48 protein-coding genes (1 of these 48 cut by a window edge) are annotated in these 56,827 nt (G+C 73.3%); 22 read left to right on the top strand and 26 right to left on the bottom strand.

What is annotated here, in order from left to right; translation table 11 throughout:
* The 7 genes from ABTY04_RS09140 to ABTY04_RS09110 all read right to left on the bottom strand — a co-directional run.
* Positions 1 to 2,592: the 5' portion of a hypothetical protein gene (locus ABTY04_RS09140; RefSeq protein ID WP_352212701.1), read on the bottom strand. It extends 1,014 nt beyond the left edge of the window; only the first 2,592 of its 3,606 coding nucleotides appear in the window; the start codon lies at positions 2,590 to 2,592; the stop codon falls past the left edge of the window.
* A 137-nt stretch (positions 2,593 to 2,729) separates the two neighbouring features.
* Positions 2,730 to 3,785 (bottom strand): M4 family metallopeptidase, encoded by a 1,056-nt coding sequence (locus ABTY04_RS09135; RefSeq protein ID WP_352212700.1) that lies wholly within the window; start codon positions 3,783 to 3,785, stop codon positions 2,730 to 2,732.
* A gap of 116 nt (positions 3,786 to 3,901) precedes the next feature.
* Entirely contained in the window at positions 3,902 to 4,624 is a 723-nt protein-coding gene (locus ABTY04_RS09130; RefSeq protein ID WP_352212699.1) for an alpha/beta fold hydrolase, read from the bottom strand.
* On the bottom strand, positions 4,621 to 5,430 hold the full coding sequence (locus ABTY04_RS09125; protein WP_352212698.1) for a DUF1295 domain-containing protein: 810 nt from the start codon (positions 5,428 to 5,430) through the stop codon (positions 4,621 to 4,623). The genes ABTY04_RS09130 and ABTY04_RS09125 overlap by 4 nt, the downstream gene beginning before the upstream one ends.
* Positions 5,427 to 6,704: a class I SAM-dependent methyltransferase gene (locus tag ABTY04_RS09120; protein ID WP_352212697.1), complete on the bottom strand. Its 1,278-nt coding sequence runs from the start codon at positions 6,702 to 6,704 to the stop codon at positions 5,427 to 5,429. The genes ABTY04_RS09125 and ABTY04_RS09120 overlap by 4 nt, the downstream gene beginning before the upstream one ends.
* Positions 6,701 to 7,429 (bottom strand): DUF1365 domain-containing protein, encoded by a 729-nt coding sequence (locus ABTY04_RS09115; RefSeq protein WP_352212860.1) that lies wholly within the window; start codon positions 7,427 to 7,429, stop codon positions 6,701 to 6,703. The genes ABTY04_RS09120 and ABTY04_RS09115 overlap by 4 nt, the downstream gene beginning before the upstream one ends.
* 74 nt (positions 7,430 to 7,503) lie before the next feature.
* Entirely contained in the window at positions 7,504 to 8,763 is a 1,260-nt protein-coding gene (locus tag ABTY04_RS09110; protein WP_352212696.1) for an NAD(P)/FAD-dependent oxidoreductase, read from the bottom strand.
* Between the two features lie 517 nt (positions 8,764 to 9,280).
* On the opposite strand from ABTY04_RS09110, the gene sigK reads away from it, so the two are divergent.
* From sigK to ABTY04_RS09090, 4 genes are all read left to right on the top strand, one after another.
* On the top strand, positions 9,281 to 9,865 hold the full coding sequence (gene sigK / locus ABTY04_RS09105) for an ECF RNA polymerase sigma factor SigK (protein WP_502996592.1): 585 nt from the start codon (positions 9,281 to 9,283) through the stop codon (positions 9,863 to 9,865).
* Positions 9,862 to 10,611: an anti-sigma factor gene (locus tag ABTY04_RS09100; RefSeq protein WP_352212695.1), complete on the top strand. Its 750-nt coding sequence runs from the start codon at positions 9,862 to 9,864 to the stop codon at positions 10,609 to 10,611. Before sigK ends, ABTY04_RS09100 begins: the two co-directional genes overlap by 4 nt.
* A 182-nt stretch (positions 10,612 to 10,793) precedes the next feature.
* Positions 10,794 to 12,329: an alkaline phosphatase gene (locus ABTY04_RS09095; RefSeq protein WP_352212694.1), complete on the top strand. Its 1,536-nt coding sequence runs from the start codon at positions 10,794 to 10,796 to the stop codon at positions 12,327 to 12,329.
* Positions 12,330 to 12,395: 66 nt separating this feature from the next.
* A complete protein-coding gene (locus ABTY04_RS09090) occupies positions 12,396 to 12,935 on the top strand; it encodes a hypothetical protein (RefSeq protein ID WP_352212693.1) in 540 nt (179 codons plus the stop codon).
* On the opposite strand, the gene ABTY04_RS09085 is transcribed toward ABTY04_RS09090, so the two are convergent.
* The gene (locus tag ABTY04_RS09085) at positions 12,925 to 13,551 is read right to left on the bottom strand and encodes a helix-turn-helix domain-containing protein (RefSeq protein WP_352212692.1); all 627 of its coding nucleotides are present in this window, start codon (positions 13,549 to 13,551) and stop codon (positions 12,925 to 12,927) included. The genes ABTY04_RS09090 and ABTY04_RS09085 overlap by 11 nt on opposite strands.
* Before the next feature lie 77 nt (positions 13,552 to 13,628).
* Between ABTY04_RS09085 and ABTY04_RS09080 the strand changes: the two genes are divergently transcribed.
* Both ABTY04_RS09080 and ABTY04_RS09075 read left to right on the top strand, forming a co-directional pair.
* Positions 13,629 to 14,603, top strand: coding sequence for a class I SAM-dependent methyltransferase (locus ABTY04_RS09080; RefSeq protein ID WP_352212691.1), 975 nt, complete (start codon positions 13,629 to 13,631; stop codon positions 14,601 to 14,603).
* Entirely contained in the window at positions 14,600 to 16,048 is a 1,449-nt protein-coding gene (locus tag ABTY04_RS09075; protein WP_352212690.1) for an MFS transporter, read from the top strand. The genes ABTY04_RS09080 and ABTY04_RS09075 overlap by 4 nt, the downstream gene beginning before the upstream one ends.
* 4 nt (positions 16,049 to 16,052) lie before the next feature.
* Here ABTY04_RS09075 and ABTY04_RS09070 read toward each other — a convergent pair whose 3' ends face one another.
* Positions 16,053 to 19,277, bottom strand: a complete 3,225-nt coding sequence (locus ABTY04_RS09070) for an amidohydrolase family protein (RefSeq protein ID WP_352212689.1) — start codon at positions 19,275 to 19,277, stop codon at positions 16,053 to 16,055.
* Between the two features lie 235 nt (positions 19,278 to 19,512).
* Here ABTY04_RS09070 and pgm point away from each other — a divergent pair, with 235 nt between their 5' ends.
* Positions 19,513 to 21,153 (top strand): phosphoglucomutase (alpha-D-glucose-1,6-bisphosphate-dependent), encoded by a 1,641-nt coding sequence (pgm, locus tag ABTY04_RS09065; RefSeq protein WP_352212688.1) that lies wholly within the window; start codon positions 19,513 to 19,515, stop codon positions 21,151 to 21,153.
* A 79-nt stretch (positions 21,154 to 21,232) separates the two neighbouring features.
* On the opposite strand, the gene ABTY04_RS09060 is transcribed toward pgm, so the two are convergent.
* On the bottom strand, positions 21,233 to 23,284 hold the full coding sequence (locus tag ABTY04_RS09060) for a calcium-binding protein (RefSeq protein ID WP_352212687.1): 2,052 nt from the start codon (positions 23,282 to 23,284) through the stop codon (positions 21,233 to 21,235).
* A gap of 228 nt (positions 23,285 to 23,512) precedes the next feature.
* Here ABTY04_RS09060 and ABTY04_RS09055 point away from each other — a divergent pair, with 228 nt between their 5' ends.
* Positions 23,513 to 24,730, top strand: a complete 1,218-nt coding sequence (locus tag ABTY04_RS09055; RefSeq protein ID WP_352212686.1) for an FAD-dependent monooxygenase — start codon at positions 23,513 to 23,515, stop codon at positions 24,728 to 24,730.
* Positions 24,731 to 24,772: 42 nt separating this feature from the next.
* On the opposite strand, the gene ABTY04_RS09050 is transcribed toward ABTY04_RS09055, so the two are convergent.
* A complete protein-coding gene (locus ABTY04_RS09050) occupies positions 24,773 to 25,153 on the bottom strand; it encodes a nuclear transport factor 2 family protein (RefSeq protein ID WP_352212685.1) in 381 nt (126 codons plus the stop codon).
* A 215-nt stretch (positions 25,154 to 25,368) separates the two neighbouring features.
* Positions 25,369 to 25,893 (bottom strand): hypothetical protein, encoded by a 525-nt coding sequence (locus ABTY04_RS09045; protein ID WP_352212684.1) that lies wholly within the window; start codon positions 25,891 to 25,893, stop codon positions 25,369 to 25,371.
* Between the two features lie 400 nt (positions 25,894 to 26,293).
* Here ABTY04_RS09045 and ABTY04_RS09040 point away from each other — a divergent pair, with 400 nt between their 5' ends.
* Positions 26,294 to 27,028 (top strand): SOS response-associated peptidase, encoded by a 735-nt coding sequence (locus ABTY04_RS09040; protein WP_352212683.1) that lies wholly within the window; start codon positions 26,294 to 26,296, stop codon positions 27,026 to 27,028.
* 94 nt (positions 27,029 to 27,122) lie between these two features.
* Here the strand turns inward: ABTY04_RS09040 and ABTY04_RS09035 are convergent, their stop codons facing one another.
* The 3 genes from ABTY04_RS09035 to ABTY04_RS09025 form a co-directional block, all read right to left on the bottom strand.
* Positions 27,123 to 28,343, bottom strand: coding sequence for an anhydro-N-acetylmuramic acid kinase (locus ABTY04_RS09035; protein ID WP_352212682.1), 1,221 nt, complete (start codon positions 28,341 to 28,343; stop codon positions 27,123 to 27,125).
* Positions 28,340 to 29,674 (bottom strand): MFS transporter, encoded by a 1,335-nt coding sequence (locus ABTY04_RS09030; protein WP_352212681.1) that lies wholly within the window; start codon positions 29,672 to 29,674, stop codon positions 28,340 to 28,342. Before ABTY04_RS09030 ends, ABTY04_RS09035 begins: the two co-directional genes overlap by 4 nt.
* 183 nt (positions 29,675 to 29,857) lie before the next feature.
* Positions 29,858 to 30,391: a DUF5133 domain-containing protein gene (locus ABTY04_RS09025; RefSeq protein WP_352212680.1), complete on the bottom strand. Its 534-nt coding sequence runs from the start codon at positions 30,389 to 30,391 to the stop codon at positions 29,858 to 29,860.
* Between the two features lie 271 nt (positions 30,392 to 30,662).
* On the opposite strand from ABTY04_RS09025, the gene ABTY04_RS09020 reads away from it, so the two are divergent.
* A complete protein-coding gene (locus ABTY04_RS09020; RefSeq protein WP_352212679.1) occupies positions 30,663 to 30,914 on the top strand; it encodes an EF-hand domain-containing protein in 252 nt (83 codons plus the stop codon).
* A gap of 24 nt (positions 30,915 to 30,938) precedes the next feature.
* On the opposite strand, the gene ABTY04_RS09015 is transcribed toward ABTY04_RS09020, so the two are convergent.
* The gene (locus ABTY04_RS09015; protein WP_352212678.1) at positions 30,939 to 31,493 is read right to left on the bottom strand and encodes a DoxX family protein; all 555 of its coding nucleotides are present in this window, start codon (positions 31,491 to 31,493) and stop codon (positions 30,939 to 30,941) included.
* Between the two features lie 294 nt (positions 31,494 to 31,787).
* Positions 31,788 to 32,072, bottom strand: coding sequence for a hypothetical protein (locus ABTY04_RS09010; RefSeq protein ID WP_352212677.1), 285 nt, complete (start codon positions 32,070 to 32,072; stop codon positions 31,788 to 31,790).
* 248 nt (positions 32,073 to 32,320) lie between these two features.
* Between ABTY04_RS09010 and ABTY04_RS09005 the strand changes: the two genes are divergently transcribed.
* The gene (locus tag ABTY04_RS09005; protein ID WP_352212676.1) at positions 32,321 to 33,202 is read left to right on the top strand and encodes a calcium-binding protein; all 882 of its coding nucleotides are present in this window, start codon (positions 32,321 to 32,323) and stop codon (positions 33,200 to 33,202) included.
* A gap of 78 nt (positions 33,203 to 33,280) precedes the next feature.
* Here the strand turns inward: ABTY04_RS09005 and ABTY04_RS09000 are convergent, their stop codons facing one another.
* Entirely contained in the window at positions 33,281 to 33,961 is a 681-nt protein-coding gene (locus ABTY04_RS09000; RefSeq protein ID WP_352212675.1) for a TetR/AcrR family transcriptional regulator C-terminal domain-containing protein, read from the bottom strand.
* A gap of 134 nt (positions 33,962 to 34,095) precedes the next feature.
* On the opposite strand from ABTY04_RS09000, the gene ABTY04_RS08995 reads away from it, so the two are divergent.
* Complete coding sequence (locus ABTY04_RS08995) at positions 34,096 to 35,610, top strand: FAD-dependent monooxygenase (RefSeq protein WP_352212674.1); 1,515 nt, start codon at positions 34,096 to 34,098, stop codon at positions 35,608 to 35,610.
* A 53-nt stretch (positions 35,611 to 35,663) separates the two neighbouring features.
* Here ABTY04_RS08995 and ABTY04_RS08990 read toward each other — a convergent pair whose 3' ends face one another.
* Positions 35,664 to 36,404, bottom strand: coding sequence for a VOC family protein (locus ABTY04_RS08990; RefSeq protein WP_352212673.1), 741 nt, complete (start codon positions 36,402 to 36,404; stop codon positions 35,664 to 35,666).
* A gap of 732 nt (positions 36,405 to 37,136) precedes the next feature.
* On the opposite strand from ABTY04_RS08990, the gene ABTY04_RS08985 reads away from it, so the two are divergent.
* A complete protein-coding gene (locus tag ABTY04_RS08985) occupies positions 37,137 to 37,469 on the top strand; it encodes a hypothetical protein (protein ID WP_352212672.1) in 333 nt (110 codons plus the stop codon).
* Here the strand turns inward: ABTY04_RS08985 and mptB are convergent.
* Together mptB and ABTY04_RS08975 are read right to left on the bottom strand one after the other, a co-directional pair.
* Positions 37,460 to 38,962: a polyprenol phosphomannose-dependent alpha 1,6 mannosyltransferase MptB gene (gene mptB / locus ABTY04_RS08980; RefSeq protein ID WP_352212671.1), complete on the bottom strand. Its 1,503-nt coding sequence runs from the start codon at positions 38,960 to 38,962 to the stop codon at positions 37,460 to 37,462. The genes ABTY04_RS08985 and mptB overlap by 10 nt on opposite strands.
* Before the next feature lie 272 nt (positions 38,963 to 39,234).
* Positions 39,235 to 41,541: a family 20 glycosylhydrolase gene (locus tag ABTY04_RS08975; protein ID WP_352212670.1), complete on the bottom strand. Its 2,307-nt coding sequence runs from the start codon at positions 41,539 to 41,541 to the stop codon at positions 39,235 to 39,237.
* 322 nt (positions 41,542 to 41,863) lie between these two features.
* Here ABTY04_RS08975 and ABTY04_RS08970 point away from each other — a divergent pair, with 322 nt between their 5' ends.
* From ABTY04_RS08970 to ABTY04_RS08960, 3 genes are all read left to right on the top strand, one after another.
* Positions 41,864 to 42,922 carry an NAD(P)-dependent oxidoreductase gene (locus tag ABTY04_RS08970; RefSeq protein WP_352212669.1) on the top strand — a complete coding sequence of 353 codons (1,059 nt, stop codon included), beginning with the start codon at positions 41,864 to 41,866 and terminating at the stop codon, positions 42,920 to 42,922.
* A 208-nt stretch (positions 42,923 to 43,130) separates the two neighbouring features.
* Positions 43,131 to 43,901, top strand: a complete 771-nt coding sequence (locus ABTY04_RS08965) for a response regulator transcription factor (RefSeq protein WP_352212858.1) — start codon at positions 43,131 to 43,133, stop codon at positions 43,899 to 43,901.
* Entirely contained in the window at positions 43,894 to 45,000 is a 1,107-nt protein-coding gene (locus ABTY04_RS08960; RefSeq protein ID WP_352212668.1) for a sensor histidine kinase, read from the top strand. Before ABTY04_RS08965 ends, ABTY04_RS08960 begins: the two co-directional genes overlap by 8 nt.
* An 85-nt stretch (positions 45,001 to 45,085) precedes the next feature.
* Here the strand turns inward: ABTY04_RS08960 and ABTY04_RS08955 are convergent, their stop codons facing one another.
* Positions 45,086 to 45,829, bottom strand: a complete 744-nt coding sequence (locus tag ABTY04_RS08955) for a hypothetical protein (protein ID WP_352212667.1) — start codon at positions 45,827 to 45,829, stop codon at positions 45,086 to 45,088.
* A gap of 149 nt (positions 45,830 to 45,978) precedes the next feature.
* Here ABTY04_RS08955 and ABTY04_RS08950 point away from each other — a divergent pair, with 149 nt between their 5' ends.
* Positions 45,979 to 46,551 carry a MepB family protein gene (locus ABTY04_RS08950; protein ID WP_352212666.1) on the top strand — a complete coding sequence of 191 codons (573 nt, stop codon included), beginning with the start codon at positions 45,979 to 45,981 and terminating at the stop codon, positions 46,549 to 46,551.
* Positions 46,552 to 46,560: 9 nt separating this feature from the next.
* Here ABTY04_RS08950 and ABTY04_RS08945 read toward each other — a convergent pair whose 3' ends face one another.
* The 4 genes from ABTY04_RS08945 to ABTY04_RS08930 all read right to left on the bottom strand — a co-directional run bounded on the left by ABTY04_RS08945 (position 46,561) and on the right by ABTY04_RS08930 (position 52,092).
* The gene (locus ABTY04_RS08945; RefSeq protein ID WP_352212665.1) at positions 46,561 to 47,664 is read right to left on the bottom strand and encodes a mechanosensitive ion channel family protein; all 1,104 of its coding nucleotides are present in this window, start codon (positions 47,662 to 47,664) and stop codon (positions 46,561 to 46,563) included.
* Between the two features lie 240 nt (positions 47,665 to 47,904).
* The gene (locus ABTY04_RS08940) at positions 47,905 to 50,631 is read right to left on the bottom strand and encodes a glycoside hydrolase family 2 protein (RefSeq protein WP_502996601.1); all 2,727 of its coding nucleotides are present in this window, start codon (positions 50,629 to 50,631) and stop codon (positions 47,905 to 47,907) included.
* A gap of 258 nt (positions 50,632 to 50,889) precedes the next feature.
* Positions 50,890 to 51,297, bottom strand: coding sequence for a DUF3224 domain-containing protein (locus ABTY04_RS08935; protein ID WP_352212663.1), 408 nt, complete (start codon positions 51,295 to 51,297; stop codon positions 50,890 to 50,892).
* A gap of 39 nt (positions 51,298 to 51,336) precedes the next feature.
* Complete coding sequence (locus ABTY04_RS08930) at positions 51,337 to 52,092, bottom strand: class I SAM-dependent methyltransferase (protein WP_352212662.1); 756 nt, start codon at positions 52,090 to 52,092, stop codon at positions 51,337 to 51,339.
* A 275-nt stretch (positions 52,093 to 52,367) separates the two neighbouring features.
* On the opposite strand from ABTY04_RS08930, the gene ABTY04_RS08925 reads away from it, so the two are divergent.
* From ABTY04_RS08925 to ABTY04_RS08905, 5 genes are all read left to right on the top strand, one after another.
* On the top strand, positions 52,368 to 53,528 hold the full coding sequence (locus tag ABTY04_RS08925) for an aminotransferase class V-fold PLP-dependent enzyme (RefSeq protein WP_352212661.1): 1,161 nt from the start codon (positions 52,368 to 52,370) through the stop codon (positions 53,526 to 53,528).
* A 454-nt stretch (positions 53,529 to 53,982) separates the two neighbouring features.
* Entirely contained in the window at positions 53,983 to 55,404 is a 1,422-nt protein-coding gene (locus ABTY04_RS08920; protein WP_352212660.1) for an NADP-dependent succinic semialdehyde dehydrogenase, read from the top strand.
* 252 nt (positions 55,405 to 55,656) lie between these two features.
* A complete protein-coding gene (locus tag ABTY04_RS08915; RefSeq protein WP_352212659.1) occupies positions 55,657 to 55,905 on the top strand; it encodes a hypothetical protein in 249 nt (82 codons plus the stop codon).
* Positions 55,906 to 55,976: 71 nt separating this feature from the next.
* Complete coding sequence (locus ABTY04_RS08910) at positions 55,977 to 56,360, top strand: GvpU-like protein (protein WP_352212658.1); 384 nt, start codon at positions 55,977 to 55,979, stop codon at positions 56,358 to 56,360.
* 147 nt (positions 56,361 to 56,507) lie between these two features.
* Positions 56,508 to 56,663, top strand: a complete 156-nt coding sequence (locus tag ABTY04_RS08905) for a DUF6131 family protein (RefSeq protein ID WP_352212657.1) — start codon at positions 56,508 to 56,510, stop codon at positions 56,661 to 56,663.
* Positions 56,664 to 56,827 lie beyond the last annotated feature (164 nt).

Here is a 56,827-nt window from a genome sequence, read left to right as displayed (position 1 = left end):
GGCGAGGACCCGCAGGGCTTCAGGGTCGCGCAGCGCGATCAGGTGGTCGAACACGTGCTGTGGAGGCCGGTCATGCCGGAACAGGTACGCGGCCAGCAGCCAAGGGGCGTCGGGCCCGAGCCGGGGGAGTACGGTCGCGATGACCTCGGGGCCGGCCAGGCACAGCAGCGTCCCGGGCGCCCAGGCCCACAGATGATCACCGGACCGCAGGCGCCGGAGAGCGGCATCGGCCGTGGCGGGAACGGCACTTCTGTCCGACGTGTCCGACCTGCCCGACGGTGCAGCGTCAGGCCGGATGGCGGCGCCTGCACCGGGCCGGGTCCGGGAGCGGTCGATGAGCTCGGGCCAGCCGGGGCCGGTGTCTCCTTCCCCCGCCTCCTCCTCCGCCGTGGCGGCGAGCCGCAGCCATGCGTCCGCGTCCGTGCCGAGATCCCGCTCCAGCAGGGCGACGAGCGCTTGCCGCCATGCTGCGGCGAAGGCCATCCGCCGCCAGTCGTGCGGGAAGGAGAGCAGCCGGTGGGCGGGGAGCACGCGCAGCAGGTCTTCGGTCTGGACGACGCCCTGCGTGTATGCCGTCTCGATGCCCTGCACACCCGTCCCGTGGCTGGTCACCGGCCCGGCTGTTGCCTGTGCCGCGGTCGGAGCGGTGCACCAGCCGCCTGTCGGCTCCACGCCGTGGGCACGGGCGGCTTCCCTCAGCCAGGCGGGAGTCTCCAGCCCGGGGGAGTCGGCTTGACCGTGCGCCGCCAGGTAGCGCAAGGCGTCCGCATCGTCCGGAAGCGCGGTGCCCTCCGGGGCGAGGGACAGCAGCAGGTCCAGCGCGCCGAGCGCGGCCCGCTGCCGGTTGCCGCGGGGGACGTCGGGCGGCGTCGGCCGGGAGGCGGACGCCGCTTCGGCCCTGGGGACGGTCACCGCCGCCGCGGGGCCCTCTTCCGGCGCGGGAGCCCGGTCGGTCGCCCGCCCGGCTTCCGCCACCAGCTCGGGCAGGGTTCCGGTGTACTTCGGCAGCAGCCGCTTCAACGCCGCCCACGCGGCCGGGCGCTCCACCGCGTGTTCCGCGGCCAGGCGGTGCAACGCCGTACGCGTCCCGGCGGTGAGCAGGCCGCACTCCGCGAGGCGCGCCAGCGCCGCGACCGCCCGGGCGGCGGGGTGCGCGAGCCGCAGCAGGTCGACCGGGTCCAGCAGGCCCGCACGGACCATGCCCTCCGCCCAGGCCTCCGCGCCGTCGTCGAGGGTTTCCCCGGACAGCCGCCCGGCCGGAGGCGTCGTGTTGCCGTTGTACCGGCCGTTCGTCTTCCACGGCCCGTTCAGCACGCTGAGCCGGAACGCGTCCCGTTCGGTGTCGGTGGCATCCTCGTGCCGTACGAGCTCCTCGGCGGCCTTCGGCATGAACGGGGCCTGGCGATGGGCGGCCGCCAGCGCGCGCACGTCCTGTACGTACGGCTCGTTCAGCAGGGCGCGCAGCGTGCTCGTGCCCCGCGTCACGGACAGCAGCCGTGCCAGCGCGCCGGGATCGTCGTACGGCAGGTCGCTGCCGCGCAGTTGCCGGATGCCGTCCGGCCGCCCGAGTGCGGACTCCGCCTCCGCCCGGATGCCGTGGTCGAGGCCCGGCACAAGGCTCCGGTCGGCCAGCAGGGCCCGGACGGCGTCCGGGCCGCGGCACTCCCACACCCGGACCAGGGCGTACCGCTGGGCGACCCTTCGCATCCCGCATTGCAGTGCCTTGGCGACGAGCTCCGGATCGCCGCAGCCCAGGAGCGGGGTGAGCCAGGTCAGGGGGACCTGCGCCGTCGGGGACAGCAGCTCCCGGCGCAGACCGTCGTCCATCGGCACGGTGCCGATCCGGTGGGCGAGGGCGCGCCGCAGCGACTGCGTGCAGCGCGGGTTGCGGTAGACGGCGGCGCCGATGACCGGATCCGCAGCCTCCAGCAGCTGTTTCAGGATTCGGGCGTCCAGCCGCGGATGCCGTGCGAGGGCGGTGCGCGAACGCCGGTCCCCGTGCCCGGCCACGGCCCGGCACAGCACAGGACCGGGCAGGGCGCCGGTGCTCAGCAGCACGTCGACCGTGGTGTCCGGCAGGACTTCGAGTGCGGCGGCGGCCTCCGGCACCGAGGTGTGCTCCAGGAGCAGGGCCATGGTCGCGGGCACGCTCCGCGGCGGGAGCTGCGCAGGCCCGGCGGCCGGCTCGGACAGGGAACCCAGCAGCTCCGGCAGGGTGCCCCGGTACGAGGCGAGCGCGTCGTGCACGCCGCGCCAGCGCCGCGGGTCGCCCTTGAAGTGCTGCTCCGTCAGTTCGGCCAGGCGTGCGGCCACCCGGCCCGCGACACCGCCCGCATCGGTCCCGAGGAGCGCGGCCACGGTGCGGGCGGGCCGGGCCCGCTCCAGCAGTTCGAGCGCGAGGTCCTCGTCGAGCCGACCGGCCCTGCGTACGTCGGCGGCGAGCGCGGCCAGCCCCGGCGGCCGCGCCGCACCGAGTGCCTTCCGCAAGGCTGCCACTGCGGCCGCGCCGTCCCCGTCCTCGGGGACCGGCTCGCGCATCAGGCGCAGGACGTGCCGCTGCGGTTCGGTCAGCCCGTCATACCGGTCGTTCATGGTGTGCTCCCCCGTGTGCCGTCCGGGTGCGTCACCGCGTCACCCGCGGATCCACCTCCCGGATCCGAAGGTATCTCCCACCACTGACAACGCCCCCGGCCCCCGGCCGGAGCCGGGGGCCGGGGGCACGGACAGGGTTACTCGATCCCGGGGATCTGCCGCGCCTTGAAGGCGGCGCGGACGGCGTCCGCGGCGCTCGTGCCGTACATGCTCCGGGCCGTCGCGATCGTCGTCAGCGCCGCGTCCCGGAAGTCCGTGTCGGGGCGGAAACCGAACTGGGCGTTCACGATGATGCGGTCGGCGGTCCGGTCGCCCAGCGCCCCGCGGATGTCGAACAGCGCGCGGGACCAGATCTCACCGTCCGCGTGGACCTCGCCGACGCGGTCGGCGTACACCTTGTTCCCGTCCACCCGGCGCAGGCAGTGCGGAGCGGAGGTGTAGGAGCTTGAGTCCCAGTCGCCGACGCAGGCCAGGTCCGTCTTGCGCGGCCATCCGTACGCGGCGTCCGCGTGCGCGCCGACCTCGACGGCCAGGTAGTCCCCGAACGCCTCGCCTATCGCCCCGGCCTCCGGCGACGTACCGAAGCCCGGGACCTGTGCGTTGTGCACCGCATGGCCGTACTCGTGGACGATGACCTCGGCGTCCTCTGCGTCGTCGACCCCGCCCTTGCCGAAGCGGATCTCGGCCTTCTTGTCGCTGAAGAAGGAGTTGTCGGCCCCCCACTGGTTGATGCGGACCGGCTGCGCGCGGTCGTTGGCGCCCGGCAGCTCGCTCCCGAAGCCCAGGCCCTGCAGGTACTCCTGCGCCTCGTTGACCCAGAAGTACGCCATGACCTGCTCGAACTGGTCGTCGGCACGGCTGTACGCACCCACCTCAGCGAGCTTTGCCGAGCTGCCCGTGTCCGAGCGGACGTACGCCCACTTCCCCGACAGCGAGCCGCTGCCGTCCAGGTTCCGCAGCGAGGCGACGGCGTAGGCGGAAGCGGGCACGGCCCCGGCGGAGTCCTTGCCGTCGGCGAGCGTCTGATCGCCCGAGGACTGGACGGGGTTGACCATGAAAAGGCGGGCCTGAGGCGGTCCGGCCGGGGCGGCGGCAGCCGCGGACGGCACGGCCGAGACCGGACCGGCCAGGGTGAAAAGCGCTGCGGTGGTGGTGGCCGCGGCGATCAGGCCGCGGGATGTGCGGCGAGCCATGGGAGTCCTCCCGTAGTGGGGTGGTGGCGGGGTGCGGCCGTGATCCTTGCGCACCCACACCCCCTTTGACCAGGCTCTGCACCAAAATTTCGCGACCGTCCGCCGCCCACCGCCTGTCACACCGGGCGATGGGCGCCCGCCGCCGACAGCGTGGTGGAACCCGGCCGAGCCGCAGCGGGTATCCGGCTGGTGAACAGTCCTTCCGGGAGGGCGGTCAGGCCGAGGAGGCCCAGCGTGGCGGCGGTGGCGGCCCGGTGCCAGCTGCGTGCCTGACGGATCATCGCGTGCCCTCCGTACGGCATGACGATGCCCGCGGCCCGGGCGCCCCGCGCGCGGGCCCGCCGTACGTAGTCCCACGACGCCCGAGCATCGGTGACCTGGTCGGCCTCGTCGTGCAGGAGCACCACGGCCGTGTCCCCGAGATGGCGGACCGGTTCACCCGGCGGACACCACGGTGCCAGTCCCACCACGGCGCGCACCAGCGGGTCGGCGGCGGCCCGCAGCGCGGCGCGCCCTCCCATGGAGTGCCCGACCAGCACCACGGGCAGGGGCCCGGCGATACAGCGCAGTTCACGCAGGGCCTGCCAGACGTCGTGGACCGGGTCCGCGCGGTGGCCGTTCCACCCCCGGTGCACGTAGCGGACCTCCGCCACCACCACGTCCCGCGCCGCCCCGGCACCCGCGATCGCCCGCGTGAAGGGGCGCATCCGCAGCCCCGGCAGGTTCGGCGTCGGCGGCGCGGCGAACCCCTCCGGACGGCCGCCGTGCAGCAGGAGCACCGCGGCAGCCGGGTCGCGTGGCACCCGGTACAGCGCCAGTGCGCCCGCCGGCTTCCTCATGCGCGGCCTCCCCGGGGCGGCAGCGGGAGGAACCCGCTGGTGCGGGCGGTGTAGGCGGCGTAGCCGGGACGGTCCGCCATATGGGCTTCCAGCAGGCGTTTGCCGCTCCCCTCCGTCAGCAGCAGCGTCATGGCCACCGGGGACACCAGGCACGGCAGGGCTGCCTGCCAGGTGCCGCACGCCGGCAGGTACAGACCCCACCAGACGAGGAAGTCGCCGAAATAGTTGGGGTGGCGGGTCCATGCCCACAGGCCCCGGTCCATGACCGCGCCCCGGTGCGCGGGATCGGCCTTGAACCGGGCGAGCTGGAAGTCCCCCACGGCCTCGAAGGCCAGACCCACCGCCCACAGCGCCGCGCCGGCCACCGCGAGGACGCCGATGGGGGAGTCGACGTACGAGGCGGTCTGGACGGGCAGGGAGACCAGCCAGACCAGGCCCGCCTGGAGCAGGTACACCTTGTACAGGGCGCGCAGGCTCGGGTTGCCGCGCCCCCGCGCCAGGAGCTTCGTGTAGCGGGGGTCCTCGCCGTGCCCGCGGCCGCGCCAGGCGATGTGCAGGGCCAGCCGCACTCCCCAGACGACCGTGGCGGCGGCGACCAGCAGCCGCCGTCCGTCGTCCCCGTACCCGGACGACAGGGCGTACGAGACCGCCGCGACCGCTGCGAAGGCGAGGCCCCAGGCGATGTCCGCGGTCCGGTGCAGCCGCCGTGCCGTCCCGACGGCGAAGGCCAGGAGCAGCACGCCGGCGGCCGTGGCGGCTGCCGCGGCCAGATTGCTCCCGAGGGCTTCCCAGGACGCGGTGTTCACTGCGGTGCCCCTTGCCGGATGTCCTCCGTCAGGAGCAGTTGCCGGACATCGAGGTAGCGGGCCCGGAACCCGGCTTCGGAGTAGGCGAGGTAGAACTCCCACATGCGCCGGAACGTCGCGTCGAAGCCGAGCGCCGCCACGGCGTCCGCCGCCTCCGTGAAACGTTCCCGCCACAGCCGCAACGTCTGCGCGTAGTGGTCGCCGTACCCCTGGTCGGAGACGATCCGCAATCCCGCGCCGCCCGCGTGCGCCTCGATGGCCTCGCGGGAAGGGATGAGGCCGCCGGGGAAGACGTATTTGCTGATCCAGGTGTGGGTACGGGCAGTGTGCAGCATCCGCTCGTGCCCCATGGTGATGGACTGGAGCGCGATCCGTCCGCCGGGCGCCACCGCGTCGCGCAGGGCGGCGAAGTACGTCGGCCAGAAATCCCTGCCGACCGCCTCGATCATCTCCACACTGACCACCGCGTCGTACCGGCCCTCCACGTCGCGGTAGTCCCGCAGTTCGACGTCCACCCGGTCGGCCAGTCCCGCGGCGGCGATCCGGCGGCGGGCGAGGTGCTGCTGCTCGGCGGAGAGCGTCACGGTCGTCACGTGTGCCCCGCGGGCGGCCGCGCGCAGGGCGAGTCCGCCCCAGCCGGTGCCGATCTCCAGCAGCCGCTTTCCCGGGCCGACGCACGCGAGGTCCAGGAGCCGGTCGATCTTCCGGTGCTGCGCGGCCGCCAGGGTCTCGCGGCGCGCGGGGAAGGAGGTGAAGACGGCGGAGGAGTACGACAGGGTCTCGTCGAGGAAGAGCGCGAACAGCTCGTTCGACAGGTCGTAGTGGTGGTGGATGTTCTCCCGGGCACCGGCCCGGGAGTTCAGCTGCACCTCGGGCCTGTGCTGCACCCAGGCCCCGCGCAGCCGCCGCAGCGGGGCGGGGACGAGGTCGTCCACGTGCGCGGCCAGTACGGTCAGCAGGCCGGGCAGGTCGTCGCTGTCCCACTCGCCCGCCATGTACGACTCGCCGAAGCCGATCAGTCCGTGCGCCCCGATCCGGCGGAAGAACGCGTCCGGGTCGTGGACGGTCAGCGAGGGACCGCTGCCGCGCGGTGCATCGGTCCCGAACCGGCAGCGTATGGGCAGTGCCGCCACGGCGCGGCGGACCAGCCGGCGGGCGACGGCCGCGTGCCCGAACGGGGCCGCCGGCGGCCGGGCCACGTCCGGCCACGCCTGTGCGTCGGCGGAGCAGCGCTGCGCGGGTTCGTCGGCGGTGCGGGGAAGGGAAAGGGTCACGGGGCGATGCCTTCCTGGGATGCGCGGTCGGGTCGGGGCTGGACGGGCAGCCCGCGGAGCAGCAGGCGGATGCCGTGGCGGCGGATCCCGGCCCAGACGGCGGCCGTGGACCACGGCCGCCGGGCGACCGCGCGCAGCAGGGCGAGGGCGGTGGCGGGGCGGTGCCGGCCGCACAGGGTCGCGGTGAAGGGCCGCTGCCCGGCGCGTTCGAGCTGGACGGCGATCTCCAGCCGCTCCCGCGGCTCCGGCAGGCGCATGCGGTAGTGGCCGTCGACGGGGAAGAACGGCGAGACGTACAGCTCCTTCGCCGCCTCGGCGCAGCCGGCGTCGTCGGTCCGCAGCAGGTGGCAGTGCCGCTGTCCGTACGTGTTGTGGACCTCGGCCACCACGCAGACCAGGGCTCCGGCGCGGTCGTGGCACCAGTACAGCGTCAGCGGGTTGAAGACGTACCCCAGGACACGGGCGTGGGCCAGCATCAGGACCCGCCCGCCGTCGAGGTGCACGTCCCGGGAGGCCAGGTACGCGTCGAGGCCGGCCCGGATGGTCGGCGCGGCGGCGAAGTGGTCCCGGGCGTCGAAGCGGGCCAGGGGGCGCAGTGGCCAGGGGAGGCTGGGGAGTGCGTCCAGGTCCACGAGCCACATGTAGGTGCGGTGCCGGAAGGAGTGCCGCACCGGGGCCGTCCGCGCATGGGAGACGAGGCAGTCGTACAGGGCCGGCACGGCCACCGGCGGGACGGCGGGGGCCGTCGGGACCGGCGGGCTGCTCTCCCCGGGCGCCGCCACCGGGGTCACCACGGGGGTCACCACCGGACGCCCAGCGCCGCGGCGGCCTGCACGCCCGATCGGCAGCCGTCCTCGTGGAACCCCCACCCGTGGTAGGCCCCGGCGAACGTGGTGACCCGCGTGTTGAGGCGGGGCAGCGCACGCTGCGCGGCCACCGACTCGGGTGTGTAGACGGGGTGCGCGTAGTCCATCCGGGCCAGGACGTGCTCGGGGTCGATCAGGCCGCCCGCGTTCAGGCTGACGACGTACCCGGTGTCGCCCTGCAGCCGCTGGAGCCGTGTCATGTCGTAGCTGACCCGGACCCCTTCCGCCCCCGGACTGCAGTCGGCGAGGTGGTAGTTCCAGGAGGCCCGGGCCCGGCGAGACCGGGGCAGCAGGCCGGTGTCGGTGTGCAGCACGGTCGGGTTCGCCTCGTACCGGAAGGCGCCGAGGATCCGCCGCTCGTCCCGCGTGGGGTCGGCCAGCATGCGCAGTGCCTGGTCGGGGTGCGTGGCGATGACGACCGCGTCGTAGGCGTCGGTGGTGCCGTCCTCCGCACCCACCAGGACACCGCCCGGTATCCGGTCCACGCGTCTGACCGGGGTGGCGGTCCGGATGTTGCTGATCTCCTTGGCGGCCTTCTCCACGTAGGCCGCGCTGCCACCGGTGACGGTCTTCCACTGTGGGGAACCGCTCACGGACAGCAGGCCGTGGTGGTCGAGGAAGCGGAAGAGGTACGCGGCCGGGTAGTCCAGCGCGGTGTGCGCGGGGCAGGACCAGACGGCCGACACCAGCGGCGTGATGAAGTGGGTCACGAAGTACGGGGAGAACCCGCCGTCGGCCAGGAAGGCGCCGAGGGTGTGGTGCTCCGCACGGTCCGCGGCCAGCAGGCGGCGCGCGCGGCGGTGGAAGAGCGGTACTTCCGCCAGCAGCCGCAGGTACCGGGCCCGCAGGGCCGCCCGTCCGGTGAACAGGCCCGCAGGTCCACGGGCGCCGGCGTACTCCAGGCCGCAGCCGTCGCACCGCACCGACATGCTCATCTCGGAGTCCTGCGTGCTCACTCCGAGTTCGCGGAAGAGCCGGAGCAGCAGGGGGTAGGTGCGCTCGTTGTGGACGATGAACCCCGAGTCCACGCGCACCGTTCCACCGCCCGGGGAGGGCAGTTCATGGGTGTGGGCGTGGCCTCCCAGCCGGGGGGCCGCCTCGTACAGCGTGACATCGCACGCCTTCTGCAGGACGTAGGCGGCGGTCAGTCCCGCCACCCCGCCGCCGATCACGGCCACACTCTGCGTTCGCACAGCTGCTCACTCCCGACCGGTCGCCGCGCCGTCGTCCGAGACGGCGTCTCACTTCTGCTTCGCAGCCGGAGCGCCCGCGGATTGGTTCCGGTTGCCGGCAAACGGAAATCGGCGCACCGCAGACAGCGTTCACCGCCGTCCCGTCAACTGCGGCTCACCGTCGAAGACCCGGACGGACCGCGCCTTCACCGCCCTCTTCGTCGCCGGACCCCGCCCGGGTGGGCGGAAACGGACCGTTTCACCCGATCGGGTGCGCACCGATCGGAAATTGCCGGACGAGCAGGCCAATCCGTACGGATGTCCGCTCCGAAGTCCGGTCAAGAACGCGAACCTGGCACCATCCGGAGCGGTCGGCCTTGTTTGTGGAAGGGCCGGCCCTTTCGACACGAAGGACAGTCATGCGATGGACGGACCCCGGCGGACCATCCGCCACCACCGGGCGTCACTGCACCCCGCACCCGCACCCGCGGACGCACCTGCGTCCGCGTCCGCATCCGCAGGGAGGGGCGAGTACCAGGTGAGGCAAACGCTGCCCTTCGGCGTCCCCGACGCCACGGGGCCCCGGCTCGAAGAACTGATGTCCCGGGTGGCCCGCGGTGACAAGGACGCCTTCTCCGCCCTCTACGACGCCTTGTCCGGGACCGTCTTCGGGCTGGTCGTCCGGGTCGTACGCGACCGCGCCCAGTCCGAGGAGGTGGCGCAGGAGGTGATGATCGACCTCTGGCGGCAAGCCGCCCGCTACCGGCCCGAACAGGGCAGCGTGCTCACCTGGGCCGCCACACTCGCCCACCGCCGGGCCGTCGACCGGGTCCGCTCCGCCCAGGCCGCGATCAACCGTGAACAGGACCAGGCCGCCCGCGAACAGGCGCGCCCGTTCGACGAGGTGGCGGAACAGGTCGAAACGCGTCTGGAGAGCGAACAGGTGCGGCGCTGCATGCGCGGCCTGACCGAGATCCAGCGCCAGGCCGTCACCTTGGCCTACTACCAGGGACTGACCTACCGCGAGGTCGCCGAGACCCTGCGCACACCGCTGCCCACGATCAAGACACGCATGCGCGACGGGCTCATCCGGCTGCGCGACTGCATGGGGGTGACCGCATGAAGCACGACGGGGAACTGCACACCCTCACCGGCGCGTACGCCCTCCACGCCCTCGCGCCGACGGAGCACGAGGCGTTCACCGCGCACCTCGCGGACTGCCCCTCCTGCCGGCAGGAAGTGGCCGAATTCTCCGCCACCGCCGCCCGCCTGGCCGCCGCGGCCAGCGCGCCGCCGCCCGCGCGGATGAAGGACGCGGTCCTGTACGGCATCGACTCGGTACGCCAACAGCCCCCGCTGGTTCCCGCGACGGGCAGGCCGACGACGCTGGCAGCCGTCCTGCGCCGCAGGGCCTTCTCGCTGGCCCTCGCCGCGAGCCTCGCGGCGGCGGCCGTGCTCGGCGGCGTCAGCGTCTGGCAGAACCAGCGCACCGAGGAGGCCCGGCAGCAGGCCCAGGCGTCCGAGCGCCAACTGCAGGACCTCGGTGCCGTCATGGCCGCCCCGGACGCCCGCACGGTGCGCGGCCGCACCACCGGTGGGGCCGCCACCTCCGTGGTCAGCTCCAAGCTGCAGAACAGGGCCGTCTTCATCGGTTCCGGGCTCCCCGACCCCGGCGAAGGCAGGACGTACCAGCTCTGGTTCGACGACCACGGGAGCATGCGCCCCGCCGGGCTGCTGGCGCACGACGGGGCCACGCTCATGCAGGGCGGCATCCAGGGGGCCTCCGGAGTGGGGCTCACCGTCGAACCCGCCGGCGGATCCGCCCAGCCCACCACCCGCCCCGTGATGCTCCTCGCCCTGCCCGCCTGACCGCCGCACCCGTACGCGGGCACCGCCTCGCCGCGGGCCGGGAGCCACCCGGCCCGCGGCGAGGCGCACGGCGTACGGGCCCGCTCCGTTCGACTCGGCGCCACCCTTCGATCGCTGCGCGTTCATATGACCCTCCTACGGTCGGCATGCCCGAGCAGCACTTCCGAGGGGATCTCCCACACATGCGTCGCAGTCCCGCAAAGACGTTGACCGTCCTGGCCATTGCCGGTGCCGTGGCCGCCGGTACGGCCGTCACCGCCAACTCCGCCACCCAGCAGGGCGATCAGGGGAGGGAGATCCACAACGTCATCTACCTCCTCGGCGACGGCATGGGCCGCACCCATGTCACCGCCGCCCGCGACCGGTACTACGGCCCCGGCGGCAAGCTCACCATGGAGAGCCTCCCGTTCACGGGCGCCGTCGCCACGTACGCGGTGGAGAAGGGCAGTCAGAAGCCCGCGCTGGTCACCGACTCGGCCAGCTCCGCCACCGCCTGGTCCACCGGCGTCAAGACGTACAACGCGGCCATCGGTGTCGACTCGTACGAGAAGAAGGCCGCCACGCTGATGGAGCAGGCCAAGGCGGCCGGCTTCGCCACCGGCAACGTCTCCACCGCTGAGGTCACCGACGCCACCCCGGCGGCGCAGTTCAGCCACGCGCTGCTGCGCGGCTGCCAGGGCCCGGTGTACTCCGATGCCGCCTGCCTCCCCAAGAAGGAGGACGGCACGTACGAGCCGGCGCCCCAGGACAAGACGCTGATCACGCCGATCGCCGAGCAGATAGCCCGCAACGGCACCGCCGACGTCATCCTTGGCGGCGGCCTCGCCCGCTTCGAGCCGGACGACCAGAAGGCGCTCCAGGCCCAGGGCTACCAGGTGCTCGGCAGCTTCGGCGACCCGGCGCTGCCCGCCCAGACCGCCGCCAGCCAGAAGGTCGCCACCAAGGCGGACCTGGACAAGGCCAACGGCAAGAAGGTCGTCGGTCTCTTCAACCGCGGCAACCTGACCGTCGAGCAGGCCAAGGCGGGCCTGCCCGCCGACGCTCCGCAGAAGCAGGAGCCGACGCTCGCGGACATGGCCAGGAAGTCCATCTCGCTGCTGACCGACCGCAAGCAGCAGGACCGCAAGAAGAACAAGGGCTTCTTCCTCCAGATCGAGGGCGCCCAGATCGACAAGCGCTCGCACGCCAACGACGCCGCGCAGACCCTCGCCGAGGTCAAGGGCTTCGATGACGCGGTCAAGGCCGCGTACGAGTTCGCGAAGAAGGACGGCCACACCCTCGTGATCGTCACGGCGGACCACGAGTGCGCCGGCTTCAACATCATCGAGAAGGGCACCTACACGAACGCCGAGGCCGTCGCGCCCCCGGCCAACGTGGACGCCGGCAACCCGGCGAACAACAGCACCCCCTCGCGCACGGCCTCCGGCGCCAAGGACCCGGCCCGCTCCAGCGGTGCCGTCAACGGCGCGGGTTCGGGCGACGCGAAGAACTTCGCGCCCGCCACGTTCCGTACGCCCGACGACCCGGCGGGCGTCAAGGACGGCAGCCCGGACGCGAGCCTGTGGCTGACGTACCTGTCCGGCAACCACACGGGCGCCGACGTGCCGATCTTCGCCTACGGCCCCGGCGGCAGCGCCTTCGCCGCCAGCCAGAACAACACGGAGCTGTACGGGAAGATGTACCGCGCGCTGTTCAGCCGGTCTCCCCAGCAGCACTGACCTTCGGGCAGCCGGGGCCGGGAGGGGCACGTCCCTCCCGGCCCCGGCCCCTCCAGGAGCGTACCGATGAGACACCTCTCCCGCAGGGCGGCCGCCACGCTGGCCACCGCCGCCTTCCTCGTACTCGCCGTCGGCTGCTCGGCCGGCCCGGACGGCGCCGCCGCCGGGAAGCCGGCCGGCTCCGCCGCCCCGGTGGCCCTGCCCGCGCCGAGCGGCGCACCCGCACCTGCCGCGGTCCTCGCCGCGCCCGCCAAGGCGGGCGAAGTCCGCGTCGAGCCCGGCCCGTTCACCGACCGGGTGCAGTTGACGGCGCTCACGCTCACGCCCGCCGGGAAACCGGGCATCAGCGGGCATCTCGCGATCACCTCGGACGTCAGCGACGTACTGAGCCTGGACCTGCGCGCCGCGTACTACGACGCGGACGGCCGGCTTCTGGGGACCGGCACCTTCCACTACCAGGAGGAAGGCGCGGACACGCCCGGCGGCGACCACCACCTGGGCCCGCGCGCGGGACATGACGGGATCGACTTCACCGTGCCCGCCGATCAGCTCACCGGCGTCCCGTCGAGCGCCGTCCTCTCCCTCCCGGTCCTCGTCAACGAGTAGCGTCCGGCGTGCGGGGCTGCTCCGCCCCGGCGCCGGGGCGTGGCTTCGCCCGGACGTGCATGCGTTCGCCCTGCCTCCCGAAGAGGCTGAGGATCTCCACGGGCCGGCCGTCGGCGCTGCTGAACCAGTGGGGCAGCCGGGTGTCGAACTCGGCGACCTCGCCGGGGCCGAGGACCAGATCGTGCTCGGAGAGCACCAGCCGCAGCCGCCCCTCCAGCACGTACATCCACTCGTAGCCCTCGTGGGTCCGCAGATCCGGCTCGGCACCCCGGTCGGTGATGATCATCTTGTACGCCTGGAGAGGGCCCGGGGTCCGGGACAGGGGGACGAACGTCCCGCCGTTCGGCAGAGCGCGAGGGGTCAGCCGGACCCGCGGGTCCCCCACCTCGGGTGCGCCCACCAGGTCGTCCAGCGGAACGGCGTACGCGCCGGCGAGCGGCAGCAGCAGTTCCAGGCTGGGGCGCCGCTGCCCGGACTCCAGCCGGGACAGCGTGCTCTTGGAGATGCCGGTCGCCTCGGAGAGCGCGGCCAGGGTGAGACCGCGCTTGGCACGCAGCCGTTTCAGCCGGGGCCCGACCTCGTCGAGGACCGCTTGGTACGGCAGTGGTTCGTCCATGGGGGCATTCCACCCCGCTGTCCCGGAAACGGCAACAAGAGTTGTCGCGCAGTCTCCGCGGAGGCAGTCTCCGAGGCATGAGCGCACACAGCGATACCGGACCCGCACACGGCCACAAGCACGGCCACGACCACGGACGCGGCCACGCACACCAGACCACCGACGCCGACTGGGACGCCATGGCAGAACGGCTGGAGGCCGGAGGCGAACTGCAGCTCCCCGTGCTGCGCCGGACGGCGGCCCGGCTCGGGGAGCTGCTCGGTCCCTCCGCGGAGGTCCGGCGCATCCTCGACATAGGCAGCGGCCCCGGCGTGATGACCTGCGTGCTCGCCGGGGCCTTCGCAGGCGCCGAGACCGTCGCCGTCGACGGCGCGCCCGGACTGCTGGACCGCACCCTGTCCCGCGCCGAGCGGCTCGGCCTCGACGGCAGGGTGGCCGTCCGGCACGCGGACCTGCCCGAAGGCCTGCGCACCGGTGACGGGCCCGGGGCGGACGGCCTCGGCACCGCGGATCTGATCTGGAGCAGCAAGGCCGTGCACCACCTCGGCGACCAGCAGGGCGCACTGGACGCCCTGGCCGGTGCACTGAAGCCCGGCGGGCTGCTCGCCGTCGCGGAGGGCGGTCTGCCGATGCGCTGCCTCCCGCGCGACATCGGGATCGGCGCACCCGGCCTCCAGGCCCGGCTCGACGCCGCCCAGGAGAAGCGGTTCGCGATCATGCGCTCCGAGCTGCCCGGCAGCACCCCCGCCGTCGAGGACTGGCCCGCGATGCTCCGCCGCGCGGGGCTCACCCGGGTCGGGAGCTTCACCTTCCTCCTCGACCTGCCGGCCCCGCTGGGCGGGACGGCCCGCGCCTTCCTGCACGACCAGCTGACGCGGCTGCGGGAGATCGCGGGCGACCTCCTGGACGCGCAGGACGTCGAGACACTCGACGTGCTGACCGATCCCGGGTCGGCGCAGGGCATCCTGCACCGGCCCGACGCCTTCCTCCTGTCCGCCACCACGGTCTTCACCGGCGTGCGCACGGCCACTGCGGAAGGGAGCGCGCGATGAAACTGCTCGATGCGGGACGCGTCGAGGCGGTGGCCGCGACCGCCGGACGGACGGTGCCCCCGGTCCGGTGGGCACTCGCCGGCCTCTCCCTGTCCATGCTGCTGTCCTCGCTCGGCACCAGCACCGCCAACGTCGGCCTGCCGACGCTGGCGCAGGTCTTCGACGCCTCGTTCCAGCAGGTCCAGTGGATCGTCCTGGCCTATCTCCTCGCCATCACCACCCTGATCGTCAGCGTCGGCCGGCTCGGTGACATGATCGGCCGCCGCAGGCTGCTCCTGTCCGGGATCTCCCTGTTCACGGGGGCCTCGGTACTGTGCGGCCTCGCACCCTCGCTCTGGCTGCTGATCGCCGCCCGGGCGGCGCAGGGACTCGGAGCGGCCACCATGATGGCCCTCGCCATGGCGTTCGTCGGAGCGACGGTCCCGAAGGAACGGACCGGCAGCGCCATGGGGCTGCTCGGCACCATGTCCTCGGTCGGCACGGCCCTCGGCCCCTCCCTCGGCGGTCTGCTCATCGCCGGACCCGGCTGGCGCGCGATCTTCCTCGTCAACGCCCCGCTCGGCGTCCTCGCCCTCCTCCTGGCCCACCGCCACCTGCCCCCCGGCCTGCAGGGGACGAAGACCGGCCGGGGCCGCTTCGACCACGTGGGCACGCTGCTCCTCGCGCTGACACTCGGCGCCTACGCGCTGGCCATGACCGTCGGGCGCGGCGGTTTCGGTCCGCTGAACGCCGCCCTGCTGGCTGCCGCCGCCGTCGGAGTGGGCCTGTTCGTACGGACCGAGGCGAGGGCGGCATCCCCCTTGATCCGGCCGGCCGTTTTCCGCGATCCGCTGCTGAGCGCGAGCCTCGGCATGAGCGCGCTCGTCTCCACCGTCATGATGACGACGCTCGTGGTCGGCCCGTTCTACCTCTCCCGCGCACTCGGGCTCGACGAGGCCCCGGTGGGACTGGTCCTGTCGGCCGGTCCGCTCGTCGCCGCGCTGACCGGTGTGCCCGCAGGCCGTGTCGCGGACCGGTTCGGCGCACAGCGCATGACGTTCGCGGGGCTCGCCGTGGTGGCCGCGGGCTGCGCTGCCCTGTCCCTCACGTCGGAGACGCTCGGCGTGGCCGGCTACCTCGTCCCCCTCGTGGTCACCACCGCCGGCTACGCGCTGTTCCAGACGGCCAACAACACCGCCGTCATGGCCGGTGCCGACGCGGACCGGCGGGGCGTCGTCTCCGGCGTGCTCAACCTCTCGCGCAACCTCGGGCTCGTCACCGGCGCATCCGTGATGGGAGCCGTGTTCGCGCTCGCATCGGCGACGACCGACGTCGCGACGGCTCAACCCGGGGCCGTGGCCCACGGCATGCGGATCACGTTCGCCGTGGCGGCGACGCTGATCGTCGCCGCCATCGCCCTCGCGGTGGGAGGCCGCGCCCTCGCCCGCCGCAGCCCGGGCGGATGACCGCCTACCCCGCGCCGTGGCAGCACCCGTCGCGCAGCATCAAGTGCCGTTCCCGGCGCCAGTCCACGGGGTCGTCCTGCCGCCGGGCCGCCGGGGCGAAGGCGGCCACGAGGTCGTCGGTCGCGTGGGGTACGCCGCCCCTGAGGACGCCGGAGGTCCGCACCAGGGCGTCGAAGTCGGTGAACGGGTCTCCGTCCACGAGGGTGAGGTCGGCGATCATGCCGGGCCGGACCGTGCCGAGTTCGTGGCCGAGCCCGAAGAGCCGGGCCGGCAGGACGGTCACCGTGCGCAGGGCCTCGGCCGGGGACAGCCCGCCCCGGTACAGGGCGCGCAGCCCCATGTGCAACGACAGCCCGACCGGGACCAGCGGCGAGTCCGTGCCGAGCGCGACCAGGCCACCCGCGGCCAGCAGCCTCTGGTAGACGTCGGTCTCCCTGCGCAGCGTCGCAGACTGCGCCGCCGTCGGCGCCGTCCCGGCGGACCGGCGGACCAGGTCGGCATCCCAGGGCGCCATGACCGCCGTGACCCGCCGGTCCTCGGCCAGTCCCGGATCGGCTCCCAGCAGAGGCATCGCCGCGAAGGGCGTGGCGACCAGGGCGAGCCGGCCGGCGCCGGCGCCGTAGATCTCCGTCACGTCATGGAACGAGCGGCCTGATGCCGTCCGGGCATGCCCCGCCTCGGCCCGCTCCGTGGCCTGGAGATGGGTGGTCAGATCCTGTCCCAGCTGGAGGGCCAGGGACGCCAGATGGCTTCCGCACCGCACGCCGAGCCGGCCGTGGGCGAACCGGGCGGCCTGCTCCATCACCCAGGAGGGCGCCCGCACATAGGTCTTGACGAAATCCCAGTCGAGCGCGGCGCCCCGCTCCAAGGACCGCCGCAGCCCCGCCTCCGTGCGGTGGGCGCGCCCCATGCTGTACGCGACGCGCGCCCCGTCGAGGAGCTCACCGCTGGTCAGGAGCCGCGGTCCGGCGAGCTGCCCGGAGGCCACGGCCTCGCGGATCCGGGCCTGTTCGTACGCGAACCCGCCGAGGGAGACGGCGGTGGTGATCCCGTACGTCAGCTGGCCCACGCTCTGGCGCCCCCCGTACGTGCTCTGCCACGGGTGCGTGTGGGTGTCCCACAGGCCGGGGAGGACCGTCCCGGCCGAGGCGTCGATGCGCCGTGCGCCCCGTGCCGCCGGGCGGGACGCGCGGTGGGGTTCGACGGCGGCGATGCGTCCGGAGCGCACGAGGACGTCCACGTCCTCCAGCACCCGCTCGCCCGTCCCGTCCCACAGCCGCCCGGCATGCACGACCGTGTCCGCGGGCACGGGCCGGCACTGGTCGAGCGGCACGCGGACGGTCCTCGGCGGACCGCCGTCCACGCCGATCAGGCGAAGTCGGGCCCCCGAGAGGTACAGCAGCGTCTTCGAGTCGGCGGACCACGAGGGATGGTCGGCGGGTTCTGCCGCCAGGGTGCGCAGCGCGCCCCGCGGACTGCCGTCGGGCGCGACCGGCAGCAGGCACAGTGCGGATTCGACGATCACCGCCATGAAACGGCCGTCGGGCGACCAGACGGGCCCGCTGTCGTGCCGGTCGGCGACGGAGACATGGGGGGCCACGGGATGCAGGCGGTCGGATCCCGTGGCCGTGTCGACCACCCGGATCAGGTTGTAGCCCTCCCTGAACCGCATGTTGAGCCGGTTGCGGTCGCACAGGGCGATGCGCGATCCGTCGGGCGACCAGCTGGGCCGTCCCGGCAGCCCGCCCCCGCCGAGCGGCGTGGCGAGGACGTGCTCCGTGCCGTTCGCCAGGTCGCGGACGACGAGCCGGCCGACCAGGTCGAGGCACGCGAGCCGCCGCCCGTCGGGCGACAGAGCCGGGAACACCCGGCCGCCCGACGCGAGGGTGTTCTCCGCTCCCGTGGCGAGGTCCCGCCGGTGGACTCCCATCAGCCCGTCGCGGTCGTCGCAGTACAGCAGCGAACGCCCGTCGGGCGCCCATGACGGGGCGAGCAGATAGCGGGTGGGGGCCGCCTGCCGCAGCCGCCGGGGCGGGCGCCCGCCCGAGGTGCCGCCGAGCCACAGCGAGTTCAGGGCGGCGAAGGCGACGTACCGGCCGTCAGGGGACAGCGCCGGCAGATGAACACCCCGGACCGGCCGAACGCGCCCCTCCCCGCCGAGGTCGTACTGCTTGACCCGGTAGCGCGGCCGCTGCGCCGCCAACCGTGCGCGGAACGGGATCGGCCGGGGCGCCTCGGACCGCTGCGGGCGGACGAGGGTGAACCGGCCGTCGACCGTGACCAGCAGCTCCCCGGCGGCCGTCCACCGCGGAGGCTGGGCCGCGACATCCCCGGCGAGCGGCACCGGCCGGCCGTCGACGACGAGGACGCACGAGGCGTTCGGCGGGGGCGTGGTCCGCAGCCAGGCCGTCCGGCCGCCGTCCGGCGCCACGGCCGGCGCCAGGATCTGCGCGCCGGGTTCCTCCTCGGTGAACGCGACGGTGACCGGACCCGACCGGTCCGCCGGGACGGACACGATGGTCCGGGCATCCGCCACGGGTCCGGTCGCGGCAGTCGCCACCGCCGCCCGGACGAACAGGATCCGCTTCCCGTCCCCCGACCATGCGGGGTCGAAGTCCTCCCACGCCCCCGCTTGCAGCGGCCCGCCCTGCCCGGCCAGTCCGCTCACCCGGGTGAGCGCGCCGGTCCGCAGATCCAGCACATGGATGCGATACGGAGCCCCGCCGACCGGATCCCCGGCGCGTTCGGAGGCGAAGGCGATGCGCGTGCCGTCGGGCGACCAGGCCGGCCCCCGGTGGTCGAACGGGCCCTCGGTGCGCTGCCGCAGACCGGTGCCGTCGGGGCGCATGGTCCAGATGTGGTACGTGCCGCTGCCGTAGGCGCAGAACGCCACGAGCGAGCCGTCGGGGGAGTGCACGGGCCGGCTCGCCTCCAGGGCCGCCCCGGTGAGCGGCACGGCGTCGCCCCCGGAACCGGACACCGACCACAGCACGTTGTGGATCTCGGCGATCAGCCGGTCCCCGCCCGGCGACAGGCTCGCCGCACCGTTCGTGGCCGCCGTGAGGATCAGCGGGGCGGGCGGGCCCGGAGCACCGACCGTACGGGGGCGGGCCGCCGCGGAGCCCGCACCGAGGACCTCCGCGGCACCTGCCGCACCGGCAGCACCCGCGGCCGCGAGCACCCGGCGCCGGGACAGGATCTGCGGGTCGGTGACGGTGTGGGCGTTCATCAGCTGCAACCGCTCCGCATCAGGGGGACCGGGGGTCCGGCGGTCCGGCTCCCGGGAGTTGTGCCACCCGGCTCAACGACCGGCCGCCTCCGCGGTCACCGGCTGGCGAAACGGGCCCGGTGTGCTCTGGCGCACAGCTGCGGGCCGCGTGGCGGTGCGGCGGTGCGGGCACGTTGAGGGGGCGACACAATGACCACTGTTGTTTTCTTTTGATCCAGTACGGAGGAGTGGGCGGATGCTCAACGAAAGAGCAGGACGGCAGGCGCGCCCGGAGGACCTGATCGACGTGGCCCGCCTCGTGACCGCGTACTACGCCCTGCACCCCGATCCGGCGGATCCCGGCCAGCGCGTCGCCTTCGGCACCTCGGGACACCGCGGCTCCTCCCTCGCCACGGCCTTCAACGAGGACCACATCGCCGCGACCAGCCAGGCCATCTGCGAGTACCGGGCCCGGCAGGGCATCGACGGCCCCCTCTTCCTCGGCGCGGACACCCATGCCCTGTCCGAACCCGCCCGGGTGACAGCCCTGGAGGTCTTCGCCGCCAATGACGTGACCGTGCTCGTCGACGCCGCCGACGGGTACACCCCCACGCCGGCGGTCTCGCACGCCATCCTCACCCACAACCGCGGTCGCACCTCGGCCCCGGCCGACGGAGTGGTGGTCACCCCCTCGCACAATCCGCCTGCGGACGGCGGCTTCAAGTACAACCCGCCGCACGGCGGGCCCGCCGGATCCGATGCGACCGGCTGGATCCAGGAGCGCGCCAACGAGATCATCGCCGGCGGCCTCAAGGAGGTCCGGCGGATCCCGTTCGCGCGGGCCACCGCGGCCCCGACCACGCACACGTACGACTTCCTCGGCACGTACGTGCGCGATCTGCCGTCCGTGCTCGACCTGGACGCCGTACGCGCCGCGGGCGTGCGCATCGGGGCCGACCCGCTCGGCGGGGCCTCCGTGGCGTACTGGGGGCGGATCGCGGAGGAGCACCGCCTGGACCTGACCGTGGTCAACCCGCACACCGACCCCACCTGGCGGTTCATGACGCTGGACTGGGACGGCAAGATCCGGATGGACTGCTCCAGCCCGTACGCGATGGCCTCGCTGATCGAGGGCCGGGACCGGTTCCAGATCTCCACCGGCAACGACGCGGACGCCGACCGGCACGGCATCGTGACCCCCGACGGCTCTCTGATGAACCCGAACCACTACCTCGCCACCGCGATCGAGTACCTGTACGGCCACCGCGAGCAGTGGCCGGCGGTCGCGGGCGTCGGCAAGACGCTGGTGTCCTCGGGGATGATCGACCGGGTGGCCGCCGACCTGGGGCGCGAACTGGTCGAGGTGCCCGTAGGTTTCAAGTGGTTCGTGGACGGGCTCTCCGCGGGCACCATCGGCTTCGGCGGCGAGGAATCCGCCGGAGCCTCCTTCCTGCGCCGCGACGGCTCGGTGTGGACCACCGACAAGGACGGCATCATCCTGGCCCTGCTGGCCTCGGAGATGCTGGCGGTGACGGGGCAGACCCCGAGCGAGCGGTACGCGAACCTCACGGCCCGTTTCGGCGAGCCGGCGTACGCCCGGATCGACGCCCCGGCCGACCGGGAGGAGAAGGCGGTGCTGAGCCGGCTGTCCCCCGAACAGGTCAGCGCCGACACCCTGGCGGGCGAGCCGGTCACGGCGGTGCTGACGGAGGCCCCGGGGAACGGGGCCGCCATCGGAGGCATCAAGGTCACCACCGAGCACGCGTGGTTCGCGGCCCGGCCCTCGGGCACGGAGGACGTGTACAAGATCTACGCCGAGTCCTTCCTGGGCCCCGACCACCTGGGCCGCGTACAGGAGGAGGCCCGGTCCGTCGTGTCGGCGGCGCTCGCCGGCTGAATCCCGGCCGCATGACGGGGAGCCCCTGGTACGGGCCGGTGAGGTACATCCGGGCCGGGTCGTACCAGGCGGCGGTACGTCAGGGACAGCCGATGCGGGTGTCTCCGGGGTCGGTCGTGCACGCGTCGTTGCCGGGCCCGCCGTTCGCCATGTCGTTTCCGGCGACGCCGTCGACCGTGTTCAGACGGTCGTCGCCGGTGTTGCCGGTCAGTGAGTCGTTGCCCGGGCCGGCGTACAGCGTGTCGTTGCCGTAGCCGCCGTCGACGGTGTCGTTGCCCGAGCCCGCGTAGACGGTGTCGTTGCCGTAGCCCGCGACGATGGTGTCGTTCCCGCCGAGGCCGCAGATCACGTCGTTGCCGGCCCCGCCGGTGAGCCGGTCCGCGCCGCTCGTGCCGATGACCGTGCAACCGTGGGCGTTGTTGACGGTGGTGGTCGCCGTGGCGCTGTCGTTGCCCGGTACGGGATCGGCCTCGGCGGCGTCCGCCGTGGCGGTGTCGGAGAGGGTCCCGGTGGCCTGCGGTTCGGCCACCACGGTCACCGTGGCGGAGGCGCCGGGGGCGAGGCTGCCCAGGGGGCAGCTCGCGGTCGTCGCCGAGGTCGTGCACGTCCCCTGGCCAGCAGCGGCGGAGAGGATCGATCCCGGCCCGGTGAGCGTGTCGGCCAGGGTGACGGCGGTGGCCGCGGTGGTCGTGCTCGTGTTGGTCACCGTCACCGTGTACGTCGCCTGGTCGCCGATGGCGACGCCGGCCGGACCGGTCTTGGTGACCCGCAGGTCGGCGCTGGGGGGCGGCGGCGGGGCGGCGGCGACCAGGTAGCGCGCCAGCACGCGGGCGTCACCGCCGCCGACGCCCGAGGCGAGGATCCTCCCGTCGGCCTGCACCGCCACGGAGCGCCCCTCGTCCCAGCCGTCGAAGCCGAAGTCGGTCGTGACGCGGCCGCCGGCACCGAAGCCGGGGTCCAGGCTGCCGTCGGGCTGGTAGCGGAACACCGCCAGGTCGCCGTTGCTGCCGCCTCCGGCGAGGATCTTGCCGTCGGGCTGGAGCGCGACGTCGTACGCCCGTCCGGAACTGGTGGTCACCCTTCCGCCCGTACCGAAGGCCGGGTCCGGGGTGCCGTTCGCGGTGTAACGGACCAGCGCGAAGTCGAGGTTGGCGTATCCGGTGGCCACGATCCGGCCGTCGGGCTGGACGGCCACCCCCTGCGCCGCGTCCTCACCGGGAGTGAAGGAGGCCGTCACCTGTCCGCCGGTACCGAAGCCCGTGTCCAGGCTGCCGTCCGTGTTGTAGCGGGCCAGGGCGAAGTCCGAGGCGTACTGGGGGCTGGTGTACCCGGCGTCCCCTGCGGCGACGATCCGGCCGTCGTCCTGCAACGCCAGGTCGTGGACCCGTCCGCCGCCCGCCGCGAAGGCGGTGGTCACCCGGCCGGCGGTGCCGAAGGAGGGGTCGGGGCTGCCGTCGGGGTCGAACCGGGCCAGCGCGAAACCGGCGCGGGTGAAGCCCGCGGCCACGATCCGGCCGTCCGCCTGGACCAGGACCTCGTCCGCGCCGGAGCTGCCCGCCGGGTCGAAGTCGGTGACGGCCGTGCCGCCACTGCCGAAACCGGTGTCCAGGCTGCCGTCGGCGTTGTAGCGCACCAGCACGAACCGGCCCCGGGTGCCGTCCGGCAGGTCGCTGCGACCGGCGACGAGGATCTTTCCGTCGGGCTGCACCGCCACCCCGCCGGCCTCGTCGTTGCCGCCGCCGACGTCGGTGACGGCCACTCCGTCCGTGCCGAAGCCCGTGTCAGGACTGCCGTCCGCGTTGTACCGGACCACGGCGAAATCACCCGGCCCCTCGAAGGCGTACGAGGTGCCGGCCGTGACCACCTTGCCGTCGGACTGCACGGCCATGCCCTGGCTGTCGTCGAAGGCGGACAGGTCGGTGACGACCTTTCCGCCGGTGCCGAAGGACGGGTCCAGGTCCCCTGGTGCGGCTCGCGCGACGCCGGGGAGCACCACCACGAGCGCGAGACTCGCGGCGACCGCCACCCCAGCCCGCACACCGGACCGGACGGCGGAGTGGAATACGGTCCCGACCGTGGACGCGGTGGACGGCGCGGCCGTGGTGGACGTGGACGTGCACGTGGTGGACATGAAAGACCCCTCAGTCTCCCGGTGACAGCCCACACCCTCCGGCCACCCCGCCACCGGGCCCGGCAGGCCCGGGCCGCGCTGCGTCCACTGGGGGGCAGGTTCCACCCGCGCGGGTGAGGGCCCCGCCCGCACACCGGCCGGGTGCCCGCCATCGCCCGAACCCCTCACCCCCGCCGGAAAGTCTCAGTAGGGTGGCGGAGCCCGGGAGATCACGCGGAGGGAGCGGGTATGCGAGGCGGCACGGTCGCAGTGGTGGGCGGGAGCATTGCGGGCTGCGCGCTGGCGTCGGCGGCGGCCCGCGCGGGCGCGGACCGGGTCGTGGTGCTGGAACGCACCCGCGGACGGCTTGCGGACCGGGGACTCGGACTGTGCATCCACGACGGGCGGGCGGCCGAACTCGCCGCCACCGGCGCGCTGCCCGCAGGCATCGCCGCGCACCGGCTGACCCGGCGCAGGTGGGTGGTCCGCGACGATGCGGCGGCCGGGCCGGCCGGGAGGGTGTTCTGGGAGCAGCCGTTCCCCTTCCACTCGTACCACTGGGGACTGCTGTGGCGCGGGCTGCGGGAGGCGATACCCGCCTCGGTGGTCTACCGGCAGGGCGTGGCGGTGTCGGGCGTGGCCGAAGCCGGCGAGCGGGCCGAGGTACGGCTCGCCGAAGGGGACGCCGAGCGGTTCGACCTGGTCGTCGGCGCCGACGGGTACCGCTCGGTGGTGCGGGAGGCGGTCTGCCCCGAATCCCGCCCGGCCTACGCCGGGTACGTCTGCTGGCGCGGGAACTTCGACGCCCGCCGTCTGGAGGCGCTCGGCGACGGCGGCTGGCCCGCCGAGTCGGTGACCACCGTCTGCTTCACCGGCGGGAGTTGCGTCGTCTACCGGATCCCCGGGCCGGACGGCCCCCGGGTGAACTGGGTCCTGTACGCCATGCCCCCGCAGACCGGACGGCTGCCGTTCGACGACCCGACGAGCTTCCCGCCGGGGCGGGTGACCGACGAACTCACCGCGCACCTGGCCGCGTTGCTCGACCGGGAGTTCCCGCCGTACTGGGCGCGGCTGATCGCGCTGACGGAGCCGGAGGACACCTTCGTCCAGCCCATCTACGACCTGGAGACCGCGCGTACGACGGCCGGGCGCCTGCTGCTCGCCGGCGACGCCGCGACCGTGGTGCGCCCGCACAACACCAGCGGGGCGGCCAAGGCGCTCCAGGACGCCACCGCGTTCGAGGACGCCTGGCGCCGGGCCGGCACCTGGGCCGAGCTGCTGCAGGCGTACCAGGCCGCCCGGGGCGCGGCGGGGCGCGAGATGGTCGCCCTGGCACGCCGCCTCGGCCGGGGCCAGGTGGAGCAGACCCCTGCCTGGGCCACGATGGACCACCGTGAGGCGCAGTCGTGGTGGCAGGGGCAGCTCGGCGGCGCCGCCGACATCGGCGGTCAGGCCATGAGACCGTAGCGGGCCTGCGGAGCGCCGCTGGCGGACCGCGTCCGAGCCGGGTCAGACGGTCTTGGCGTATCCGCAGGCCTCGGTGATCAGGCCGTTGACGACCCGCATCACGTTCACGCAGCGGACGTTGTCCTTGTCCCCGGGGCCGAAGACGAACCTCCAGCGGATCACGGACACCTCACCCGCGTCGAGTACGTCCTCGATCACGAAGGTGTAGGCGGGGTCGGTGGCGATCTCGGCCCAGAACCGGACGCAGTCCTCCGCGCCCTCCATCCGACTGCCGTCGGGCGCGGGGGAGACGCCCTCCATCACGCAGTCCTCGGCGACGAGGGCGGCGAGACCGGACGGGTCGTGGTGCTGGAAGACCGCGTTGAACCGCTCGATGACCTCGGCGGTGGTCAGCGGAGCCGATGCGGAAGCGGATGCGGACATGGTTCTCTCCTCCTGGGCCTGCCGGTCCGCCGTGGACGCGGACCGGCGTACGGGGACCGACTGCTGTACCGGGCAGGAGGATCGTCCGTCGCATCGCACCCGCCCGACAATTCCCCGCAGGGAATGACCCGGCCCGGTACGGCGCTCAGCGCACCCGGGCCGCCACCCCGTCGAGCATGCAGGCGAGACCGAGGAACGGCCATCCTGCGGCGGGCTCACATGAGGACCGGCGGCTCGGAGCGGCTGCACCCGTACCTGCCGGTCATGTCGTACTCGTGGCTGACCAGGACGACCGTGCGGCAGACGGAGCAGACGGTGCGCGTCGCGGGGTTCACCCGCAGGACGTACGTGTTCTCCAGCGCCAGGACGGCGTCGACGGTCTCCCGGCCGTGCTCGCCGATGCCCTGCTCGATGAACTCGAAGGCGCCGTACTGGGCCCCGCACTCACAGTCGATGCGGTTGGAGTACGCGGGCCCGATGTCCTTGATCCCCAGCTTCGAGGTGATCCTCTTCCGCTCCTCGCGCGATACGGGCTCCATGCCCCGGTCCTTGATCCGTTGGGGGCTCCAATACCACGACTTGAACGCGTCGGCCTGCTTCCGGGACAGGTAGAAGGTCACCGATCTGCCGGCCTTCAGGGCATCCTGCACGGCCGCCACGATCGCGCTGTCGTCCGCCGACATGACGACCTTGCCCTCGCCGACCATGGCATCGATCTTGGCGAACGAGCTGCTCTTCATCGGACGTCCTTCCAGGGGGCTCTCGGGTTCTCCGGCCCGCACGTCTGCGGACTACGCGGGCCCAGGCCGTTCGATGCTCACCCGCCGCCGTGCCGTAGGCCAGCCGGGGCGGGCGACCGGGGGGCGCCCGTACGAGCGGCGGGCAGGTGCGTGGCCGACGCATGGCTGACACGCTCCGGCGCCGGCCGGACCCGCCCGGCGACACACCGGTCACCGGGCCGGTCGGCGGCATTACGGCCTACGCTGGAGACGGCGGCCGTCCGCGGTGAGCGGCCCGGGCGGCCGCCCCGGTGGCTGCGGGCACGTACCCCTCCTTGAAGATCCCGCGCCCGCGGCGCCGGCCCGGCGGGGCGGGCGCGGGTGGGGCCGGGAGAGCCTGTGCGGTGGGAGAGTGGATGCCATGTGCGGTCGATATGCCTCCAGCCGCGCCCCCGAGGACCTGGCCGGCCTGTTCGAGGCCCGCTGGGATCCCCGGGAGACGCTGGCACCGAGCTGGAACGTGGCACCCACCGACCAGGTCTGGGCCGTCCTCGAACGCCCCGACCGAGGGACCGGGGAGGTGGAGCGGCGGCTGCGCACCCTGCGCTGGGGCCTGGTCCCGTCCTGGGCGAAGGACCCGGACGGCGGCGCCCGGATGATCAACGCGCGGGTGGAGACGGTGCACGAGAAACCGGCCTACCGCCGTGCGTTCACCCGGCGCCGCTGCCTGCTGCCCGCGGACGGCTTCTACGAGTGGCAGCCCGTGGCCGCCACGGCCACGGCGAAGGCCTACAAGCAGCCCTACTTCATCGCCCCGGAAGACGCCGGGGTGATGGCCATGGCCGGGCTGTACGAGTTCTGGCGCGACCCGGCCGTGGCCGACGACGACGACCCGGCCGCCTGGCTCGCCACCGCCACGATCATCACCACCGAGGCCGCCGACGAGGCCGGCCGGATCCACCCCCGCATGCCGCTGGCCGTGGCTCCCGCGGACCGCGACGCCTGGCTGGACCCCGCCCACCAGGACGTCCACGGCCTCCGGGCGCTCCTCCACACTCCGGCCGACGGCCGTCTGGACGTACGGGCGGTCTCGACGGCGGTCAACAGCGTCCGCAACAACGGCCCCGAGCTGCTGGAAGCCCCTGCCGCACGCTGAGCCCGCAGCGGGACGGCCGCCGGCGGGGCGGCACACGGCACGCGCCCGCGCACGGCGGTCAAAGACTCCCGGGGCTGCGGATTCTGCCGATGCCTCAGGAGGGGCCGGGCCGGGCGTCGGCCACCGTGGCCGCCGGACCCCGTACGACCAGGGCTTGCGGAGCGCGGCCCGGACGCGCGGGGAGGCGCAGCGGACGGCTGCCCGGAGTGAGCGACCCCAGCACGCGCGGCCCGACGGCGCCGGTGCACCCCGGCGCATTGCCCGGCAGGCCGTGCAGGGTGAGGTAGCCGAGCACCGCGAACGCGTAGGCCTCCTTCGCCTCCGCGGGCAGCCCCAGCTCCCGGGACGCCCGTACCGCGGTGCGGCCCGCCAGCTCGTCCCGGAGCATCGCCATCAGTGCCGGGTTGCGGACCCCTCCACCCGATACGAACACCTCGGTGGCCCCGAGCGGGCGCAGCGCGTCGGCCACCGTACGGGCGGTCAGCCGCGTCAGGGTGGCGACGAGGTCCTGAGGGCCGAGTTCACGGAACTCCGCCAGCCGCTCCCGGAGATAGCCCGCGTGGAACAACTCCTTGCCCGTCGTCCGGGGAGCCGGCATCCGGTAGTACGGCTCCCCCGAGAGCAGCCGCTCCAGCAGGCCCTCGTGCACGCGTCCGGCGGCGGCGAGCGCGCCGTCCGCGTCGTACGCGAGCCGCCCGCCGGTCAGTTCGGCGACCGCGGCGTCGATCAGCGCATTCCCCGGGCCGGTGTCGAACGCCACGGGATCGCCGCCCGCCGGGAGCACGGTGACGTTGGCGATCCCCCCGATGTTCAGGGCCGCGGGCACGCCGGAGCGCCCGCGCAGGAGCATCAGGTCGATCAGGCTCACCAGTGGTGCGCCCTGGCCGCCCGCCGCCACGTCCCGCGGCCGGAAGCCGGAGACGACCGGGCAGCCGCTGCGCTCCGCGATCCAGGCCGGCTCGCCGAGCTGCAGGGTGCCGTGGACCCGGCCGTCCTCGGCCCAGTGGTACACCGTCTGCCCGTGCGAGGCCACCAACTCGGCCCGTCCTGCGCACAGTTCCCGGTCGGCGCGGACGGCGAGCGCCGCGAAGGCCTGCCCGATCCTGGTGTCGAGGCGGCACACCTCGGCCAGGGTGGTGGCCGCGGGCGGCAGGGCCGCGGCGAGGGCCTGCCGTACGCCGGCCGCGTACGGCTCGCTGACCATGCCCAGCGGCACCAGGTGCAGCGTGCCGTCCTCGGTGCACGGTTCCAGGTCTGCGGCAGCGGCGTCGACGGCGTCGAACGACGTGCCCGACATCATCCCGATCACCCTCACCGCAGCGGCTCCCGGTGGTCGCGGCCGCGCAGGGTCAGCAGCGCGGGGCAGCTGAGGGCGCAGGCGCCGGCGGCGTAGTACGCGGGCACGGCGGTGTCTCCCGTTCTGGCGATCAGAGCGGTGATGACGAGTCCGGCGCAGCCGGAGAACACCGCGTTGGCGAGGGCGTAGGCCAGTCCGAGACCGGTGCAGCGGACCTTTCGCGGGAACATCTCGGCGAGCATGGCCGGTCCCGGTCCGGCCAGCAGGCCGACCAGCGCCCCCGCGAGCAGCACGGCTCCGGCTCTGGCCCACGGCGACGCGCCGGGGGACTGGAGCAGGTGCAGGAGGGGGAGGGCGAGCACCACGACGCCGAGGGCCCCGCACATCATCACCGGGCGCCGGCCGATCCGGTCGCTGAGCGCCCCGGCGGGCAGGATCGACGCCGCGAACCCGGCGTTGGCGAGTGCGGTGGCGAGCAGCGCCTCGCGGAGGGAGGCGCCCAGGGCCGTCTGGAGATAGGACGGCAGGACGACGAGGAACGTGTACCCGGCCGCCGACCAGCCCATGATCCGCCCGATGCCGAGTACGACGGCGCGCGAGAGCTCCCGGGCGCCGACCGTCTGGACCGCCTCGACCGGAGGGCCGGCTGCCGTACTGCGCGGCGGGGCAGCCCCGGGCGGCTCCTCCAGCGCCGTACGCAGCCACAGCGCCACCGCGCCCAGCGGCAGGGCCAGCAGGAACGGGATCCGCCACCCCCACGCGTGGAGGGCCTCGGCGGGCAGCGTGCTCGCCAGGGTGGCGGCCGTACCGGCCCCGGTGAGCAGGCCGAGCGCGACGGTGAAGGACTGCCAGGCGCCGTGGAGGCCGCGGCGGCCCACGGGCGCGTACTCCGTCATCAGGGCGACGGCCCCGCCGAACTCGCCGCCCGCGGAGAGCCCTTGCAGGATCCGCAGGAGCGTGAGCAGCCAGGGGGCGGCGGAGCCGATGGCGGCGCGGGTCGGCAGGAGGCCGATCGTCGCGGTGGCGAGGGTCATGAGGCAGACGACCGCGATGAGGGTGGGCCGCCGTCCGACGCGGTCGCCGAGCCGCCCGAACAGTACGGCGCCGACGGGCCGGAAGAAGAAGGCGAGTGCGAACGAGGCGTACGTCGCCACCAGAGCCTCGGCTCCGCCGCTGCCGCCGGCCCCGCTCGCGTCCGGCGTGAAGAAGTTCGCGGCGATGACCGTGGCCAGGCAGCCGTAGACGCCGAACTCGTACCACTCGACGAGGTTGCCGACCGAACCGGCGAGCAGCGCCCGACGGGACGTGCTGCGCCGGACGGCCGCAGGACGCAGCTCCAGAGGTCTCACCCGTGCTGCGTGCCCGCTCCGCCCCGCGGTGACGCCTGCGGACGCCTTGGTTCAGCAGATCGGCGGCGCCGGAGGCGGGCATGGGGGCCGGCGGGCCGCAGCCGCACGCCGTTCCGATGGTGCGGCACGCCGCCGCCCACTCGTGATCACTCCCATCGGCGATCGCGAAAGGCAGCCGCCGGACTACGGAATGTCGCACCTCGTGGTGGCCTGTTGCGGATACCGGTCCGCTCTGCCGCGGACGCCGGTGCCGAGCCACTCGGCGCCGACGAGCAGTTCGGCCGAGCGCAGTGCGGTGTAGGCGTTCCGCTGACCCATCAGGATGCACAGCGTGTACGTGGCGTCGTCGAGCTCGTTGCGGACGGCGAGGTCGTGGGGCGCGGCGAGGGCCCGGTGGCGCAGGCCGCGGTGCCGTTTCAGCAGCTCGCGGATGGCTTGCGGATCGGGGAGCAGCCGGGTGTACGGCTGCGTCACGGTCTCGGTGACGGACCGGGCCTCATCCATCGCGTTTTTTAGTGCCTTCCCGAGGGGGGCCCGGGGCGCGCGGCCCCCCGTCGGCGCGAGCACGGCTTCGGCCGTCTCCAGCGGGCCGGCGTCGGCGGCCCGCGCCGCGTCCGCCAGGATCCGCCGCGCGGTATCGGCCCCGCACGGAACCATCGCCATCAGGACGGTGACGGCCTGCTCCGCTGTGGCGTGCCGGGGTGGTGTCTCGCTCATCCGCCTGATTCCTCCGCTGCTGGGTCGGCATGTGCCGGCTGTGCGCTTCGTTGTGCGGGGTGTGTCCCGGCCGCGCGCACCGGGAGGCCCGAATCCTGCGGACGGGTGCCGCAGCCCGGTCCGCCGGCGCCGTGGCCCGTGGCCATACCGGGCGTCCGCCGCCCTCTCGCCCCCTCGCGTCCTCGGGACCCGCCCCCGTCGGCCGGTGTGGGCGGCGCCGTAGGCTGGCGGCAGGCAGCCCCTGCCGAATCCTTCCGGAAGGACGTACGTGATGAGTGCGAAGGCCCGCAAGCTGTTCGAGGCGCTCGATCTCAACCATGACGGCACCCTGACCCGCTTGGAAGTGATCACCGCCCTGCGGACGAAGGGCCCGACCCTCGCCGCCAACGGCGACCTGCCGTTCTGGGGCCTGGGCGACATCGACGCCTCGTCCGCGCTCTTCGACGCCGCCGACAAGAACGGCGACAACGTCCTGACGTTCGAGGAGTTCGCCCGGGAGGTCGACCGCCGCTTCGGCTGGTAGTCCCCGGCGATCCGGCGACGGCGGCTACGCCGTCCGGCTGTCGGCGTCCGAGCCCTGGCCGGCCGCCTCGGCGGCGGCGAGCGTGGCGGCCCGGCGGTTCAGCACGACGGTGGCCGCGGCCGCGCTGAGCGCGAAGGCCATCACCACCGTGGCCGGCCGGTCCAGCCGGTGCCGCGTCGCGTGGTCGAGCGAGAAACGACCGGGACCGGAGATGCCGAGGCAGGCCGCCACGAAGCCGAGGAAGGCCGGGTACTCGAAGCCGCCGCCCTGGGCGAAGAACCCGGCGGGCGCGTGCACCGAGGCGGCGCCGGCCATGGCGCCCGCAGCGGCCGCGCCGGCCGCCGGGGTCGCGAGCCCCAGCGCGAGCAGCGCACCGCCGCCGGCTTCGCCGAGCCCGGCCGCGACCGCGCTCTCCCGTCCCGGGGTGAATCCCATGTGCTCCATGGCCTGGGCCGTGCCCTCGATGCCGGCACCGCCGAACCAGCCGAAGAGCTTCTGCGCCCCGTGCGCGAGCAGCACACCGCCCGTCCCCAGGCGCAGGGCGAGCAGTCCGAGATCCTTGCGATGCGTGAGCGGCATGAGGACAGACCCTTCCGTAGGCGCGGTGGTGCGTGTTGCCTGGTGTCAAGCTTCACGCGAGCACACCGCGTGCGCATGCGGTGCGCGCACCCGCGGTGCCGGCCGGACCGTCGCCGGACACCGGGAAGTCCGCGACGGCCGAGGTGAAGGCGTACGGATCGTCCAGCCAGGGGTGGTGGCAGGCGTACGGCTGGATGGGCCGCGGCAGCGACGGTGGGGCACAGGTCGCGCCCCCCGGAGAGCAGCACCACCGGCGCGCCGGGCCGGCCGAGCACGTCGCACAGGGCTGGCGGATCAGGTGTCGTCCATCGCGGCATCGCACGAGGAACACACCAGCTCCGCCTCGGCCGGCGCGTACCACGGGGAGCCCGGCTGCCCGGAGGGGGGCCGCGGGGCTGCTTCCATCGCGAAGGTGTCCTTGCCGCACAGCGTTCGCGGGCCCGGCTCGGTGGTCGTACCCGGGGCGGCGGGCGCGGCGTGCACCCGGCGCACGGCCGCCTGCGCGCCATGGACCGGCCCCTTGCCGGTGCGGGCGGGCGCCGGCATGTCGAGCTCGTGCACCACGATGATCCCGCTCATACCTCGACGGTAGGCGACCTTCCGGGAACCCGCTTCCCCGTCGGCCAGGACGGGCCCGTCCGGGTGTGCGGCCCGGGTCGGGGAGGGGCCAACCGAGCGTAAGACATACAAAACGCTATGAATTTCATTGCTTTCAAGGCATTCGCACCATATGTTCCCCACGAATTCGAGCCTGGTTCCTTGGACAGCCGGAACAGCTGTGCACACTCCGACCGGAGGCCTGTATGCCTTGCCGTAAGTCACTCACGATGCTGACCGCAGCCGCACTGCTCTCGTTCGGGGCTCCCGTGACGGCCGCCCACGCGGCCGATGCCACCTGTTTCGGGAAGCCTGCGACCATCACGGGGGCGGGCACGATCACCGGGACGGAGGGCAACGACGTCATCATCGGGTCGGCGGACGCGGACACCATCGACGGCCGCGGCGGGGACGACCTGATCTGCGGCCTGGCGGGCGACGACACGATCGCCGGCGGCCTGGGCAACGACCAGGTGGACGGTGGCGAAGGCGCGGATCTCCTGCGCGGCGACCTGATCTCCACCGGCACGCCGGTCGAGGGCGAGGGCGACGACATCCTCTTCGGCGGGCCGGGCGACGACCGCATGGGCGGGGACAGCATGGCCTTCGGCTCCAGTGCGTCCGGCGGCGGCAACGACATCCTGTTCGGCGAGGCGGGGAACGACTACATGATCGGCGACAGCCGCGGCGGCATCAACGCGACGGGCGGCGGCAGGGACATGATCGACGGCGGACCCGGGGACGACAGCATCACCGGAGACTCCTCCGCCGAGGTCAGCGCCACCGGCCAGGGCGAGGACGTCATTCTGGGCGGGCCCGGCGTCGACACCATCATCGGGGACAGCAACTCGGGCCACCCCGCGCACGGGAAGAGCGAGGGCGAGGCCGCGAAGCCCGCGCGGCCGGCCTCCCAGAGCCGCCCGACCCCGTCGGCGAAGCCTGCTCAGAGTGCACAGGCGCCGTCCGCCGCGTCCGCCGCGGTCGTCGCGGCCGCCGCGTCGGGAAGCGGCAACGACATGATGGACGGGGGCGACGACGCGGCGGACAGCTGTGACGGGAAGGACGGAACCGACACCGCCGTCCGCTGCGAGACCGTGACCAACGTCCCGTAGCGGACGGCGCTTGCGGGGGTCTTCCTCCTCCCCCTGGCGAGCGCCTCGGCGCGGGTACCCCGGCATCCGCTGACGTGGTCAGCGGATGCCGTAGCGCGCGGCGATGCCGTCGACGACGATCTGCAAGCCCTCTTCGAAGTGCGCGTCGTACTCCTGGAAGAGATGCGCACCCGCGGCCGCGGCGAGCGGGTAGTCGGCCAGGCGCTCGCCGCGCTCCGCCACGTCGTAACCCTCCCTGCGCTCGCCCGGGACGGGGAGCACGCCCTGCTCCTCGATGACGAACCCGAGCGTGTACGAGAAGGCGGTCGCCATGGCCCGTACGGCCTGCGGCAGTTCGAACCCCTGCGCCAGCAGTGCCCGCAGGTAGGCCTCGGAGCGTTCCGCGTGCTCGGTCCCGGTGAAGCGCGAGCCGGTGAACACGCGGGCGCCGTCGCGATAGGCGAGCAGGGCGCGGCGCAGATCGCGATTGGCGGCCAGCAGCCGCTCGCGCCAAGGCGTCGAAGGGGTGTCCGCCCCGGATTCCTCCGGGCCCGTGGCCATGCGCCGGAGCATCTCCGTGGCCATCTCGTCGATCAGCTCTTGCTTGTTCTTGAAGTGCCAGTACAGCGCCGGCGCCTTCACGTCGAGCTCCTGCGCGATGGCGCGGAGGGTGAGTTTGTCGAGCCCGCTCTCGTTGAGCAGCCGCAGCGCGGTCTCGGCGACGGTCAGGCGGCTCAGGGGCGGGACGCGTGGCGGTGTCTGCTGCGGCTTGGTGTTCATCGGCTGCTCTGCCTCCCGGGCGGTTCCCTCGTTCGAGGGTTGACAGCTTAACAACGTTAAGGGCATTCTTGCGTCACGGAGCTCCTTAACGGCGTTAAGGAGTGGTGGATGGCCGCGATGGAACGGGGAGACCGATGACGCAGCACCAGGATCGGCAGCAGAACGAGGGTGACGCCGAAGGCGTCCGGAGCGATGTCCTGATCGTGGGCGCGGGTCCCACCGGCCTCGTTCTGGCCTGCGACCTCGCCCGGCGCGGAGTGCGCGCGCTGGTCGTCGAGAGGGCGCCGGAGCTCTTCCCCGGTTCCCGGGGCAAGGGCGTCCAGCCGCGGACCCTGGAGGTCTTCGACGATCTCGGCGTTCTCGACGAAGTCCTGCGAGGGGGTGGTCCGGCGCCGGTCGGCATGATGTGGCAGGGCGGCGCCCGCGTGGGGGAGCACCGCATGTTCGAGGAGGTCGAGGCGACCGAGGGCGCGCCCTATACCGGGCCCTGGCTCCTGCCCCAGTGGCGCACCCAGCGGATCCTGCTCGACCGGCTCCGCGAACTGGGCGGTGACGTCATGTTCGGCGTCGAGCTGACCGGCCTGACCCAGGACGCCGAGGCCGTCACGGCCACCCTCATACCGGTGGAAGGCGGGAGCCCGGTGACCTTCCGGGCGGGGTACGCCGTCGCTGCCGACGGCGGCCGGTCCACGGTCCGCCGGCTCGCCGGCATCAAGATGACCGGTGAGCGCGTCGACCCCGCACCGATGCTCGTGGCCGACGTGGTCATCCCGACACTCGACCGCGACAACTGGCACATCTTCCCGCCTGCCGAGGACGGGGCGGGCTTCGCGGTCCTGTGCCCCCTGCCGCATACGCAGGAGTTCCAGTTCGTCGCCCAGTCGGCGGCCGGCAGCGAGATCACGGCCCAGGATGTGCGGGCGCTGGTCGCCGAGTTCACCCACATACCCGCCGGGGAAATCACCGAGGTCCTTTGGGCATCGGACTTCACCGTGAACGCCGCTCTCGCCGACCGGTTCCGTGACGGCAGGGTCTTCCTCGCGGGCGATGCCGCGCACATCCATTCGCCGGCGGGCGGCCAGGGACTCAACACCAGCGTCCAGGACGCCTACAACCTGGGCTGGAAGCTCGCCGCCGTCCTGCGTGACGGAGCCCCCGAGGAACTGCTGGACACGTACGAGGAGGAGCGCCTGCCCAACGCCGCGGCGATGCTGGGGCTGTCCACCCGCATCCACCGCGGCGAGGAGCGGCGCGGCGCCGACACCCGCCAACTCGGCCTCGACCAGCGCAACTCCTCGCTCACCTGCGAGACCCGTACCGGTCTTGCCGAGGACGCCCTGAAGGCGGGAGACCGGGCGCCCGACGGAATGCGCGACGGGCTGCGGCTCTTCGACCTCTACCGCGGCCCCCACTTCACCCTGCTCGCGGTCGACACCCCGCTGCCCGAGCGCCTGCCGGACCTCCCGGGCCTGCGCACCGCGCAGACAGGTCCGTACGAGGCCTACGGACGCGGCCTGTACCTGGTCCGCCCGGACGGATACATAGCCTGGGCAGGCTCCGCCGCCGATCCGGTCGAAGCCCAGGCCGACGACCTGCACACCTGGGCCTCCCGAGCAGCACAGCCGAACCGGCTCGCGCCGCGCGGCTAGGCCGCGAAGGAGCACACAAGGCCCACGTGTCCGTGTGTCGTCAAGGCTCCGCGTCAGGACGGGGCGAGAACGCAGAACTCGTGGCCCTCCGGGTCGGCCAGGCACGTCCACGGCACGTCGCCCTGGCCGAGTTCGAGGCCGGCGGCGCCGAGGGCCCGCAGCCGGGCCACCTCCGCTGCCTTGTCGTCACCGGGGTACGGCAGCAGGTCAAGGTGGACGCGGTCCGGAACGGTCTTCACGCCGGGCGTGCGGAGGAAGTCGAGATACGGGCCGACACCCTTGGCGGAGCGCAACACTGCACGATCGTCGGTCACCTCGTGCAGGGTCCAGTCCATCGCCTCGTCCCAGAACCGGGCCATGGCCTGCGGATCCGCACAGTCGACCACCACCCGGGCGATCGGCCCGGTGTCCCGGTAGATCTCCCGAGGCTCCAGCACGCAGAACTCGTTGCCCTCGGGGTCGGCGAGGACCGTCCACGGCACGTTGCCCTGGCCCACGTGGGCGGGCGTCGCACCGAGAGCCTGGAGGCGCGCGACCAACTCCGCCTGATGGGCCGCAGAGGTGGTGGCGAGATCGAGGTGCACACGGTTCTTTGTTGTCGTCTTGGGTTCCGGGACGGGAACGACGTCGATGCAGACGGCGACCGGGTCCGGCCAAACGAGGCCGCCGACGGGTCCAACGTAGGTGGTCACGCCGGGGCTGTATGCACTCCAGCCGAGCGCCTCCGCCCAGAACTGGCCAACCGCCGAGCCATCAAGAGCCTTTATGTTCACCTGAACAGGTCGCAGCGCCATGCCGGCGATCTTATGCACCCGCTCTGCAACGGCATCCGCAGGTACTGTCGCCGAACAGGGATCAACGCTCTCCTGGCCGGACTCCACCTCGACGCCGTCTTCATCCGGTCTGCGAGGTGATCCGAAGGAAACGCCCTGGCGCCGGCCGGCGGGGCTGGTCAGCCGTGACTCAGGAGCAGGACCTCCGGTCGACAGGTTCAGCACGTCCTCGATGCGGGTGTCCAGGTTTCACCGAGGCGGTCAGCAGGTGCTTGCGGCTGCCGAGACCGGTCAGCGTCAGGAGGCAGGCCCGTGCCGGGCGCCGGGGGCGAGGATGTACGCGGTCGTCGTGGGTCCCCTGGTTCCTCGGGATCGGGCGGTCAAGACGGTCTTGCCGGGTCCGTCGCCCGGACTGCGAGCGTGTGATCGGCCCCGTTCGCCGTGAACACAGTCCGGACCCCGAGCCGTTCCGCCTCGGTCGGTGAGGCGCCGGAGCCACGATGCCGCCCCGGCGGGGCGCAGATCCGCAGCGGGCGAGGGTCCGTACGCCCCGCCGATCGGCGTGGCGGCCGACGGTCCGGCCCGGGAGGGCGGCCAAGCCCGGTGCACCGGTACGGCGTCGGCGTGGAACGCGAACGCGGCGAGACCCGTCTACCTGACCGGCATCGACCGTGGCGGTCGCGCCTCGCGCGAGGCCGGCCGGGACGGCCGCCGTGCACCGTCCCGCGCCATCCTCACCGTCAGGAGCAAGCTGTGCCCCTCGTACGACGCTCGCGCGGATCCGTGCTCCTCTTCGCCGTGGTTGCCGCCCTGCTCGCGTTCACAGCCTTCAGCGTCTACCGGGGGGCAGCGGCGAACCTGCTGCCGCAGAGCAGCTGGGGATCCTGGAGGCAGGAAGAGGTCGTCCAGTGGTCGGTGCACATCAGGGTCAACCGCTGGACCCACGCCGCCGAAGCCGAGCTCCACATGGGCAAGTCCGAGGACCTCAGCCTCCGGGCGTACGGCGCCACGGACCACGGCACCGCCATCACGGGCGAGACCTTCACCCTCACGCCGGACGGCGAACTCACCGGCAGTCAGCGCTGAGTCGGCGGTGGGCCCGACGTCGGCCCGGCAGTCACCCGGTCAGCCCTGGTGATCACCGGCGCAGGCTCCTGCAGGCGAAGGCGGGGCAGCGCCTGCCCCGGCGGATCCCATGCCACGAGCGCCGCCACGGCTGCCGACGCCCCCGTGACGGCGGCGAGCCCGTAGGCCCAGGTGAGCGCCGTCCCGCTGGGCAGCACCGGCACCAGCAGCCCCACCACCGCCAGCCGCGCCGCCGTGCTCTCCAGCAGGCGCCAGGCGACCGCCGCCAGCGGCACCGTCCCCCACAGCACGTACCAGGGCTGTACGACGGGAGCGGTCACCACCAGTCCCAGCAGCGCCATGCCGGTGGCGTGCTCGGGACCCGTACGCGGAGCACGCCATGCGCAGAAGGCCACCGCGCCGATGCCCAGCAGCATCCCCACCGACCGCGCGGCGGCGACCGCATCCGCCGCCGTACCCACACCGAATCCCTCGGAGAGCAGCCCGAGCAGCCTGCCCACGTCCGTACTGGGCGAGAGCACCGTGTACACCTGCGCCGGGCCCCGCAGCGTGGAGAGCCACCCCCAGCCCTGGCCGCACACGGTCACGCCGAGCACCAGAGCCGCGAGGGCCGCCAGCGCGATCCCCGCCGCCCGCAGCCACCGCGACCGCCGGTCCGGCCGCCCGCCCGCGGACCACGCGGCGGCACACAGCAGAGCCGCCGAGGCGGGAACCTTGACCAGCGCGGCCGCGGTGAGGACGACCGTGCCCAGCACCCAGCGACCCCGGCGGAACGCCAGCAGTCCCGCCGCCGTCAGACCGAGCATCAGGGCCTCGTTGTGGGCCCCGCCCACCAGATGCACCAGGGCGAGCGGGTTGAGCACTGCCGCCCACAGCGCCCCGGCCTCCCCGCCGCCCCACCCGGATGCCAGATGCCGGACGCCCCACACGATCAGCCCCAGCCCGACCAGGGCCACCAGCCGCATCCCCAACACCGCCGCCACCGTGTGGTGTTCGCCCGTCACGGCCACCACGGCCCGCGTCGCCGTGACGGCCAGCGGCCCGTAGGGCGCGGGCGCGTCCCGCCACATCTCCGGCACGTTGTGCGCGAGCGGACCGCCGAGCACCGCCGGACCCAGCCGGTACACGTCCCAGCCCCGGACGGCCAGCGCACCCTGTGCGACATAGCTGTACGCGTCGCTGCTGAACAGCAGCGGGCCCGGTACGAGTGGCAGAACCCACGACCACAGCACCGCGCGCAGCTGCCCGCGGCCGACCGGCTCCCGCTCCCGCAGCAGCCCGCCCAGCCGCCACCAGGCGACCACGAGCAGCACCAGACCCGTGTACGAGGCCGCGGCTCCCAGCACCGTCTGCGCCGGGCTCCGCTGCGCCCAGATCCCGCCGGGGACCCCGAGGGGCAGCGCACCGGCCGACCAGCTCCCGGCGGCAAGCAGTACCGACCCGAGCGTTCCGAGCAGCCGGCATCCCCGGACCGTGAGTCCCACCTCAGCCATGGCGGCAGACTAGGACGGAGAGCGGCCGGTGATCGGGCGGCGCGAGGCGGCGGGGAAGTGAACTTCGGGAGGCCTTCCGCTTTCCTGCCCGCCGTCCGGCAGCGGCCGCCGCACCGGAAACGAAGCGGAAACGAAGCGGATGCCCGCGACACGCCAGTGGGAAGATCCTTCCGCCGTGCGTGCCGGCTCCGGCCGGGCCCGGGCACAAGCCCGGACGTCCCCCGGCGAAGGCGACGGCGTTCGCCGGGAGACGTCCACGGGTCGGCCGCCGGTCAGGTGATCTGCCACCGCTGGTAGCCCGGGCCGGAACCCGGCTGCTGGGTGACCGGGGCGCCGTCCGCTCCGGACGCCGTGGTCAGCAGGAGCCCGCTCTTCTTGTTGGCCACCGAGTAGTCGCCGCCGCCGAGGGCGGTGATCAGCCAGCGCTGGCCGTCGCCACCGGTGCAGGTCGCCTGGACGACGGCCGCACCGGGGGCCGCGGAGTCGTCCGATACGTCGGCGCAGAGCCTGGACGAGCCGTTGACCAGGGTGTAGGAGCCGTCGGCGGCGAGGGCGAGCTGCCACTGCTGGTTGGGGCCGCCGTGCGGTGTCCAGGTGATCAGCTGGGTGCCGGAGGCGGTGGAGCTCGCCGGGTCGTCGAGGGCCTTGCCGGCTGCGCCGAGCGTTCTGGTGCCGCTCAACCGGTCTCCGTACACCTCGAACTCGTACAGCGAATAGCCGTACGAGGTGCCCCGCCGGGTCCCGTACACGCGGATGTACCGGCCGGATCCCGAAAGGCCGGTGAGGTCCTGGACCCCGCCGGCGCCGGTCGTGGTCGAGTACACGGTGCGCCACGTGGAGGCGTCGTCGGAGAGCTGGATCTGGAAGGCCTTTCCGTACGCCGCCTCCCAGCGCAGCACCACACGGTTCACGGCCTGGCTCGGCCCGAGGTCGACCTGGAGCCATTGCGGGTCGGCGTAGGGGCTGGACCAGCGGGTGCCGGGGTCGCCGTCGGTGGCCGAGGCGGCGGGGAAGGCGGCGGTCTCGGTGCCGGAGGCGGTGGTCGGCCGGTTGCGGGCGAGGTTGCCGGGCTGGGCGAGACCGGGCCAGGCGGGATTGTGCCCGACCGCGGCCGCGATCGGGGTGAACGCCGCGTACGTCGCCGCCGGCTTCGGCGAGCCCCAGGTCTGCTGGGCCAGGGCGCGCAGCGGGTACATGATGCCCGCGGCGATCTGGTCCTCCGTCTCGGCGGTCGGGTTGTCGCACCACACGTGGATCAGCGAGCCGGGGTTCTTCGAGGGGTCGGCGAGGGTGGCCCCGCCCTCGAAGCGGTCGGGGGTCCAGGTCTCGTACATCCACTTGGTGTCTGGTTTGGCGCCTCCGAGCACGTAATAGGTCGGCGTCCAGGACTCGTTGGCGACGGTGTGGCCGGCCGCGGCCAGCTGCTGCGGGGTGAGCCCGTAGCCGTACCAGTACTCGACGAGGATGCCGGGGTGCGGGGTGACGGTGCCGTCCCCCGCCTTGATGCCGTCGTTCCACATCCGGGTGGTCTTGCCGGCCGCCCGGACCAGTCCGTCGGCCCAGTTCACGAACCCGTAGTAGGTGTCCTTGGCGGTGGCGCCGGCGCCGTAGTGGGCACGGGCGTAGCTGAGCAGCTGCGGGTACTTGGCGTAGTCCGTGACGTATTCGTCCGCCCCGATGTGCCAGTACGGGGCCGGGAACAGCGGCAGGTACTCCTTCACCAGGTCCTCGATCAGGGCGTACGAGGCCGGCAGCGAAAGGTCGATGAAGTCGGGGCTCGCCGTACCCGAACCGCTCTTGAGCCTGAGCTCGGGGTGCGCGGCCAGGACCGCGTTCATGTGCCCCGGGGTGTCGATCTCGGGAACGATCGTGACGTGGTACTTCTGCCCGAGCGCGACGAGGTCGGCGATGTCCTGCTTGGAGTAGTGGTCGGCGGAGACGATCTCCGGGTGGGTGGAGCTCTCCAGCCGGAAGCCGAACGTGTCCGACAGGTGGAAGTGGAAGTAGTTGAGTTTGAGGTAGGCCAGCTCCTTGATGTGCTGCTTGACCCAGTCGACGGTGAAGAACTTCCGGCCCTGGTCGATCATGAGACCGCGCTCCGCTTTGGCGGGCCAGTCCACCGCCGTGCCGGCGGGCACCGAGGCCGACTGGTGCAGGAGCTGGAGCACGGTGCGGGTGCCGTGGAACGCGCCGGTGTCGGTCGCGGCCCGGATGGCGAGGGTCGGTCCGACGGTCAGCCGGTAGCCCTCGGCGGGCAGCCCGGGGTCCCCGAGGCTCAACGCGATGTCGCCGGGGGAGGCGCTCCCGGTGACGACGCCCACGGGCCGCCCGGTCAGCGCCCCCAGGTCCTCGGCGAACGTGGCGGCCTCGTCGGAGAGCTGGGCGGTGTGGGCGGGGTCGACGACGATCCGGCTGGTGCCGGTGAAGGTGTAGGCCCCTGTGCCGGCCGTCCACTGGCGCAGCGCCGGAACCGTCTGCGGCGGCCCGGCGGCGGCTTGCGCGGACCCGGCGGCGACACCGGGCAAGGAGAGCGCGGCCAGCGTGCAGACAGCCGCGACGAGCGATCTGAGCAGACGCATGTCAAGTCCCCAAGTCATGGGAGGGAAGGGGAGTTCAGGGTTGCTCCTCCGTCCGGCGGGGGCGCCGGGGGAGTGGGCCAAAGTGCAGCGCAGTACAGAATGCATGTCAATAGGTGCTCGAAACCCCAGTGGAGCAAGCACAATCACGCACAGCGCCTACCGCACGTCCGGGATACTGGACGGCGAGCCGTACGAGGGCGGCGGAGCCAAGACCATCCGGTTCGTCCGTACCCGGACGGCCGGCGGATCGCCGCGTTCTCCTGGTACGACCAGCCCTGACCGAGGACGGATGCAGGGACCGCTCACCGGGATGGGGGATCACATGGGACGGATACGGGTTCTGCTGCTGGACGCGGCACCCGGCGCACTGCTCGACCGCGAGCTGGAGCGGCTGATCGGGCACGGGCTGGCCGTCAGGCTGAACCTCCGGCGGGTCGCCGACCGGGCCGCGGCGCGGGCCGCATGGGCCGGGCGGGTCGACTTCACCGACTTCGACCCGTTCGACGAGTCGGCGCTCATCGCCGAGACCGTCCGGGACGGGTCCGGCCACGACGCGGTCAAGTCCCGTGCGGGTGTTCCGTTTCGCGCGGCCTTCCTCGCCGCGGCCACCGACCCCGCCCTGGCCCACCGGCTCCGGGTGATCGGCCGGGCCGGGGCGGGCACGGACCACGTGGAACTGGCCGCCGCCGCGCGCCACGGCGTCGCCGTGACCCACACCCCGGGCTCCAACGCGAACGCGGTCGCGGAGTTCGCCCTGGGCCAGCTCCTCGCCCTGACCCGGAACATCCCGGCGTACAACGAGGCTGCACACCAAGGCCGTTGGAGCTCGCCGGACTGCCCCGCGGCGGAGCTGTCGGAACTGACGCTGGGGATCGTCGGGCTGGGCCGGATCGGCCTGGCCCTGGCCGCACGGGCGACCGCGCTGGGCATGGCGGTCCAGGGCTTTTCGCGGCGCCCCGCCGAGAGCCCTGTGCCACGTACGGAATCGCTCGCCACGCTGCTGGCCACCAGTGACGTGGTCTCCGTGAACCTCCCGCTCACCCCGCTGACCCGGGGCTTGATCGGCCGCGCGGAACTGGCGCGGATGCGACCGGGGTCGATCCTGCTGAACACCGCCCGGGGCGGGATCGTCGACGAGCAGGCGCTCGCCGACGCCCTCGGCGATCCGGCGCACCCGGTCGCGGCGGCCGCCGTCGACACCTTCGCGCACGAGCACGCCGCCTTCGCCTCGCCGCTCTTCGGCCTGCCGAACGCCCTGCTCACCCCGCACGTCGCCGGGATGACACGGGGCGCCATGGCGACGGCGGCGATCCGCTGCGCGGACCACATCGCGTTCCTGCTGGCCGGCCGTCCGGACGGCGTGCCGGTCGTGACCGCTTGAGCCGACGCCGCACCGCGGCCACCAAGGGCACCGGCAGAGACCTGCGCTCCTTACGAAATGCTGACGCCGTGCGGAATCGGGGGAGGGCGCCGTACGCGCGGGCCCGGACGGGTGACAGGCTGGGGCCATGGCAGTCAGCAATGCGCAGAGCACGGACGAGGGCCAGGACGCCGTCGACCCCGGCCGGACGGGCACACCGGACCGGATCATGGGCAGCATCCTGGTCGTGGACGACGACCCCACCGTCTCGGAGGTCGTGGCCGGCTACCTCGACCGGGCCGGTTTCGCCGTGCGCCGGGCCGCCGACGGGCCGGCCGCCCTGCGCGCCGCCGAGGAGCAGCGTCCGGACCTGATGGTCCTCGACCTCATGCTGCCGGGCATGGACGGGCTGGAGGTCTGCCGGCGGCTGCGGGCGATGGAAGGCGGCCCCGGCCGGGGCGGCGCCCAGGCCGGCACCCCGCCCGTCCCGGTCATCATGCTCACCGCACGCGGCGATGAGGACGACCGGATCCTGGGCCTGGAAGTGGGCGCGGACGACTACGTGACCAAGCCCTTCAGCCCGCGTGAGCTCGTCCTGCGGGTGCAGTCGGTCCTGCGCCGGGCGGTGCCCGCCGCACCGGCCGCCGGCCCCCGGCTCGCCGCCGCGGGCCTGAGCCTGGACCCGGCGGCCCGCCGGGTGAGCAAGGACGGCAGCGAGCTCGCCCTCACCCTGCGGGAGTTCGACCTCCTCGCGTACTTCCTGCGGCACCCCGGGGAGGTCTGCGACCGGGAGCGGCTCATGCGCGAGGTCTGGGGCTGGGACTTCGGAGACCTGTCCACCGTCACCGTTCACATCCGCAGGCTCCGCGGCAAGATCGAAGACGATCCGGGGAGCCCCCGGCTGATCCAGACCGTCTGGGGCGCCGGCTACCGCTTCGACGCCCCGCCCGCCCCGGCGGAACCCGCCACGGACCCCCGGACGGTGGACGGACATGCGTGACCTGCTGCTGATCGCCCTGTACGCGCTCCTCGGCGCGGGCGCCGCCGGAGCACTGGGCGCCGTCGCCCTGCGGATACTGCGGCGGCGCAGCGTCGCCGTCTTTCTCGCCGTCGTGGCCGCCGTCGCCGTCTTCGCGATGCTCGCCGGGACCCTCTCCGTGGCCTGGGCCATGTTCCTGTCCTCCCACGACCTGGGCGTGGTGACGATGGTCGTCGCGGTCGCCGCCGCCGTCTCCCTGGGCACCGCCCTGCTGCTGGGCCGTCAGGTCGTCATGCGCTGCCGGGAGCTCGTCGGCGCCGCGCGGGACTTCGGCGAGGCGGGCACCTTCACCACGCCCACCGTGCCCGCCCCCGCCGAACTCACCGCGCTCAGCCGCGAACTGGCCCTGACCAGCGAGCGCCTGGCAGCGTCCCGGGAGCGCGAACGTGCGCTGGAAACCTCACGGCGTGAACTGGTGGCCTGGATCTCGCACGATCTGCGCACTCCGCTGGCCGGCCTGCGCGCCATGTCGGAGGCGCTGGAGGACGGCGTGGTCACGGACCCCGCCCGCTACCACCGGCAGATGCGCACCGAGGTCGACCGCCTCAACTCCATGGTCGGCGACCTCTTCGAGCTCTCCCGCATCCACGCGGGCGCGCTGTCCCTCACCCCCACGAGGATGTCCCTCTACGACCTGGTGGGCGACGCCCTGGCCGGCACCGACGCCCTCGCCCGCGAGAACGGCGTACGGCTGGTCGGCGACGGCATCGCACCGCTCCCGGTGGAGGTGGACGGCAAGGAGATGACCCGCGTCCTGTCGAACCTGCTGGTCAACGCCATCCGTCACACCCCGGCTGACGGCACGGTCGCGATCGCCGCCGAATCCCGCGAAGGCGCGGTGGTGCTGTCGGTCACCGACGCCTGCGGCGGCATTCCCGAGGAGGACCTGCCGCGCGTGTTCGACACCGGCTGGCGCGGCACCCAGGCCCGCACCCCTCCGGGCGCAGGCCTGGGCCTGGCCATCGTCCGGGGAATCGTCGAGGCCCACGCGGGCCACGCGAACGTGCGCAACGTCTCCGGCGGCTGCCGCTTCGAGCTGACCCTCCCGGCCCCCGCATAGGGGCCGCGCCGCACCGGCGCACGGGCGGGGCTACCGCCGGGGGACGGGCCCGGCGGACTCGGCGCCAGCCGCCCGGCCGCTGCGTTCACGGCTTGGCGCAGGTGAGCGTCACCTGTTCGCTCCGCCCGCTCATGTTCTGGTCGGGCACGTGCAGGGTGACGAACACACTCACCGTGGACACGTTCACCTGCGGCGAGATCTCCACCGCGTTGAAGATGGAGTGGCTGGTCACGCCGGGGGTGAAGGTGACCGAGCCCGAGGAGAGCGGATCGGCGCTGGACGCGTACGTCCAGTAGTAGCGGACGTCCCCCTGCCCGGAGCCCGTGATCTTGCCGTCGAACTCGACCTTGGCGGGCTTGGTGCAGTCGACGACCCCGCCGGATTTGGTCAAGTTGATCACCTCGACCTTGGTGACCTGCACGTTCCCCTTGCCGCCCTTCTGCCGGGGCGGGGTGACGCAGCTGACGTGCTTCCCCTGTTTCATCTCGCTGTCCCGGTAACTGACCGTGTACATGCCGTAGCGGACTCCCTGCCGGGTGAGTCCGCCCTGATCGTCCACCGTGGTCCTGAAGGAGGAGGTCTTGCTCTCGACCCGCACCGACTGGTTCGCCGGGAATCCGCTGAGCCGGAGGTCGTAGCGCGGTGCCCCGCCCGGCTGGCCGGTCCCGCTCGCAACCAGCTCGCAGGAGGGAGCCGGTCCGCCCGGCGCGGCCTCGGCCTCCGCCGGGCGGCCCTGGGCCGCGAAGGCCGGGGTGAGGGCGACCGAGGAGGCGAGAAGCGGAGCCGCGAGAAGCAGGAAGCCCCGATGCCGGTTCGTCTGCCGATTCATCGTGCTGCCCTTCATGAGAGGAAAGCCCCCGATGTCGGACCACCAGGATATCGGGCAGGCCCGGAGCCCGAGAGGCGGAGGCCGGGACCGGGGCGGGGACCCCGGAGGGCGCCCGCCCGTCCCGGCGGCTGCCGTGGCAAGGTGGACGGATGACGCCCCACCGCGAGCTCTCCGCCGATCACCACCCCCGTGCCGGTTTCGAACCGTGGCCGGACACGCTCCGCGTCCACGCCGATCTCCTCGCGGCGAAGGCGCGCGTCTACGACCCCTGCGGGTTCACCTGCTCGCGGCCGGTCCCCGAGGCCGAGGGCGCTGCGTACGCCGCCCATGAATTCAGCCTCGACGGACGCGCCGTCCGGTTCCGCGCGGCCAAGACGACGCCCACCAAGGCCGGCCAGTTCGTCACCGTGTGGCAGAGGTCCCCGGGCGGGCCCATCCGGCCCTTCGACGCCGCGGATCCCGTGGACCTCTTCGTCATCGGCAGCCATGACGACCAGGGCTTCGGCCAGTTCGTCTTCCCGGTGGACGCGCTCCGCCGGCACGGCGTCGTCTCGGTGGACGGATCCGGCGGGAAGCGGGGCTTCCGCGTCTACCCGCCCTGGGTGGCCACCGCGAACCGCCAGGCCGACCGCGCGCAGGCCTGGCAGGTGGAGTACTTCCTCCACCTGCCTTCGGACGGCCCCGCCGACCCGGCCCGCGCCCGGGAGCTGTACCGCCTGTAGCCGCGCGGGTCAGCCGGTGGCGGCCGGCGACCGCGTCGGGGCCTCGCGCTGGTGCGGGACCGGGGGCAGCGCCGACGACTGCAGGTCGTCGCGGTGGAGTGAGACCGTCCGGGTCGGAGCGGGGATCGAGATGCCCTCCGCCCGGAATCGCTCGTGCAGGCGCTTGATGAACTCGTGCTTGATCCGGTACTGGTCGCTGAACTCGCCGACACCCAGGATCACCGTGAAGTTGATCCTGGAGTCCGCGAACGTGTGGAACCGGACGGCCCCTTCGTGCTCGGGGACCGCGCCGTTGATGTCGGCCATCACGCTGTCGACCACTTCGAGGGTCACCCGCTCGACGTGCCCCAGATCGCTCTCGTAGCCCACACCCACCTGGACCGGGATCGACAACTGCTGTTCCGGCTGCGTGAAGTTGGTCATGTTCGTCCGCGCGAGCCGCCCGTTCGGGATGATCACCAGGTTGTTCGACAGGTTGCGGACCACGGTGTTGCGCCAGTTGATGTCGACGACGTACCCCTCCTCGCCACTGCTGAGGCGGATGTAGTCACCGGGCTGCACGGTCTTCGAGGCGAGGATGTGGACGCCCGCGAAGAGGTTCGCCAGGGTGTCCTGCAACGCCAGGGCCACCGCCAGACCGCCCACGCCGAGGGCGGTGACCAGCGGCGCGATGGACACGCCCATGGTTTCGAGCGCGACGAGCACACCCATCACCAGCACCACGATCCGCGTGATGTTGACGAAGATGGACGCCGATCCGGCCACTCCGGTCCGCGACCCCGCCACGGACTGGACGAGACCCGCGACGACCCGGGCAACGCCGAACGTGGCGATGAGGATGAGCACGGCGGAGAGGGACTGGTTCACGAACCCCAGGACCCGCGTGGTGAGCGGCAGGGTCGAGGCGGCCACCGCGACACCGGCGATGACGGCCGCCCAGGGCACCAGCGTGCGCAGCGCATCGACGATGATGTCGTCCCCGCTCCACCGGGTCCGCTCGGCGTGCCGGCCCAGCCAGCGCATCAGGGCGCGCAGCAGCAGCCCGGCCAGGGCGCCCGCGGCCACCGCGATCCCGGCCACCAGCCAGTCGTGCAGGACGAGTTCCCGGTTCAACGGACGCCCTCCGCTCGGCGCCGGACGGGGAGAGCGGCGACGGGCGCTGCGGGCCGTCGTATGAGGTGTGTCGTCACCTTGTCACCTGTCAGTTTGTCGTGCATGGAGCTTCGTTCGGCGCGTGTACGCATTCCGGAACGGGCTGCCATCCTGCCCCATGGGCCGAGGGACCACTGCAGGCGGGCCGGTGCCGGGGAAGTCGCGGCAGCGGGACGCCGCACCGCCCCGGGCCGCCAGGTCCTAGCGGGGCGCGGTGGCCGGGATCGTGGCTTCCGGCGTGTTCCAGCCGGAAATCCTGATCCGGGGCGCGGCCCCGTGCAGATCTGCGGTGCGGTACGTCGCCGTCAGGGTCGCCGACTCACCGGGCCAGAGGCTGATCTGGTTGTCGGACCACCGGACGGGCAGGACGGGGACGTTCCCGCCGTCGACCAGGTGGAGGTCGGTGAGGAGGGCCGGGGTGTTCCGGGTACCGGTGTTCCGCACGGTGACGACGGTCGTGGAGGTCGGCGCCGCGCCGGAGCCCGTGGTCGTCGTCGCCGTCGCGGACACGGACGCCTGCGCCATGGACCGCAGCCCGGTGAGGTCGGCGTAGGCGGTGGTCGGCGTGTGGTACCAGTCGCTCTCGTCATATTCGAGGACATCCCGGCGCGTGGAGAGCCAGTACACGTTGCGGCTCACCTCGCGGCCCGCGGCGTCGGTCAGCACCAGCCGCGCGAGATGGGTGGTGGACAGCCCCTCCACCGACGCCGGGAGGGTCAGCGCGATGGTCCTCGCACCATCTCCGCCGACGCCCAGACCGGTCACGGTCCGGTCGTACTTCTGCGTCCCGTCGGTGTTGAAGAGGGAGACCCGCGCGGTCAGCCCCGACACCGCCGCCGCGCGGCGGTTGACGACGGCCACCGTGCGGTCGTCGTAGGAGTACTGGACGTGCAGCGGCTCGTTCGCCTTCTTCGCGCCGAAGTAGGCGCCGCCCTGGTCGAGACGGCGGTCCACGAGCTGCCAGTGCAGCGAGGTCCAGCCGCTGTTGAACATCCAGTAGACCACGCCCGTCGACGGCTTCGAGGCATCGGTGGCGTTGCGCGCGTACGCCTCGTACTGCGCGCGTACGTTCTCGTACTGGGCGAGCTGCGCCTTGGCGACGTAGTCCTCAAGGCTGCGCGGGACGCCGTACCGGGCGCTCAGCGCATCGTCGTACAGCTTGAGGGTGGCGTAGGTGCGGGAGGGGGAGCGGTGGTACTGCGGTGCGGCCGGATCCTTCCAGAGCGCGGTCAGCTCGGCCGGGGACATCATGCGACGCAGGGTGTCGAGGGTGGGGATGTCGGGGCCGGCGCTCGTCTCGGAGTTGAAGCCGGTGGCACCGCCCTCCCGTTTGTCGTACCAGTAGCCGGGCGGCACCCAGTCGTAGGGGCCGGGCATCCGCATCCCCGAAGGGCCGCTGAGCGGTGCCGACTCGGCGGCAGCGGCGGCGATCACGGGGGTGGGCCAGTCGGCGGCCTTCAGTGCGTCGACGTAGCCCTTCTCGATCTCCGCGTCCGGGGCGAAATCGCTGCCGATGAGGAAGGAGATGACGCTGGGGTGATCGCGCAGACGGGCGGCCTCGGCCGTCATGGAGGCCTTGGCGACCGGATGATCGGCGTCGGTCCAGCTCTCTCCCGCCTCGCTGCCGTTGACCTCGCCCTCCCATTTGGTACAGCACTGCCAGCCCGGCAGGGTGAGGATCCCGTACCGGTCGGCGAGGTCGAAGAACTCGTCTGGTTCGAGGTGGCCTTCCAGGCGCAGGGTGTTGAGGCCGAGGTCGCGCGCGTACGCCACCCGGTCCTCGGTGTAGACCGGGTCCCAGCGCAGCAGCTCGTCGGGGGACCAGCCGGCGCCCCGGATCAGCAGCGGCCGGCCGTTCACGGAGTACTGGCGGGCGCCGTCGCCGTTCAGCGGGGCCTGCACGCTGCGGATGCCGAAGCCGTGGCGGGAGCGGTCGGAGAGGGCCCCGGTTCCGGCTCCGGCTGCGGTGTCCGCGCCCGGCACGGTGACCGTCAGGTCGAGCGCGTACAGCTCCTGCGCACCCATCCCGGCGGGCCACCACACGCGCGGCGAACCGAGGTGCAGCTGCGGGGTGTCGGCCGGGCTGAAGGCCACCGTCTTCGTCTCGTGGGCACGCAGGGGCACGTCCCGGCGGAACGCGATGCCGGTGCCGATGGCGCCGGAGACCGTGGCGGTGACGGCCCCGGCCGAGTCGTTGCGGACCTGTGCCTTGACGGTCAGGTCCGCTGTCACCGGGGACGGCAGCGCCAGGCTGGTCAGGACGTGTGCGTCCCGCAGGGCGACGGGACCGCCGCGCCGCAGGAGCACGTCGCGGACGATGCCCATGTTCTCGTCCGGGGGAGGCTGCAACCAGTCGAGCCAACCCATGGTGAGGTTCTTGCGGGGATTGTTGGGCTGGATCCGGAAGGCCACCGCGTTGGCGCCGGCCCGCACCAGGCCCGTGACGTCGAACTCGTGGCGGGTGTACGCGCCGACGACCGCGGACGCGGTGGCGATCTGCTGCCCGTTGACGAACACGTCCGCCGCGGAGACCACCCCGCTGAAGTCCAGGTAGGTACGCGAGGAGGTGTCGTCGACGGTGAACTCGGCGCGGAACCACCACGGCACGGCGAAATCGGCGGCCGGGATGCGCTGCTGGTTGGTGGAGTAGAAGGGGTCGGGGTACTTGCCGTCGGCGACCAGGGCCGCGAGCACGGTGGAACGGGGCCCGGCCGGGTACCAGCCGGCCGTCCGGTAGCCCGGGGCGGAGACGGCGGCCGCCGAGTCGGAGACCTCGGCCGTCGACCGGATGGCGTACCCGGACAGAGGGGTGCTGCTCCCCGGCGCCGCGGGGACGGCGGTCACCGCCCGTACGAGCCCTGCCCGAGGGGAGGGAGCCGCAGCCGGAGCGCCCGCGACCAGGGCCCCCAACAGGCTGAGCACGGCCAGGACCGCGCATTCCCATCGGACGGCACGAGCAACACGGACGGGACGGACGGGGGAGGGGAACACGGTGGTCTCCGGGGAGGCTGGCCGGGAGTCCGCGCCGAACGCGCTGGAGGAGCGGCCTCAACCTAGCGAACCGGAGCGCGCCGGACCGGTGAACGCGCCGCACGCGTTCCGGCCGATCCCCCTGGCAGGCCCGCGCGTGGGGCGGACCGGTCTCGGGCCCGCCCACCCATGTGATGCCGCGCGGCCGGGTCCGGCCTACGGCGCGAGTTCGTAGTCGAACCAGATGCGGTGCGTGCCGTCGGCGTCGACCGCCATGCCGCCGGTCCCCGTGATTCCGGCCAGCTCACCCGTACCACTGGACGGCACGATGACGAAGAACTCGCTCTGTCTGCCCTCACCCAGGGTGGTGGCGGAGTGCGCGAAGTTGAAGGCGCCCTCCAGCCCGTCGAGGACCCCTTCGAAGGACTCCATCGCGACGTACGTCCCCGTACCCCGGGCATGGTCGAACGCGGAGGTGAACAGCGTGGCGGAGCGGCCGGTCACCTCGCCCTCGTACTCCTTGCGCATTGTGGCGACACCGACAGGCATCGCGGTCTCGATCCCCGGGCCCGATACTGCGGCCGGGGTGAACTCGGCAACGGTGAATGTTCCTGAAACTCGCATGCCCGGATCGTATGGGCCGCCACTGACAACGCACCGGCTTCAGGCCGCCAGGGCGGCGGTGATCACGAGCGGCGGCTCCGCCCGTTCCGCTGTCCACGCGTAGCGCTCCACGAGAGCCGGGTCGGCGACGGCCACGGCCTCGTCCACGGTCGGCCGGCGCTGGGTGACCTCACGGAAGCGGGCGCCGCGGAGAAGATCCGGCAGCTGGTCGACGGGCCAGGCATGGTTGCGTACTTCCTGCCAGGATCCGTCGGTGCGCCGCAGCCGCAGCGGCATCTCCTCGCCCGGCCGGTACGCGGCCCCCGCCGTGCCCACGCGCAGCGATGCGTACTCCAGGCCCGTGCAGGCGGGGTCGGTGGTCAGCAGCACGAGCGGGGCTCCGGGCCGCAGCAGCCGGCGGATCTCGGCGAACACCCCGAGCACGGCTTCCTCGGTCGGCAGCGACGCCAGTACGTGATTGCACATCACCGCGTCCGCGCACCCGTCGGGCAGGCCGGTCACCCGCCCGTCCCTGACCAGGTGGAACTCCGCCACCGCCGCCGCCGTGCTCCGGGCCAGCGCCAGCATCTCGGCGGACGTGTCCACCCCCAGCACCCGTGCGCCCAGCACACGCGCCGCCCGGTCGGCCACCCTTCCGGGCCCGCAGCCGTAGTCCACGAGCACCCCGTCCTCGCCGATCCGGCGGGACAGCGCCTCGAACACGAACGGATAGCCGAGCAGCCAGTCCGTGGCCGCCTCCACCGCCGCGAACGCCTCTGCCCCGGCAGGACCGGACCAGGCGCCGCCCTCTTGCATGTGTTCTTCCGACCCGTTGCTCACAGCTCCCCACTATCGGCCCGCCGGGCCGGGCGAAGGCAGCGGCGCGCCCGTCCGGCACGCGTCGCACCGCCCCGGAACGGGTCCACAGGCCGCTGCGCTCAGGCCGCGCGAACGGGTCCGCCAAGTGGGGCGAGTGCGCTCCTCCACCGGGGCGGCTGATGCTTCCCGCACCGAAGGGCGGGCAGTGTGGTGGCTCCGGCCCCCGCTCCGGCTCCGGCCCTCGCGGAGCCTTACGACGCGAAAGGCACGCCATGACCTCGCCCGTCGGCAGCGAGCTGCTCCCGAATGCCCGCGAGCTGTTCGACATCCCCGACGGCATCGCCTACTTCAACACCGCCAGCCTCGCACCGACCCTGCGCACCGGTCTGACCGCGGGCGAGACCGCGCTGCACCGGCGCGCGCAGCCCTGGCGGATCCAGAGCGCCGACTGGTTCAGCACGGCCGAGGAGCGCAGAGCGCTGTTCGCGGACCTCATCGGCGCGGCCGCCGACGACATCGCCCTGGTGCCGGCGGCCAGCTACGGGTTCGCGGTGGCCGCCGCCAACCTGACCGCGCGGGCCGGCAGCCGGGTCCTGGTCCTCGACGGCGAGTACCCGTCCGGGATCTACACGTGGTGGCGGTTCGCCGAACGTACGGGGGCCTCGGTGCTCACCGTCCCCCGAGAGCCCGGCCAGACCTGGACCGAAGCCGTCCTCGACGCACTCGACGACACCGTGGCCGTGGTCTCGGTGCCGCGGGTCCACTGGACCGACGGCGCCCTGCTCGACCTGGACCGGATCGCCGAAACCACCCGGTCGGTCGGCGCCGCGCTGGTCGTCGACGCCAGCCAGTCCGCCGGGGCGATCCCGATCGACATGCACACGCTGCGGCCGGACTTCCTCGTCAGCGTCGGCTACAAGTGGCTGCTCGGCCCCTTCGGGCTGGGCTACCTGTACGTGGCCCCGGCCCATCAGCAGGGGAAGCCGCTGGAGGAGAACTGGATCCTGCGCAGCGACTCCGAGGACTTCGCGCGGCTCGTCGACTACCGCGCCGAGTACCAGCCCGGGGCCCGTCGCTTCGACGCGGGCGCGCGCACCGCCTTCGAACTCACCCCGATGGCCATCGCCGCCCTGGAACAGCTGTCGGTCTGGAGCGTTCCGCGGATCGCCGTCACCCTGGCGGCGACCACGGCCCGCATCGCCTCGGCGGCCCGGGAGCGGGGTCTGCCCGTGCCGGCGCCGCGGGGCCCGCACATGCTCGGCATCACGGTGCCCGCCGTGATCCAGCAGCGTGTGGTGGCTGCGCTGGAGCAGGCGAACGTGTTCGTCGGGGCCCGCGGCCCGGCCATCCGCATCAGCCCCCATCTCCACACCACCGGCGCCGACATCGACCAGCTGCTGACCGCGCTGGACGCCGCCTTGAACCGGGCGTGAGCCGGCCCTGGCGCGGTGGCACGCTCAGGAAGAAACGCGCGGCCGTGCGTTGGGTGCCGACGTCCCATCGCACCTTGAACACGGCTTTCGCACAAGCGAGTTCGGAGGTCGATGTTGAGATCGAACAAGCTGTCCCGCCCCAACACCGCTGCTGCCCGTCATGAACGCCCGGGCCTCGTCCGACGCCATCCACGCGGCGGCCGACCTCGCGGTGGATGTCGTTGACCTGTCCGACGATGTCGCTCATGGCACCTCTCCACGTTCCCGTACCCGCCGCTCCCGGCGGCCCTGCACGGGCTCCGTGCCCGGCGCGTCCCCGTAGACATGCCGCCCTGCGGCCGCGGCGATCGAGTGAATCCGCTTCCCGGACTGACACGCCACGGCAGGGTGCCGGGCGGACGCGAACGGGCCGGTACGGTCCGGTGCGACCCATCGAGGACGAGGAGGGCCGGACGTGCCCATCGCAACCGTGAACCCCGCGAACGGCGAGACGCTCAAGACCTTCGACGAACTGGGGGCCGAGCAGATCGAGCAGTGCCTGGCGGCCGCCCACTCCGCGTTCCGCGGCTACCGCACGACGGACTTCGCGGAGCGCGCCCGCCTCCTCGACCGCGCGGCCGACCTGCTGGACCAGGACCGGGACGACATCGCACGCACGATGACGATCGAGATGGGCAAGCCGCTCGCCGCCGCCCGGGCGGAAGCGGCGAAGTGCGCCAAGGCCATGCGCTGGTACGCGCACAACGCCGAGGAACTGCTGGCCGACGAGCACCCCGCGCAGGCCGAGGTCGCGGACGCCGGCGCCTCCCGCGCACGGGTCCACTACCGCCCCCTCGGCGTGGTCCTCGCCGTGATGCCCTGGAACTTCCCCTTGTGGCAGGTGGTCCGCTTCGCGGCGCCGGCCCTGATGGCCGGCAACGCCGGGCTGCTCAAGCACGCGTCCAACGTGCCGCAGACCGCGCTGTACCTGGGCGACCTCTTCGCGCGTGCCGGATTTCCCGACGGCGTGTTCCAGACCCTGCTGGTGTCCTCCCGCGCCGTCGAGGGCATCCTCCGCGACCCCAGGGTGGCGGCGGCGACCCTCACCGGCAGCGAGCCGGCCGGCCGGTCCGTCGCCGCGATCGCCGGTGACGAGGTGAAGAAGACCGTCCTGGAGCTGGGCGGCAGCGACCCGTTCGTGGTGATGCCGTCGGCGGACGTCGAGCGGGCCGCGGCGGTCGCGGTCACGGCACGGGTGCAGAACAACGGCCAGTCCTGCATCGCGGCCAAGCGGTTCCTCGTACACGCCGATGTCCACGAGGAGTTCACGCGCAGCTTCACGGCCCGGATGGCCGCACTGGCCGTCGGCGACCCCCTGTCGGAGTCCACGGACGTCGGTCCGCTCGCCACCGAGCAGGGCCGTGCCGATGTCGAGGAGCTCGTCGACGACGCCGTACGGCGCGGGGCGACGGCCCTCTGCGGGGGCCGACGGCCGGCGGACCTGCCGGCGGACCTGTCGCGGGGCTGGTTCTACGAACCGACCGTCCTCACCGGGATCACCCCCGAGATGCGCATCCACCGCGAGGAGGCGTTCGGCCCGGTGGCCACCGTGTACCGGGTCCGGGATCTGGACGAGGCGGTGGAGCTCGCCAACGACACCCCCTTCGGCCTGAGCTCGAACGTCTGGACCCGCGATGCGGCCGAACAGGAACGCTTCGTACGGGACATCGAGGCCGGCGGAGTCTTCTTCAACGGCATGACGGCTTCCCACCCGGCGCTTCCCTTCGGCGGGGTGAAGCGCTCGGGCTACGGGCGCGAGCTCTCGGGTCACGGCATCCGCGAGTTCTGCAACGCGACGACGGTGTGGCACGCGGCCGAGCCAGGCAGCGCCTCGTAGCCGCCGAGTGGCCTCACGAGATCGAGCCCGCTGCCAAACTCGCCGCCGTACGGCTCGTCGAGGCGCTGGGGCCTGGCCGACGGGCCGGGGCGAGCCGCGCAACGCGGCGGCGCGGGCCGCGGCGCCGGGCAGTCACCGCCCTGCACCCGGGGCGCCCGGGGGCCCGCGGTGGCGCTCGGCGCCCCGGCGGGCGGTGCTCGCCCAGCCCCGGATCGAGCTGCCGCCCGCATCGGCCGGGGACATCCGCTGAACGTGTCCGGCACCGGCCGGCCGAGCGGCCACCCGGTCGGCCGTGCCTTCGACGTCTGGCGCATCGACGGCCGTCCCGTCGTCGACCCGGCGACTCCGGGCAGCCTCGTCGCCGCGTTCATGCGTTCGGCCGCGACCACGGGCTCGTACAACGCTGGTGGCCCCGTGCAGCTTTCCGGCGGAGACCGGGCGAACCAGTTCTTCTCCGACGCCACGCATCACGACCACGTACACATCGGGTTCGCCACCTGACAGCGTCCTCGTTTCGGCACACGGCTGAACACGCCCGGCTTCCGGGGCGGATGCTTGTAGCATTCCTGCCCATGTCGAAGCCTGACGACCTGCTCGTTGCCATCGCCGCCGCGGTGGAGTCGCAGCAGACCAATCAGATGTCGTTGACCGTCCTGGTGCAGGGGGCCGTCATCACCGGCCGCCTCGCCCCCGAGAGCGCGTGGCGCCGGAGGGTGGCCGAAGTCCTGGCGGATTCGGACCGGCTCGGTCCGTTCGCCGGCCTCTTCATGGACTCCGAAGGGAAGGGCGGCTCCCGGCGCGGCGAACCACAGCCTCCTCCCTCGTACCTGCACTTCCACGTCGCCAGGATCCTCCAGGGCACCGTGGGCATCCCCGAGACCGGCGGGATGTACCGGATCGCGATCAAGGACGTCAGCGCCTGGACGATGGGTGACTTCAGCTATTCCGAGCCCTGACGGGCGTCCCGTCGCACCCCTGCGGCGGGACGCGGACCGAGCCACGCACCCGGGTCCGATCGCGTGCTTCCCATGCATGAAATGCGGCATTGATGGTAGACGCAGGGAGTCCTGGTGCACTCGGGTACCGGGCGCTGGGAGGTTGTCGTGATTATCCTCGGAGTGATCCTGCTGGTCATAGGCTTCGTCACCGGACTCTCGATCCTGTGGACGATCGGCCTGATTCTCGTCGTGGTGGGCCTCGTCCTCTGGCTTCTCGGCGCTGTCGGACACGCGGTGGGCGGCCGGAAGCACTACTACTGACGCTGTCTGTCCGTCCGCCGGGCCGCGCCGGTACGCACGAAGACGCCTTGCCGCGGTTCGCAGCGGCCCGCCGCCCGCCCGGGCGGCGGGCGCTGCCGGGGGCCGGGTTCGAGGAGACGACCAGGGCCCGCACCCGGGCGGGGCCCAGGCGCCGTGCCACCTCG

The sequence above is a fragment of the Streptomyces sp. NPDC097981 genome (genome assembly GCF_040302565.1).
In the GTDB taxonomy this organism is placed as follows: Bacteria; Actinomycetota; Actinomycetes; order Streptomycetales; family Streptomycetaceae; genus Streptomyces.
This window is presented reverse-complemented; position numbering and strand designations above follow the sequence as displayed.

Bases quoted from the DNA above. Each gene is read 5' to 3' on its own strand.
- ABTY04_RS09135 (WP_352212700.1), bottom strand. From the start codon at position 3,785: ATGGCTCGCCGCACATCCCGCGGCCTGATCGCCGCGGCCACCACCACC.
- ABTY04_RS09130 (WP_352212699.1), bottom strand. From the start codon at position 4,624: ATGAGGAAGCCGGCGGGCGCACTGGCGCTGTACCGGGTGCCACGCGAC.
- ABTY04_RS09100 (WP_352212695.1), top strand. From the start codon at position 9,862: ATGAAGCACGACGGGGAACTGCACACCCTCACCGGCGCGTACGCCCTC.
- ABTY04_RS09095 (WP_352212694.1), top strand. From the start codon at position 10,794: ATGCGTCGCAGTCCCGCAAAGACGTTGACCGTCCTGGCCATTGCCGGT.
- ABTY04_RS09090 (WP_352212693.1), top strand. From the start codon at position 12,396: ATGAGACACCTCTCCCGCAGGGCGGCCGCCACGCTGGCCACCGCCGCC.
- ABTY04_RS09085 (WP_352212692.1), bottom strand. From the start codon at position 13,551: ATGGACGAACCACTGCCGTACCAAGCGGTCCTCGACGAGGTCGGGCCC.
- ABTY04_RS09080 (WP_352212691.1), top strand. From the start codon at position 13,629: ATGAGCGCACACAGCGATACCGGACCCGCACACGGCCACAAGCACGGC.
- ABTY04_RS09075 (WP_352212690.1), top strand. From the start codon at position 14,600: ATGAAACTGCTCGATGCGGGACGCGTCGAGGCGGTGGCCGCGACCGCC.
- ABTY04_RS09070 (WP_352212689.1), bottom strand. From the start codon at position 19,277: ATGAACGCCCACACCGTCACCGACCCGCAGATCCTGTCCCGGCGCCGG.
- pgm (WP_352212688.1), top strand. From the start codon at position 19,513: ATGCTCAACGAAAGAGCAGGACGGCAGGCGCGCCCGGAGGACCTGATC.
- ABTY04_RS09060 (WP_352212687.1), bottom strand. From the start codon at position 23,284: ATGTCCACCACGTGCACGTCCACGTCCACCACGGCCGCGCCGTCCACC.
- ABTY04_RS09055 (WP_352212686.1), top strand. From the start codon at position 23,513: ATGCGAGGCGGCACGGTCGCAGTGGTGGGCGGGAGCATTGCGGGCTGC.
- ABTY04_RS09050 (WP_352212685.1), bottom strand. From the start codon at position 25,153: ATGTCCGCATCCGCTTCCGCATCGGCTCCGCTGACCACCGCCGAGGTC.
- ABTY04_RS09045 (WP_352212684.1), bottom strand. From the start codon at position 25,893: ATGAAGAGCAGCTCGTTCGCCAAGATCGATGCCATGGTCGGCGAGGGC.
- ABTY04_RS09040 (WP_352212683.1), top strand. From the start codon at position 26,294: ATGTGCGGTCGATATGCCTCCAGCCGCGCCCCCGAGGACCTGGCCGGC.
- ABTY04_RS09025 (WP_352212680.1), bottom strand. From the start codon at position 30,391: ATGAGCGAGACACCACCCCGGCACGCCACAGCGGAGCAGGCCGTCACC.
- ABTY04_RS09020 (WP_352212679.1), top strand. From the start codon at position 30,663: ATGAGTGCGAAGGCCCGCAAGCTGTTCGAGGCGCTCGATCTCAACCAT.
- ABTY04_RS09015 (WP_352212678.1), bottom strand. From the start codon at position 31,493: ATGCCGCTCACGCATCGCAAGGATCTCGGACTGCTCGCCCTGCGCCTG.
- ABTY04_RS09010 (WP_352212677.1), bottom strand. From the start codon at position 32,072: ATGAGCGGGATCATCGTGGTGCACGAGCTCGACATGCCGGCGCCCGCC.
- ABTY04_RS09005 (WP_352212676.1), top strand. From the start codon at position 32,321: ATGCTGACCGCAGCCGCACTGCTCTCGTTCGGGGCTCCCGTGACGGCC.
- ABTY04_RS09000 (WP_352212675.1), bottom strand. From the start codon at position 33,961: ATGAACACCAAGCCGCAGCAGACACCGCCACGCGTCCCGCCCCTGAGC.
- ABTY04_RS08995 (WP_352212674.1), top strand. From the start codon at position 34,096: ATGACGCAGCACCAGGATCGGCAGCAGAACGAGGGTGACGCCGAAGGC.
- ABTY04_RS08990 (WP_352212673.1), bottom strand. From the start codon at position 36,404: ATGGCGCTGCGACCTGTTCAGGTGAACATAAAGGCTCTTGATGGCTCG.
- mptB (WP_352212671.1), bottom strand. From the start codon at position 38,962: ATGGCTGAGGTGGGACTCACGGTCCGGGGATGCCGGCTGCTCGGAACG.
- ABTY04_RS08975 (WP_352212670.1), bottom strand. From the start codon at position 41,541: ATGCGTCTGCTCAGATCGCTCGTCGCGGCTGTCTGCACGCTGGCCGCG.
- ABTY04_RS08970 (WP_352212669.1), top strand. From the start codon at position 41,864: ATGGGACGGATACGGGTTCTGCTGCTGGACGCGGCACCCGGCGCACTG.
- ABTY04_RS08965 (WP_352212858.1), top strand. From the start codon at position 43,131: ATGGGCAGCATCCTGGTCGTGGACGACGACCCCACCGTCTCGGAGGTC.
- ABTY04_RS08960 (WP_352212668.1), top strand. From the start codon at position 43,894: ATGCGTGACCTGCTGCTGATCGCCCTGTACGCGCTCCTCGGCGCGGGC.
- ABTY04_RS08955 (WP_352212667.1), bottom strand. From the start codon at position 45,829: ATGAATCGGCAGACGAACCGGCATCGGGGCTTCCTGCTTCTCGCGGCT.
- ABTY04_RS08950 (WP_352212666.1), top strand. From the start codon at position 45,979: ATGACGCCCCACCGCGAGCTCTCCGCCGATCACCACCCCCGTGCCGGT.
- ABTY04_RS08935 (WP_352212663.1), bottom strand. From the start codon at position 51,297: ATGCGAGTTTCAGGAACATTCACCGTTGCCGAGTTCACCCCGGCCGCA.
- ABTY04_RS08930 (WP_352212662.1), bottom strand. From the start codon at position 52,092: ATGCAAGAGGGCGGCGCCTGGTCCGGTCCTGCCGGGGCAGAGGCGTTC.
- ABTY04_RS08925 (WP_352212661.1), top strand. From the start codon at position 52,368: ATGACCTCGCCCGTCGGCAGCGAGCTGCTCCCGAATGCCCGCGAGCTG.
- ABTY04_RS08910 (WP_352212658.1), top strand. From the start codon at position 55,977: ATGTCGAAGCCTGACGACCTGCTCGTTGCCATCGCCGCCGCGGTGGAG.